The organism is Microcoleus sp. Pol8_D6, from assembly GCF_036700965.1.
Lineage (GTDB): Bacteria > Cyanobacteriota > Cyanobacteriia > Cyanobacteriales > Microcoleaceae > Microcoleus.
In genome coordinates, this window is the sequence record NZ_JAUBPW010000031.1 from 1 (window position 1) to 57,671 (window position 57,671).

The following is a 57,671-nucleotide window of genomic DNA, read 5'->3' on the forward strand; positions in this document are numbered from 1 at the left end:
CTTGGTAATTTACTTTCATACAATCGTCCTTTTGCTAGAAGTGCTATTGTAGCATATTTTTGGAGAAGTGGTATTACTATCAGCCCCGATCGCAGATATCCCCCAAGACAACCAAAACGATCGCACTTTCCCCCTCCCAGAAAACTTACCCCCCGTCAGAAATTGGGTACAGCGCACCAAAGAAATCGACACCTTAAAAACCCTAATTGTTGAACCCCATCTTGTAGGGGCGGTGCCCCCGTGCCCGCCCTGGGGGGTTCCCATCGCCATCTCAATAGTCGGATTACCGGGCATCGGCAAAACCACCCTCGTCAGCCAACTAATTCGCCAACTCCACACAGAAAAAACCCCCTTCACCTGCGCTACTTGGCAATCCTTGCAATCTGCAATAGGCAAAGCACCCCCCTGCGATCGCACAATTGACTCCCTGCTATTCACCCTCTCCAACGGCGACATCACCACCGCCGTCAATCCTCAAGAAGACTCTTTCCAAAAGAGCGAAAAACTGATAAAAGTTCTCAAAGCTAAACCTTGCTTGCTCGTTTTCGATCGCGCCGACACACTTTTGAAAGCTGGAGAGGCAAAAGCGGCTGGTTATTTCGCCGAGGATTGTGCAGAATATGCTTGGTTATTCAAACAACTATTAGAAACAGAACATCAAAGCAAAATTATATTTACCAGTCGCGAAAGCTTAGCCGAATTGCCACCAACAGTCACCCGCGAAATCCAGCTAAACGGATTGGCTCAAGATAGCGCAGTTGCCCTATTGCAATCTTTTAATTTGACTGCGAATGCAGAGGAATTAGCCGAAATGGGCGATCGCTATTCAGGACATCCCAAAGCGTTACAACTCGTAGCAGCCTTGATTCGAGACGATACCGAGTTTCAGGGAAATGTGGGGATTTTTCTGCACCAGAGAGACTGGTTGCTGATTCGATATCTTGAAAGAGCGATCGATAAAATGATAGCACGTCTGGGCGACGGCGAGCAAACTTGTCTCAGCCGAATTTCTGTCTATCAAACCTCAGAATATCCGCTATCTTTTGCAGGGATTAGCGCTCAAATGCCAGAAGTTAGCAAATATGAACTTAAAGAAAGTATTATTCAGGCCTTCAAGCGACGACAATTGCTATATTACGATCGCCACCTCAAATCCTATCACTTGCATCCGCTAGTTCGAGAAAAGGGCGAGTACCTGCTAAGTCAAAACGCTGAAAATCTCCGTACCGCCCACAGCCAAGCCTATAATTATTATATCAGCATTCCCCTCAAAGCAAAATCAGAATGGCAAGAAATCGAGGATATTAAGCCGCTAATCAGAGCGCACTATCATGCTTCTCAAGCAGGAGATTTAGATGCGGCAAATGCGATTATTTCTGAAGTTTGTGAGTATTTGCGACAGGGGAATTGTGCAGAGTTAGTGCGTGCAAATCTACCGTTGCCATTGTTAACGGAAGTAAAAAATATAACTTTGTAGGGGCGGGTTCACCGACAATAATTGCCCAAAACCCACAATCTCGTAAACCCGCCCCGCGCCAGTTCAACCACTAGAATAAATCCCTCTTTCTTGCAGTTGCTGCATAAAAAACTCTTCCAAACTAGGCTTAGCCAAATTCATGGCAATTAGCTGCCCTCCCGTACCACTCAGACTAGAAATAAACTCCTTCGGCTCGCCCTGCAAATGACCGTACCACAAATCATTATCAACTTCCATATCCGGTATCCATTTTTTCAGGATATTCAAGTGGCCGCCCCTACCTTCAACCCGGTAAGTTTCAGTATTACCCAAGAGTTCGTCGATCGCACCAATGCAGATTAACTCACCCTTCGCTAAAATTGCCACTCGATCGCAAATCTTCTCCACATCAGACAATATATGCGAATTAAAAAAAATTGTTTTTCCTTGATTTTTCAGCGATAAAATTATCTCCCGCATCTGATAGCGCCCCATCGGATCTAAACCAGACATCGGCTCATCCAAAAATACCACATCTGGATTGTTAATCAAAGCTTGAGCCATGCCGATCCGTTGCAGCATTCCCTTAGAATACTGCCGCAACTGTTTTTTTATTGCCGCCGATTGAGATAGCCCAACTAAATCTAACAAATTCGGAATTCGCTGCCGCTGAATCGAGGGGGGAATTTCAAACAAGCCCGCCGCAAATTGCAAGAATTCCCAGCCCGTGAGATAATCGTAAAAATAGGGATTTTCTGGCAAATAGCCGACTCGCTGCTTCACAGCGCGATCGCCCAAAGGCCTCCCCAACAGCAGCGCCCGCCCAGAAGTGGGGCGCACTATACCCAGCAAAGTTTTCAGCAGCGTAGTTTTCCCCGCTCCATTTTGCCCTAACAACCCGAAAGTTTCCCCCTCAGAGACAGTCAGAGTGCAATTTTTGAGCGATTCAATTTTTTCATTCATCCAGAAGCCGGTACGGTAGAACTTCCCCAGATTAAATGTTTCCACCACAGGGGTAGCTCCGTGCATCTCGGTGGGATTTGGCGCGTCTATAAGAGGTTCCATTTTCGTAAGCGAAATAAGTAGCACCTGATTATATTCTATTGCATCAGTTCAGTAATAATCGCTCTTTTTAATGTTAAACTAATATTAGCTGTACTGAAAATATTCTGAATATGGATCGTTCAAAAATTATTGCTATTATCACTGGGGTGATTTCTATAATTTTAGCAGTAGCCTACCTGCTGCTCGTCACCCTCCTCGACTTCCGAGGCGAAATGCTGCCCGCACCTCAAAGTCAGTTGCCAGTCTCCATGCCAATTCAGCAATTAGCTAATGCTAATCTGACTTTCCGAGTACATTAGTTATTGGTTATTGGTTATTAATCATTGCAATAATAACTAACAACTAACAACCAACAACTGCCAGCTAACAACTAACTAATACACATGAATTGCTTTCATCATGTGATATGCAACTAGCAACTGCGTCAAAGCTAGTGGGTAACTTTGCAAAACTTCGCCAGTTGTGCCGATAAGTTTGCCAATTTCCGGGTTGCCTTGGGCGGAGCAAAATCCCCGCAGGTGTGGCAACTCGCTACACAACATCATTTCCAGTTCGTTTACTTGCTCGCTGGTAGCGTGCGAGTCTACTTCCAAAACGTCAACTGGTTTGCCCATATCCCGATCAAGTCCCAAGCGAATTGCAGGTTTAAAACTCTCGCTGCCTCGACCTAAAATCTCAGTAAAATCAGGGTGAGGAATTGTCGGTCTGAGCACTAAACGGACGCTCAAATTTGATTCATTATCCGCTTCGGGCGGGTAAAAACTAACTACAACGTCAGCCGATTTGCGCTGAGGACGAATGAAGTCTTCCGAGTCCGGTTCCCGTTTTTTTATTTCTGCAAGCACCTGTTCTTCAGTATAACCGCGCTTCATAATATCGCGCTTAACTTTCCACTGAGTTCGCAACTCTTCGGGAGGAGCAAGATACACTTTTACGTCGTAAGAATCGCGGATTGTTCGGGTTGCGTAACCCAGCAAACCTTCAACTATTACAAATTTGCTGGGCTTGATGTATTCCGGTGGGTCGAATGTACCTGTGGTGTGGTTGTAGATGGGTTTGAGAATTGCTTGTCCGGTACGCAGCAGACTGAGGTGCTGCTGCATGATGTCGAGGTAATTGCAGTCGGGATGCAATGCTGTGATTCCGATTTCTGCCCGCTGCTTTCTGTCGTAGCGATGATAGTCGTCAGTGCAAATCACAGTGACATTTTCTGGCCCCAATACTTGGGCAATTCCCCGAGTCAGGGTGGTTTTGCCCGCTGCGCTGTCTCCGACAATACCGAGAATAATTGGTCGATCGCTCATTGTTTTTACCCGGACGCACAATAGCAAATTTTGTTGTCAATCTTAAATCTTATCAAAGTTGTGTTCGATCCGATCGCTCGGTTTGACTTGATCCCCCGGAGTCTCCCCAATATGTAAAAATATTGTTATATTTCTTAATATAATGCGGCACCGGAGACTCAGGGAACATCTGATTAAAAAATCACGCCCATTTCTCAACCGCCCAGGAGCTCGATCCTACTTTTGAATCTAGCTCCGCGTCAAAATTTCGGGAAAATTCCCCCTGCAAAGTGTCCAGGTAGTCTCCTTTGTCTTTTGTAGTGCAAATTGCAGCGGTGGGGTTCGTGGGATATTTTTGGTTTCAAAACTTGCCAGCAAGTAGTGAATCAATTTGCCAGTCAATCAATCGATGCTGAGGCCGATCGAATTTACCCGCAATATGAAATTTTAGCCCCAGCTTTCGCTGTTTTGACAAATTAGTATAATAAATTTGAGTTCAGGAGGCAATCATGCCCTCACAAACCTGTTTTTTTCCTCTTGCTTGGCTTCGGCAGTGCGTCTTTCCGTGAAAAAAAAAATAGGTTTGGACGCACCTGTGCGTAATTTATAAAAATAAACAAATTTTAAGTTTAACTAAGCCCGTAGCAAGCCGATGAATCAATTATCTTCAGAAAAATTAAGGGGCAGTATTTTAATTGTGGACGACAGTCTTAACAATTTATTGTTAATGGAGCTGATATTATCCAGGAAAGGCTATAAAGTAGAAGCTGCATCTAGCGGTCAACAGGCACTCGATGCTGTGGATTTGGCTCAGCCTGACTTGATTTTGCTCGATATTATGATGCCCGATATGGATGGCTATGAAGTTTGCAGTCGCTTGAAAGCGAACGCTAGCACTCGTGGCATTCCCATTATTTTTTTGACTGCTGTGGTAGAAGCTTCTGAGAAGGTGAAAGCCTTTAATGCTGGCGGGGCAGACTACATTACTAAACCTTTTCAAACCGTAGAGGTGGTAGCTAGGGTAGAAAATCAATTGCGGCTGCGGGAACTAGAGTTGCAACTGAGGGATAAAAATCTGATGTTGCAGCAGGAAATCGCCTATCGGGAACAGGCAGAAATGGAAACGCGCTTGCTGTTGGAAAAAACCAAGTCTCAGAAAGAAAAAATTGAAGAATTGCTATTAAATATTTTGCCGAAACCGATTGCAGATCGCTTGCAGGAGGGACAAAGCATAATTGCTGACAGCTTTTCGGATGTCAGCGTTTTATTCGCCGATTTGGTGGGATTTACGAATTTTGCCTCTCAAAAAAGTGCGGCAGAAACGGTGAAAGTTCTGAATCAAATTTTTAGTCTATTTGACGAGTTATCGTTACGGCACGGTTTGGAGAAAATCAAAACTATGGGTGACGCTTACATGGTAGTCGGCGGTTTGCCCGAACCGCAGGAAAATCACGCTTTGGCGATCGCCCAAATGGCACTGGATATGCAAGCTGCTGTCGCTAGCTTCAATGTCGAAAACAATCACAACTTTAGTCTCCGCATTGGGATAAATATTGGTGGGGTGGTGGCGGGAGTCATTGGTTTAACTAAATTTAGTTACGATTTGTGGGGCGATACAGTAAATGTTGCTCAGCGGATGGAATCAAGCGGTATTCCGGGGGAAATTCAGGTGACTGCTGCGGTTTATGATCATTTAAAAGATAAATTTTTGTTTAAAAAACGCGGTGCTGTTGAGATTAAAGGTAAAGGAGAAATGATCGTTTATTTGTTGGTGGGGCAAAATTAGTTATTAGTCAGTTGTCAGTTGTCAGTTGGTAGGGGCGGTGACCCTGTGCCCGCCCTCTTAGTTGACAGTTGACAGTTGACAATGCCCAATTCCCCATTCCCAATTCCCAATTCCCAATTCCCAATTCCCAATTACCACTCATCGTTGCGTTTGTTGCTGTAAGTTTCCCAGTCGTCTTGTTGCGGCGGCGGCTGATACAAAGGTTCTGGTTGTATTTCTGATTCCAATTCTGCTGACATTTCTAATTCTGGTTCCGATTCTTGCTGATAAATGTTCAGAGGTTCGACAACGCGGGCGATCGCATCTTTGACAAATGCTTTGACAAACTCGTCTTTCCGATTTAACTGAAACTGCCTTTGCACAACTTCGGTGATGCCACCATCGCCCCAATCTTGGTCATGGCGGAAATATTCAATAAAACTTTTACCAGCAATTCTGGTTAAATAAGCGGCACTGACTGCTTGAATTGCTTTGCCCAGTACAAACCCGGCCACGCTTAACTGCAGCGCCCTAGACACTACTTGAATTACACCTTCAACTATTCCCAAACTTGCTAGGGTTTTTGCTAGAGACAATGCCAATTCTTTGGCGCGGTCGATATTTAATTCGCAGCCGTAAATCTTGGCAATTTCTACTACCATTTGAGCGTTAACTGCTGCTGTCGCTAACAAATCCACAACTGGCAAAGGCGTGACAGCAATTACTCCGGCTCCGATCCACTGAAATCGCTCTACTGCCTTATCAGCTTGCCGCCTTCTTTGAGCGTCAATTAACTTACGCGCTTGGTCTCCCAAGTGCTGAGATTGCAGCAAAATATTATCCGCAATTAAGTCTTCGCCTTCGGCTCGCAAAATCGCAGCGACGCGCCGAATTAATGGCATAATATCCGGGTCTGGCTGAAAAATTGTGCCATCTTCTAGTACAACTTTTTGCGGATTGGCGCTAATGGCGACTACATCCATTGCTGATACAAAACCTTTGACTCGCTGCCGCAGTCGATCGAGAATTTCATCTCTGTCGGTGTCGGGATAAAGGTCAACTTTATTAAAAACCACGATCGACCTTTTGCCAATTTCCGCCAAAGTCCGCAGCGGTTCGTACTCTGATTTTCGCAAATCGCCGTCCAAAACAAATAAGATCAAATCTGCCCTCGCCGCCAACTGCCTCGCCAATTCCTCTCTGTAAGTCCCCGCAACTCCCGCTTCCAAGATACCTGGGGTATCAGTAATTGCTAATTCTCGATCGATTCCTTTCAATTTCAGAGTGTAAGTTTCCCCAACTTCGGTAGTTCCCATCGGCGCACCCACCTGTCCCGCCATCCGCCCCACCAGCGCATTCACAGCGGAAGTTTTGCCCGCAGAACCGGTGCCGAAAACAACTACTCGAACGCTGCCGCGAGCCATGCTAGCTTCAATTTCGCGGGCTCTCAACAGCAAAGCTTGCCGCGCTACTTCATCTTGAATGCGATCAACTTGTTGCCGAATTGCTTTGAGATTTTCCGAAGCTGCTTCACTTTTCACAACAGGAATCTTCGGAGTAATCGGCCGTTTTCCCTTAACTTTCTGAGGGCGTTGCAGCAACCTAAAATAGTAAACCAGCGCAAAAATTAGCGTTCCCAAAAGTACAATTATCAGGAAAATCAGCAAATTAGCCAGCAGCGGAGAAGCAGACCACGCAACTTGACTGTAAAGCCCTGTTAAGGAACTCACCAGCCCAATAATCAGCCCCAGGGCGAGGCAGAAAGCAGCAATTAAGGTTAATAGGCGCGGCAAAGGCATGAGGGGAGTGGCAAATAAAAGGGTTATGCTTTGATTTTTACATTACGCCGATAGTCATCAGTCATTGCAAATCTAAAATCTAAAATCTAAAATGGCGAAGCACCCGTTAGCGTTAGCGAAGCGATCCGAAGAAAAGCCCGCCCCTACGGGGGCTACGCCAACGAAGAGGAGCGTACTGCGCGAGTCCGCAAATCGCGATTCTGTCCGACTGCGGGCGCGGTTTGCGGGGTTTTAGTGGTTAGCGGGTGCAGATGGAGTGCGATCGCCCTCTTGCTGCAATTGTAGCTTGCACAATAACTCAGCTACAGCTTATCACCCGCCGGAAGCGCAGATTGGTTTATTTGCATCTACCTACTTATTTATTCGGTGATTTATTTGATCACGAGTCTAGCAATACTTTTTTATTAAGAAACAAATATAACATTAAGTACAGAGAAACCCGGTTTTGTAACACCAGTGCCTCCTGGAAGCTCCGAAAGTAGAAACGAGAAACCGGGTTTCTTCGGCAGGGTAAGAGCATCCTAATTTACAAAAATTATCACATTAAATATCAATGCGGTACTCTCAAATCCGCCGCGAGTTAAGTTAGACTGAATTGTCAGTGCGTGAATTATTCACAGGTTAGCATCTATGCAGCTCAAACATCTGAATCAGCCTTCACAAGAACTCTCTACCTCTTGCGAGCATAACATCAAAGAGACCCAGCCACCAAAGCCCAATTATTTCACTCACATAGCCCGTTCCTTCCGCAACCTCAGTATTCACGACAAAATCTGCCGTGGGTACGCACTCGCTCTTTGTGTTGCGATTGGGGGAACGGCTGTCGGGATGTTGGTGGGCACTCATTACTATCGAATAACTAATAATCAAGTACACATTGATCGAGAAAGTCAGCTTTTAAATAAGTTGCAGGTGGCTTTACTGCGGACGCAAAACAGCCAAGAATGGCTGATTTACGGGATAAGAGAGCAGCCCCAAATATTTGACAGGAAATACCAACAGTTACAAAACAATAATTCTACTTTAAAAGTGTTGTTTTCAGAATTTAAGAAAAATAACTATCTGGAACACATTGAAGGGATAGAAAAAATTAGAAAAACTTGCGATTCGCTACTGGCTAATTATATTTATCCCCTAGAAATAGTTAATAAAAAAATTAGTAAGTTGCCAAATAACCCCGCTCAACAAAGTGTTAAACGTAAGTTACTGTCGAATTTCGATCAAGATAAAATAGGGTTGCAACTAGATAGGGCGGTCAATGATATAGCAGAAATTATCGATCGCGCCCAACAACAAGAAGATGCAGGGCGGGAGGATCTGCTGCGAGCCCAGGCGCTGCGGGTGCAAATAATTTTGGGTAGCATGGTACTGTCGATCGTCGTTGCAGCAGTGCTGGCGGGCTTCACCAGTCGGGCGATCGCCAAACCCCTCGCCGCTGTAACTAAAATCGCTCAGCGAGTGACTGAAGAATCTAATTTTCAGTTGCAAGTACCAGTTACCAGCACCGATGAAGTAGGAGTATTAGCAGCTTCCCTGAATCAACTGATTCAGAAAGTAAATCAGTTGCTCAAAGAATTGAAATCTGAACAAGAAAGCCAGATACTTCAAAATGAGAAAATGGCAACTTTGGGGCGGATGTTAGCCGGTGTTGCTCACGAAGTTAATAACCCAATCAATTTTATTTATGCCAATATCGCCCCAGCCAGAAATTATGTTGAAGATATTTTAGATTTGCTCAAAACTTACGAAACAGAAATTTCCCACCCCCCGGCCGCAGTAATCGCCAAAGGCGAAGAAATAGACATCGATTTTCTCAAAGAAGATTTGATCAAAATATTTGACTCGATGCAAGTAGGCGCTGAAAGAGCAAAAGCTATTATCTTAAGTTTGAAAGATTTTTCGCGCCTCGATGAGGCAGCCCCTCATCCCGTCGATTTGCACGCCTGCATAGACAGCAGTTTGCTGATTCTCAACAGCCGCATCAAACAGGGCATTGAAGTGGTGCGAAATTACGGGAATATTCCGACTGTGGAAGGCTATATGGGTTTGCTTTACCAGGTATTTGTGAACCTTCTCAACAATGCACTAGATGCTGTGGAAGAGAAAGCAAAAAGTGAGAAATCCAGCTCAGCCGAGGCGAAAAAACAATCGGCTTCGGAGTCAGGCAAACAGGAAGCACCGAGTTTTTCGCCGAGGATTGTGATTACTACAGAATACTTGGACGACGACTCAGTGCTAGTGCGAATTTCTGATAACGGTACGGGAATAGCACCAGAGAGCCAAGAAAAAATGTTTGAAACATTCTTTACTACTAAACCCAGAGGTGTAGGTACTGGTTTGGGATTGGCAATTGGTCGCGAAATTATCGTTAAGAAACACGGGGGGACAATTAACTTTTGGTCTGAGGTGGGAACGGGGACGGAATTTTCGATAGCCCTGCCGATTAAGCATGAGGATTTAAGGCAAAATACGCTCTTACAACCTCCAGTTGCTCGTGAATATAATTCCCTCGGCCACGAGAACGTGCCAACCAAGCCCAAAAAAAGAGGAACTGTAAAAACTTAAAAATTATTCGTTTTAATCCCTGTTTCAAAAAAGAATGTAACTGCAAGCACGCTCCGCAATCTGATGTCAGAATTCATTCCACATCTAAAATCTAAAATAGTATTAGATTGGTTACTGACCGAAAGCATCCAGGATACAAGCCCCCGGATTCATTCCTTCGCAGACTCAGGACCCAGAAATAAAAAACTTGTATCCGATGAAACTTGCCCCCCGAATTTATGCGTGGGGTCAATGCTTCAATTCTAAAATCTAAAATCTAAAATCTAAAATCTAAAATCGATTGACTGGCTGTCGCTACCCCACTAAATGAGTGATAATACCCAAATCACAACTATTTTCAGTAATCTTGAAAAACAGGAGTTGCTATAATTTAAAGTTGAGAAACAACTGTACGGAGCGAAAATGATGGGACTATTTGACCAAATTTTGAGCGCGATCGACAATCCCAACCAACAAGCAAGTCCCAATCAGTTGGGCAACATTATCGGTGCGGTAGAGCAGTTGAGCGGCAACCAGGGCGTCGATGCGGGTACGACTCAGTTGGCGATGTCGGTTTTGGGCGGATACGTGCGATCGGCATTGCAAGACGTGCGATCGCAGTCAGGAGACGCACAAGCTCAACAACTTGTCAACCAATTTAGCGGCACAAATCCCAATCCCCAAGCAGTACAGAGTTTGTTCGGAGCCGGCCAACTCACGCAGATAGTGGCCGATATCGCCCAAAGAACCGGTTTGAATAACGCCACAGTGCAGGCGATGATACCTGTTTTGGTGCCGCTCATACTGAATTTGCTACAAACCGGCGGCAACGCCCAAAATCCAGCCCAGGGCGGAAATCCCGTTTTGAATACGTTTTTAGATACAGATGGAGATGGCGACGTAGATATTACTGACGCAATGTCGATGGCTAGCCGCTTTTTGAATCAGCGCCGTTAATTTGGGATTTTGTAACCGCAGATATCAGCGGATGGACACAGATGAACGCAGATAGGATTTTATCTGCGTTCATCTGCGTTGATCTGGCTTCATCTGCGATTACAAAAACTCCTACTTTAACCCAAACCCAAATCAGTCACAGCACCAATACTGCTAGAAGAAACCAACTTAGCGTATTTAGCCAAAACGCCCCTAGTATAGCGAGGTTTAGGAGGCTGCCAAAGAGCGCGCCGCTGCTCCAATTCTGCATCAGAAACATTGAGCTGCAACAAGCGATTGTTAGCATCAATTGTAATCGAATCGCCCTCTTTTACCAGAGCAATTGTCCCGCCAACTTGTGCTTCTGGTGCAACGTGACCGACCACCATGCCGTAAGTTCCGCCAGAGAAGCGACCGTCAGTAATTAATCCTACAGAATCGCCCAAACCGGCGCCAATAATTGCCGAAGTTGGTGCTAACATTTCGCGCATTCCCGGCCCGCCTTTGGGCCCTTCGTAGCGGATGATAATCACATCTCCAGCTTGAATTTTGCCGGCTAAAATTGCATCCAAACAATTTTCTTCAGATTCAAATACCCGCGCCGGGCCGGTAATTTGCGGTTTTTTAACGCCAGTAATTTTAGCAACGGCTCCTTCTGTTGCCAGATTTCCCCTGAGAATTGCTAAATGTCCTTGGGCGTACATCGGGTTGTTCCAAGGGCGGATGACATCTTGGTCGGTGCGGGGTTCGGCTGGAATATCTGCTAACACTTCGGCAACAGTTTGACCGGTAATTGTCAGCGCGTCTCCGTGCAGCAAACCCTTTTCTAGCAGCATTTTCATTACTTGAGGAATGCCGCCGGCTGTGTGCAAATCGGTTGCTACGTATTTGCCGCTGGGTTTGAGGTCGCACAGCACTGGTACTTTTGCTCGAATAGTTTCAAAATCGTCGAGGGAAAGTTCAACTCCGATCGCATTGGAAATGGCTAATAAATGCAGCACAGCATTAGTTGAACCGCCGACTGCCATGATGACGGCGATCGCATTTTCAAAGGCCTTGCGCGTCAAAATTTGGCTCGGTAACAACTGTTTGCGGACAGCTTCCACCAGCACTTTTGCAGATTCAGCAGCGCTGTCAGCTTTTTCGGCATCCTCAGCAGCCATTGTCGAAGAATAAGGCAAACTCATACCCATCACTTCAAAAGCGCTCGACATGGTATTTGCTGTGAACATTCCGCCGCATGAACCCGCACCGGGACAAGCTTTTTGTTCGACTGCATTGAGTTCTGTTTCGTCAATTTTTCCCGCGCTGAATTGACCGACTGCTTCAAAAGCGCTGACAACGGTTAAATCTTTTCCGTTGTGGTGTCCTGGTTTGATCGTGCCACCGTAAACAAAAATAGCAGGAATGTTCATGCGGGCGATCGCAATCATCGCCCCCGGCATATTTTTATCGCAACCGCCGACAGCCAGCACCCCGTCCATACTTTGGCCGTTGCAAACAGTTTCGATGGAATCAGCAATCACATCTCTCGACACCAGAGAATATTTCATCCCTTCTGTTCCCATCGAGATCCCGTCGCTGATAGTAATCGTACCGAACATCTGTGGCATCGCCCCAGCTTCCTTTGCACCCGCAATAGCCCGCAAAGCGAGGTCGTTCAATCCCATATTGCAGGGCGTAATCGTGCTGTACCCGTTGGCAATCCCCACAATCGGCTTGGTGAAATCGCCGTCACCAAAACCGACTGCCCGCAGCATTGCTCGGTTGGGCGCGCGCTGCACACCTCCAGTCACAGCTTGGCTTCTCAAATTTTCAGGCATTTTAAAATTTCCTTTCTCTGTTGTCTGTTGTTCTGTTGTCTGTCGCTGTTTTGCTTTTAGGACTAAGGCCAAAGGGCATCGGGACCATCGACTTGTAGGGTGCTCTACTATTTTGATTTTTAACCGATTATCAAGGGTTTCGCATAGTAGAGCACGTGACTACCTGTGACACGCTTGCCTTAGTCCTGTCTTTGCTGCTGGCTGTTTTACTGCCCAGTGCCGAGAGTTTTACGCTATTTTTAATTTTCTCAGAAGCGTTGATATTTTTGACACTCCCCACGGCCCAAGCCGGAGGATTCTCCAAGACAAACTTGGAAGGGACAGGCAAAAGTCCCCCTAGACGCTCAAAACAACTACCAGTAACAGAGGTATTGCAATTGCGCTTACTTTTAAATTATTTTCGCTTTCTGAGTCCACCACAAAAGCCACGTAGGTACGCTCCTCATCCTGCCATTAATTGCCCTTTAAGTATTCCGCATCACAGGCGGCTCCGTTGCCGGGATTTCTCGCCCTCTAGGATGATTCCTCGCGTAGATGGTTGTTCTTACTTGCTACTCAAACTATATCAAATACTGAAGGCGGTTGAAACCGCTACCGACTTATCCCCACGGCCCAAGCCAGGGGCTTGCGTCTCGTTCTTTGGTCAGACCTTTTAACAGGCAGTGGCACCGCAGTGTCCCGAAAGCAATGCAAAAATTCTACAGATACTACAGCGTGCAGGGTGAATACCGTGTTTATCTGGGATGATGTGGTAACACCCATCACTCTAACGTTTAAAAAAAATTGCGAGGCGAATGACATGGAGGCCGATCGAATTCTGAGGCAATATGCGGCCGGAGAAAGAAATTTTCGAGAAATTAACCTCGCCGGGGCCGACTTAAAAGGGGTAAACCTCAGCGAGGCTAACTTTACCAGAGCGAATTTCCAAGACGCAAACCTCAAAGGCGCTAACCTGACAGGAGCGAACTTGCGCGAGGTGAAATTGGCAGGGGTGGACATGACAGAAGCCAACCTCAGCGAAGCAAATCTCATCGGTACCGATTTGAGCCGTGCCAATCTCAGCGGGGCTAACCTGATGGGAGCCAACCTGCGCGGCTCAATGGCCAGAGAAGTCAACATGACCAAGGCTAATTTGACTGAAGCTAATTTGACCGAAGCCAACTTTACCGAAGCGAATTTGTTTGCGGCCAACTTAACCGACGCTAGCATGATTCGCATTAATTTGATGAAGGCAAATTTGAGTTGGTCAACTCTCAAAGCGGTAAACCTGACAAATGCCATTCTCAGCGAGTCGCTTTTAGAAAGAGCTAACCTGAATCAGGCAATTCTTAGCGGGGCGATGCTGAGCGGGGCCAACCTGACTGGTGCAGACTTGCGCCAAGTAACGATGATTGGAGCTAATCTCACCGAAGCTAATCTGAGCAATGCTAATTTGAGAGTTGCTAATGTGAGTTGGTCAACGCTGGCAAGAGCTAATTTGAGCGGTGCTAATTTGTACCGGGCAAAGCTGTGCTGGTCTAATTTTAGCGGGGCTATTTTGGTGGAAGCGGTTTTGATTGATGCTAATCTCAATCGAACTAACTTCCGCGATGCAGATTTGAGGCGGGCAATTATGCCCGATGGCACGACTAATGATTCTTAAAATTTGACTGTTAACTGTTAACTGTTGACTAATGACTAATGACTAATGACTATCACTGAATTATTGATGTTGGGTGCGGCGGGAATTTTTGCCGGAATTCTAGCTGGATTTTTGGGTATCGGCGGCGGTACGGTGCTCGTGCCTTTGTTGGTGGCTCTCAATTACGCTCCGGTGGAAGCGGTTGCTACTAGCGGTTTGTCGATCGTCATTACAGCTATTTCTGGCAGCATCCAGAATTGGCGCATGGGCTACCTCAACTTGAGTCAAGTCGCAGGCATCGGATTTCCCGCCGTCATCACCGCACAAATCGGTGCTTATTTGGCGGGGATATTTCCGCCTTACTTGCTGTTACTTACTTTTGGGTTGTTGCTGTGGTTGAATATTTATTTGATTGAAGTTCGCAAGCACCTGACAGCTAAGAAGAAAGCGGAACTAGAACAAGGGGGACTGGGAGGACAAGCGGGACAAGGAGAAAATGCTCAATTACCAATTACCAATCACGAATTACCCCATAATTCAAATATTTTATTCCATCCAACTTTTGCTAAAATTGCCACCGGCAGTGCGGCGGGTTTATTAGCGGGTTTGTTTGGCGTAGGCGGCGGCGTAATTATGGTTCCCCTGCAAATTTTGCTATTAGGAGAAAGCATTAAAACTGCAATTCAAACCAGCTTGGGCGTCATCGTCATCACGGCAATTTCGGCGACGGCGGGACACGCGGCGCGCGGGAATGTTTTGTGGGTTGTGGGGTTAATTCTTGGCGGCGGCGGTTTGTTGGGCGCGCAGGTGAGCACGCGGTTTTTGCCGAGATTGCCCGATCGTATTGTTAGTTTAGCTTTTCGATCGCTCTTGGCAGTGTTATCGATTTATGTTTTCTGGCAAGCTTGGCAAAAATTTAGTAACGGGTAATTTCTCATTGGTAAGGTGCGCGGCCCGGCGCACCCTACAAAAGACTGCGGGAAGATGCCCGCGCTGCACCCTACGAAAAACGAATAAGTAAGACTAATTTGCTGATAGTTTCTTCACGGCGCGAGTCAGACGCTGCAAATAAGGCTTGACAATTTCTTGATTTTGTCTCTGCAACTCGGACACTTGCTGCTGCAAATGATGAATCTCGGTTTGCAGCATCCCTGTGTCTATTGTGGGTCGATCGAGCAAGTCCTGCAATTGCTGGAGAGAACCTTGGATTGTATCCAAGTCTACTTCGTTCGATCGCTCCTGTAACTGAGCCGTAATAGTTTTAACTTCAGTTAACTGTTCGCCCATCAATAAAAATCGGACGTTGACATTTTCCCAATCATGCTCTCTGAGGGCGCTATTTTCCAAAATGCGGAGTTTTTGCTGCAAATCGGACAGGGTGGTGTAGAGTTCCTGAGAGTCGGCCGGAAGCGCCTGGGCTTGGCGTTCGAGGGAGGCTACGGCAGCTTGTACCTCGGCGATGACGCCGGATTCCAAGCCGAGGAGTTTCTGCTGCAAGTCGGAGACGGCGGTGTAGAGTTCCGCAGGTTCTCCAGGTAGTATCTGAACTTGCTGCGAGCGACGTTCTACTGCGGCCTGTACGTCCGTAATCGCAGAATTTGCCTTTTGTTGAATTTGTTGCTCGAAACGCTGGCGATTGGCGAGATTTATCGAGAGTGCTGCGGTTAAAGGGGCGGCAGCGTAGACAATTTGGCCCGACAATCCTGCAGCAATCGTGCCAATAGCGGAACCAGCAACAGAGGCGTATTCTACCAATTCTAGCCAGTCCGGCTGGTTCGGAGCACTTCTGGAAGCTGGGAATGATGCTTTTTCAATCTTCTGCATAGCCTTTTAGTCGTAGTCGGATAGATGGCGATACCGACATGATAAAAGCGATCGGCAAATAAATCAGGCCTATTTGTCAAAATTTCCTGATTGTGGTATTTTCATTGACCGAAAGCATCCAGGATACAAGCCGCCGGATTCATCCGTGGAGAAATAAAAAACCTGTATCCGATGAAACTTGCCCCCAGAATTTATCCGTGGGGTCAATGCTTCAATCCTTTAATCTAAAATCTAAAATCTAAAATCGATTGACCTCCTGCCGAATACGTTTTGCGTTTAAAACGCTCAGTCTCAGGTAAAATTCAGGATTAAGTCGATCGCTCAAAACAGTTAACCAATAACCGTTAACCGCCATCTGCCAGGAGTATACAGAAAATGGGTCTTAAGATTATTGAAAGCTACGATAGCAGTTTTGTCCTCGAACCAGAGGCTAAAACTGCACTGTTCGGTTTATTAACCGGTGAAAGCTTTGTCAAACAAATAGCGCTACAATTGCAATGCTCGCGCATTGAGTTTGCCGAGTTACTTTTTCAGCCAGTCCCTTACAGCAGCGAGACGCCGAAGGGAATGCCTGCTGAATTTGAAAAGTATCATCAATCGAGCGATTTTGCGATCGTCAACGTCCCCCCTAATTTCATGTTCCAAGCCAAAATATTTAAACCCAGCCGCCTCTGTGCAATTTATCGAGTTTTCAAGAGTTAAGTAAAGGCTGGTTAATCTGTGGTTTAATCTTAGATCTAAAATCTAAAATCTAAAATCGGATGACAGAAGACATTCAATCTCTCGCCAGCTTAGAATTCATTCCATACATAGACTCTGAGGGGAAATTGCCCGATTTTGTCCAGGGAAAAATCGGCGTTTACGCGATTTTTGACAGCGAGAAAGTCCTGCAATTTGTCGGCTATTCTCGCGACATTTACCTCAGCCTCAAACAGCATTTGGTACGCCAGACCCAATATTGCTACTGGCTGAAAGTTCAAACTATTGACAAGCCCAGCCGCACAATTCTAGAAAGTATTAGAGAAAGTTGGATTGCCGAAAACGGTTCCCAACCCCAGGGTAACGATGCCGATGCTGCCAAGTGGAACGATCCCATCGACACCAAAACTGTAATGACTGCCCAAGAAACGGCAAATTATGAAGGTATATTCGCCGATGAAATTGCCAAAGATAAATTGTTGAAAAATGTCGCGCGGCGGGTGGAAAATGAAATTTTCGCGCTGCTGAAAGCTCGGGGCGTAACTGAAGAAATCCGGTTTAATCCTAAGCTGAAAACTAGCGGATTGCTGGATTTAAAGTAAATACAAACTCAGGACTTTAGTCCTTATTACGCCCCTGTTTGTAGTAAGGAGTTTAGTCCTCTCTTTCAGGGCTAAACTCCTTACTGCGAACTTATAATATTTAAAATATTTTAACATTTAATATCGTTTCCGGTGGCATCGGTATTGTTCAAATTTCCAAACAGTCAACAGTCAACAGTCAACAGTCAACAGTCAACAGTCAACAGTCATTCCGGTGCAACCGGAATTGATTTAACAGATATCGGAATCTGCAAAATTAACTCGGTTCCTCGGCCCGGAGCAGAAGTACAACTGATTTGACCTCGATGTTTTTCCACTACAATATCGTGACTGATGGCCAACCCTAATCCAGTACCGCGACCTACAGGTTTCGTAGTAAAAAATGGGTCAAATATCTGGTGGCGCACTTCCTCACTCATCCCACAACCGTTATCGGCAATGTGAATAACAACGGATTTATAGTTTTGAGTGGCTAATATTGAATCTTGATTGTGCAGCGCAGCTTCTGAGTCAAAACCTACTGAAGTGCTGATGGTAATTTTTCGGGGAGACGATTGATTTTCCAGGGCATCAATAGCATTAGTTAGCAGGTTCATGAACACTTGATTTAACTCACTCGCATAACAGGTGACTCTTGGCAGTTGGCTGTAGTTTTTAATGACCTCTATCTCACCAGCTTTGTTTGCTCCCTTCAGCCGATGTTGCAAAATAACTAAAGTATTGTCAATGCCTTCATGAATATCCACTGGCTTGTACTTTTGTTCGCCAAGGCGGGAGAAGTTCCGCAAAGACATTACAATTTCGCTAATCCGAGAAGCACCCTCTGTCATCGAATTCAGCAGTTTTGGATAATCCTCTGCGATGAATTCCGGTTGAATCTCATCCAATTCGCCGATAATTTCTGCAACGGGGTGCGGATAGTAATGGCGGTACAATTCGACGAGGCGAAGCAAATCTCGTGCATACTCCGCCGCTAGAGCAATATTGCCGTAGATAAAGCTGACGGGATTGTTGATTTCGTGAGCAATTCCTGCAGCTAGCTGACCTAAAGAAGCCATTTTTTCCTTCTGTATTAACTGAGCTTGAGTTTTCTTTAGTTCAGTTACGCTTTGTTCGAGTTGCTGGGCGTAGGATTGTGTTTGCTGGAACAACTGGCGCTGCACGAGTTGATTTGAAACTCGAGCCAAAACTTCTAGTTCGTGAAACGGTTTTGTGATATAATCTATACCACCAACTTCAAAGGCTTTGACTTTATCTAATACTTCATTCAAAGCACTAATAAAAATAACCGGAATGTCCTTGGTTGTGGGAGAAGCTTTCAATGCTTGGCAGACTTTGTAGCCGTCCATACCGGGCATCATGATGTCGAGCAAAATCAAGTCAGGAGGAGTTAACTCGATCGACCGCAGCGCTAGTTTGCCGTCGGGGGCGGTGCGTGTTTTGTACCCTTGCTGCGAGAGTATTTGAGCTAAAAGTTGCAAATTAGCCGGAATATCATCAACAATTAAAATATTCCCTTTTATGACGGGAGTTGGTTCGTAATTCATATCTAGTTCGGTAAAATAACCTTTATATAGCAATCCTTGCAGGAGTCGTAAATTTTTGACCCCATCCCAACCCTCCCCTTATCAAGGAGAGGGAGTAAGAAATTCACAAATGATTTAGGATGGCTATAGGTTTGTAGTGAGTACGATCGCCAGATCGCGTTTTATGAGGACGATCGTACTCATTACAAACCTATCTCATATCCTGATTATTTTGGTTCGGGATGGATGAGAGCTAGTATTTGATTGAACTGAAACTCGTTAGCCAAGGCGGCTAGAGCGCTAGCTAAAGCGTCATTACGATCGCGAATTTGCTCAATGTGGATCAGAATTAACTCTAAATCGCACTCAATTGTGGCTTTCTCTAAAGCTGCCAGCCAATCTGCTGGTAAAGCTGCCAGACTCTCTGGAGTCGGAGCCTCAATTTGAGTTGAATCGGGAACACTCTCCGGTTCACCGTAAATGTAACGCACTCCCAGATGTTTGTGCAGGGTGGCAAAAATTTCTGTATCTCGAAAGGGTTTGTGGATAAAGTCATCGCAATCATCTGATACAGTAACGGTTTGCGTTTCCTCGGCGTTACTGGCACTCACGGCAATAATTGCCGTAGCATGACCTTTAACGGTGGCTTTAATGCGTTTGGTCGCTTCATGTCCATCCATCACGGGCATCCACATATCCATAAAAATTAAGTGTGGCTCAAAACTCGACCACATTTCAATAGCTTCCATGCCGTTGCTGGCTTCTTCGAGTTCAAAGTCAAAGACAGCGAGGAGTTTAATCAGCAATTGGCGGTTGTCTAATTGATCGTCCACAATCAAAATACGATAGCGTGGCTGGTTGCGTTCCAGGGCTATCACCCGACGCGGTGGCTGTACGGGTTGAGTCGCCGGGGCATCAACGGCGCTGATGGGAATATCAAACGCGAAGGTGGTGCCGCGTCCTACTTCACTGCGTACAGTAATCAGGCCGCCCATCAGCTTGATAAACTGTTGGCTGATAGCGAGTCCCAAGCCTGTTCCTTGCTGAGATTTAGTTCCTGTTTTGGTTTGCACAAAGGCTTGAAAAAGCTGATCTAGCTCATCAGCAGCTATGCCGGAACCCGTGTCTTCTATTTCAAAATGTAATTGGTAATTACTGATTGGCACTTGCTGATTTTCACCGTCTATAAATGCACCTACTCTTAACCTAATTACTCCGTATTTCGTAAATTTAATGGCGTTAGAAAGCAGATTAATTAAAACTTGACGTAACTTCATTTGATCTGTTTGCACGTATTCGGGAGTTTCGCTAGAGCAGTCAAATATTAACTGTAATTGTTGCTCCCTTGCCTGGAGTTGAAACATCTCTTCCAAATCGTTCAGCAGGCTGCTTAATTTAAAATCAGTTGGGTTGATTGTAATGCGCCCCGCCTCTATTTTTGCTAAATCTAATATTTGATTGATCAGAGCTAGCAAGTGCTCTCCGCTGCGGTTGATGATGCGGATATTTTCCTGTTGTTCGCGAGTCAGGTTGGTAGAGCGCTGCATCAATTGGGAGAATCCCAGAATTGCGTTTAGCGGGGTGCGTAGTTCGTGGCTCATATTTGCTAAGAAAGTGCTTTTGGCAAGGTTGGCAGCTTCTGCGGCCCAGGCGGCTTGTTGGAGCTGTACTGCTTGCTGTTGAGTGGCTTCTAGCAATTGAGCTTGTTGTAAGGCGACTCCCAATTGAGTGCTAATTTGCAGCCCAATATTGATTTCTGCTTCGCGCCAAGTGCGGGAGCCAGAATTTTGATAGCTGGCGAGCAAACCCCAAAGTTGACTGCCACAAAATATGGGAAAAATAACGTATGCTCTAGCTTGAAATTGTTTTAAAAGTTCTAGGTAACAAGGACTTAAACCAGCGCTGTATATGTCTTCAATTATGCGGTAAGGAACGCCTCTAGCATACATACCGCCTTGATTTTTTTGTAGATAGGTATCCAGCACTGGTGTACCGCCGGCTTGCATAGTTTTGACGGTACAGCGAGAGTCTTCGACGAGAGTATTTGGCACATTAAAATCGTCGGCTTGTGGGATCAGAGACTTCCAGCCGGCAGCCATTGACTCGGCAACAAATTCCCCACTCCAATCAGGATTAAAGCGATAGATACCGACACGATCGCATTTTAGGGTTTGTCGCAGTTCCGAGGTTGTGGTTTTGAATATTGTGTCAATATCTAAGGATTGACGGATGCGATCGATCGATCGGGCGATGGCTTGTTCTCCCTGGGCACTTTCTCGCAAAGCTGACTCGGCTTGTTTGCGATCGCTAATATCTAAGACAGTGCCGAACAAACGGATCAACTGCCCTTTTTCATCATAAACAGGTTTCCCTCGGACTTCAATGTAACTGAGCGAGCCATCTCTTCGGATCAGCCGCAGATCAATTTCAAAGCTTTGTCCCGACATAGCTTGATCGCGCACCATTGCCAGATAGCGCGATCGATCTTCTGGATGAAAACGCTCGATTAATTGTTCGGTTGGCAGCGGTTTTTGAGTAGGATCGAGCTCATAAATGCGATATAGTTCCTCACTCCAAGTTGTTGTTGTTGTGGCCATATCGTATTCCCAACTGCCAATATGGGCAATTTTTTGGGCTTCCAGCAGTCGGGATTCCGCCAACTGGCGATCGCTAATGTCGCGCGCTACCCAAACCGCAGAGCTATCCGATAGTGGCGAAATTTTAGCAGCAAACCAAACTTCTTGATTATTAATCGGCAGACTGTAATCAAAACTTATAGTTTGTTTAGTTTCCAATACCTGTCGAACTTGAGCAAAATAAATCTCCTTCCTTGCCTCATGAAAAAATTGTTCGATGATGGAGTCGATCTGATTCGTCTGATAGTTGTATTGAAAAATTCCCTTAGTGGGTATAATTTGGATGGTTTCTTCTTGAAGATCAAAAATCAATACAATATCTGTAATCGACTCAAATATTTTCACAAATTGCTCAGTAGAACTGTAAAGTTTTTGTTCGAGCAATTTGCGATCTGCAATTTCAGATTGTAATAGTTCGTTAGCACGAGCTAAGGCGCCGATATGTTCGGCAACTTCGGCGGCTAAAGTGTGATTGTAGTCAGTTAATATTTTTTCAGATTGTTTGCGCTGTGCGATGTTATAAAAAGCATTGATGGCATAAATAATGTTTCCCTCTTCGTCAAAAATCGGTGTGGCGCGCACTTCAAAAGGAATAAATTGCCCATCTCGATGAAGTTCTACATCTTCAAGGAATACTGTTTCACCGCGCAGTGCTCGGAATGCAGGCAGTTCTTCAGTTGGATACGGCTGATTTTGGCGGTAGACTTGATAAACTTCTACTGCTTCTTCTAAAGTTGAATCGGGGATAGTTTCTACGCCGAGCCAATGCTTGGCAGTTTGGTTGAAGTAAACGACTTTACCGGAGGCATCGTGGATAGATACTCCCCCAGGTATGGCTTCGATAAATTGCTGAAGTTGGCTCTCTCTTTGCGTTAAAGCTTCATTTAAAGATTTTTGGTCTGCAAAAGCCTGTTGCAGTTGCGCTGCCATAAGATTGAAGGAATTGGCGAGTTCTCCGACTTCATCGAAGCGTCTAATTTCTAAAGGTTGATCCCATTTTCCTGTGGCAACATTTTTGGCTGCGGTATTCAAGCGCATAATTGGCTTTGTTACCCAACGGGAAGTCAAAAATCCGATCGCGATTCCCAGCGGCAGTGTACCGGCCAATAACCACAATGTATTGCGCGTATTTGCTTGAATCGGCCCCATGAAATCAGACTCTGGCACCACCACCACAATCAACCAATCCAAACCACGGACATCTCGATAGGGAGTGACGCGGACAAACTGCCTATCGCCCTTGTTCGCCAGGGTAAATCGCTGAGTAGTTTGCAGGGTGCGGAAGTTGCCAAATCGGTTGGTGAGTTGTCGAGCAATATCTCGCGTGCGGGCATCCTTGCTGTTGGTGGCTAGCAATGGCGTCGGTTGCTTTTTTGTTGGCGTCACCAAGGGTGTTTCTAGTGTAGATGTGGCAATCAGATTGCCCGATCGATCCATAATAAAAGTTTGTCCTGACGCCGAGAAGTGCAGCCTAGCCAGAAACGTATTGATTGCCGAGAGTCCATTATTATCCGTGAGGCGATCGCTAATTCGCTCTCCTACTTGTTCGATTAGCTGATGCGCTACATCTTCGACTGATTCCTGACTACTTTTGAAAGAAAGATAGCCCACTAGCCCAACTACACTTAGCGTTTGCAAAACTAACGGAACAATCAGAACCGTTCGCAGCGGCAGCTTGCTGAAAAATTTGGCGGTTAGGCGGTTGAGCGGATAAATGGGCATGGGTGTTAACCAATTGCGCTGATAATCGTATTTTAACTGCTGGAGCGTGCCTTTCCTGGCAAGTGGCACGCCCTAAAAAATGTGAATTTTTCCGCCCGTTTCAATATAGGCAACTACCAGCGAAGATTGGGCACTGCTGTCAAAATTTGCTTCTGTCACTTCTGTTTCTAGCTGTTGGGAATTTGATTCATTTTCACTTGCAAAAATTGTGATAAATTTTCTAATTACTTTGTGTTGATCGGCAATCATGTTGTTAATGAAAAGCCAGGAGGGCGGGTTTATGAGATTGTAGATTATGGGCGATTATTATTGGTGAACCCGGCCCTACAAGATTTAACATCATACAAATCCGAATCAAACGGAAATGATATTATTTGTGGGTTCATCGAACCCGATCGCCCTAATGCCCATTTGTTAACTTGCCTAAAACGGTGGCGAAGAGAACGGGTTCGATCGGCTTTGTTAAGTGTTCGTTGTAACCAGAGGCGATCGCCTGATCGCGGTCTTCTTCGCTAGCATAAGCTGTCAGCGCCACGGCCGGCAAGCGCTTGATTTTGTCGGATGCGGACGATCGCACTTTGCGGATCAGCGAGTAGCCGTCCTCAACGGGCATAGCGATATCACTAACTAAAATATCCGGCGGCGACTGCTGTAAAAGGTCGATCGCCTCTGCAGCCGTTGCCACCGCAGTCGCAGTCGCCCCGCACTGTTGGAGGGCAACCATCAAAAACTCGCGGTTGTCGGGTTCGTCGTCAACTACCAACACCTTTAAACCAGCCAAAATACCCGGAGGCCTTGGATTGGATTTAGTTTCTCCTCTCAACTGCGGCTGGTTACTCCGACGCTGTTTGAGAGGCAGTGTCACCGTAAATGTCGCACCCTGGTCTTTACCGGGACTTTCCGCAGTTACAGTACCCCCGTGGAGTTGCACCAAGTGCTCGACGATCGCCAATCCCAGTCCCAAACCGCTCTCAGCCTTAGTTTTCGAGGCGTCTGCTTGTCGGAAGCGATCGAACACGTAGGGCAGAAAATCAGCAGAAATGCCCTTTCCGGTATCGCTGACAGTAATTTGCACGTAATTGGGTGATGAGGAATCGCTAACAGCTACCGCAGATAAGCGCAGTTGCACAGTTCCCCCCGAAGGCGTAAACTTCACGGCGTTAGTCAGCAAATTCCACACTACCTGCTGCAACCTCGGGGCGTCGCCCCACATCAAGCCGACTGCGGGGTCAAGTTCTAAAGAAACGGTGACAGACTTGGCCTCGGCTGCCGAACGAACTGAATTATGAGCTGCCTCGATCGTCCTTACCATGTAGAACCAGCCGGGTTTCAGAACCAGCTTGCCTTGAATAATCCGGGAAACATCGAGCAAATCTTCCACTAGCTGGATCTGCACCTTCGACTGACGCTCAATGGCTTCCAAACCCGAAGCTAATTTATCTTCGTTGTAGGGATGGGCGCGCAAGATCTGTGCCCACCCCTGAATCACATTTATAGGCGTTCGCAATTCGTGGGATAGAGAGTCTAGAAACTCGTCTTTCCGGCGGCTGATCGCTTCTGCTTCCGCCCGCGCGGCTTGTTCGCGATCGAGCAACTGAGCGCGTTGGGCCTCGACTTGCTTGCGATCGCTGATGTCGGCGACGATCGACATACAGTTAATATTGCCGTTGCTGTCGCGGACTGGAGTTGCCCACAAACTGATGTCGAGCGAGCTGCCGTCTTTCCTTTGGCGCTGGGTTTCCATGCCGGCGATCGCATTTCCTTCGCGAATTTTTTTCAAATTGGCCGCGAATTCCTCCCGCTTGTCTGCGGGAACGCAGGGCACCACTTGACCTAACGCTTCTGATTCATGCCAGCCAAAAATCCTCTCTGCCGCTGGGTTCCACATTTTCACAGTCCCGTCGTCGCAGTCCAAAACGGTAATTGCTAGGGGACAAGCCTGAATCAAGGCTTCTAAAGTTTGATGGATGTGCGATCGCGCCTCTTCTGCTTGTTTGCGATCGCTGATATCGACGTTCACCCCGATCATCCGCAAAGGCAAACTCCGATCGTCCTGAAACACCTTAGCCCTGCAAGCAATCCAGCCCACGCTTTTGTCCGGGCGGCAAATGCGAAACTCTATGTTTAATTCCTCCCCGGACATCGCCGCAGCCTTTACCTGCTTTTGAGTAACAGCGCGATCGTCTGGATGCAACCTTTCCACCCAACTTTGATAGCTGTCGATACCACCGGCCGGCAGCCCGTACAAAGCCTCTAACTCCGGTGTACACGCGATCTCCCCAGTTTGGATGTTCCATTCAAAAGTTCCGATTTTGCCTGCTTGCTGAGCGATTTGCAGCCGTTCTTGATTGTTTTTGAGTTCTGCTTCCACCCGCGATATCTCGGTCAAGTCGATGTAGAATGCGACGATCGTCTCTGGTTCGCGATCGTCCGGGTTCAGAGTCGTCCCGCCCATCAGAATCGGCACGCGGCTGCCATCTTTGCGGATGTACTCTTTTTTGAAAGGAGTTGCGACTCCCTGATCCCGCAGTTCTTGGGCCGCTAAGGCGTCGAGGTGCAGGTATTCGGAGGGGGTCATCCTGTCCCACCGCATTTTACCCGATAGCAAGTCTGAGCGCGTGTAGCCGACCATGTTGAGCAGGGATTGGTTGGCGTAGGCGATGCGGCCGCTAAAATCGCCGATCGCAACTCCGAAAATATTTGACTCGAACAGCCGCCGGAATATGGCTTCGCTTTGCTGCATTACCCGTTTTGCTTGGTTGCGATCGGTAATTTCGGCAATCACGGTGCTGACTCCCAGCAGCGTTCCTGATTCATCGCTCACTGGGTAAAAGCTGATTTGCCAATCCCGCAAAACTCCCGGCTGTTGCTTGGTTTCGGCCTTAATTTCCAAGTCGAGCACGGGGGTTTGCGTCGCCAGCACTTGGCGGTAAATCCGTTCTACCATATCGGCCATTTCGGGAATTACTTCTCTAACGGTGCGCCCGATGTGCTCTGCGATCGATCGGCCGTTGATAGCAGCGAGGCATTCGTTCAGGCGGATGTAGCGCAAATTGGTATCGACAAAGCACAACCCGACTGGTGTGGTTTTGTAAACTAAGTCGAGTTCTGCTAGTTGGCGGCGAATGCGTATTTCGTTTTCTCGAAGTTGATTTTGGGCTTGTTTGCGATCGGTGATATCTAGTACGAAAAATGCTCCTTTGTCTGTGCATCCTTGGAAGTTTCCGCCGCCGACTAAAACGGGGAAGCGCGTGCCGTCTTTGCGGAGATATTCTTTTTCAAAAGGCGCGCAACTTCCTGATGCTTCGACTTGCGCGAGGGCGATGCGATCGAGTTCTTGATATTCCGGCGCGGTGAGTTCGAGCCAGCGGATCTGTCCCGAAACTAAGTCTTCCCTCGTATATCCGATCATTTCCAGCAAGGCGTCGTTAGCGTCCGTAACTTCGCCGCTGGCATCCCAGAAACCGATGCCGATCATGTTAGATTCTACCACGCTGCGGAAGCGCATTTCGCTTTCCCGCAAAGCTAATTCGGTTTGTTTTTCGGCGGTAATATCTGTGATAATTAGGCCTACTCCGATTATTTCTGCCCTTTCATTTTTTACTGGGTAGTAGTTGGCGAGCCAGTAGCCGAAATATCCCGGTTTTCCATCAGGTTCGCCGCTCATTTCTAAGTTTAAAACAGGCTGACCGGTTTCTAAAAGTTGCTGAATTATCGGCGCAAATTTGGCTGCATGTTTTGGCAACAATTGCCGGAAGTCTTGGCCGAGATGCTGTTCTATCGGCAAACCGTTGAGTTCTGCTAAAACTTGATTTATACGGATGAAGCGCATTTCGCGATCCATAAAGCAAATCGCTAGGGGAGATGCTTCTAATAGCGAGTCAATTAAGGCGAAGGATTGCGATGTTTGAGATAGTGCTTGCTGCGCTTCTGCGTAAAGTCTGGCGTTGTCTAGGGCGATCGCCACGCGATATGCTAAATCTTCTAGCATTGCCATGTCTTCTGCACTGTAGCGGCGGCCCAACTTCTGCGTAAAGCAAGTGATGGAACCCATTACCCGCCCGCGAGCCCTCAGCGGTACGCAAGCGTGAGATCCGATATTGAGCGATTGCAATATTTCCAATTCTGCTGCATTTTCGGCTCCTGCTGCTAAAATCTCCTCATCCACTTCGGCAATTAGTTCGGATTTTCCGCTGCTGATTACCAGCGGATAGCCGTTAACAGCATTTTCGGCGCTCAAACTTCGGATGCTCAAGTTATTAATAGTCTCAACCGTTGAGGGTTCTGCGTGATCCACAGCGACTAGACGCACTTTTGAGTCGGTTTCGGTCAAATGAATGCAGCACCCATCAGCGATCAAATTTACGGCTAATTCTGCTACCTTTTGCAGCACCGTTTCCCCGTCAAACGCATCAGCCAGCATTTTGCTGACTTCTGCTAAAAATGCCGAGCGCTGCTGTTCTATTTCCGCTTTTTCCCTCGCTGTTTGCTCGATTGTTAACTGCAATCTTTGAGTTTCTGCAAGTTTTATTTCTGTGATATCGCGGGCGACAATTAAGGCTGATTCTGCTACGCCATTTTTGTCAAATTCTGGAACTACGCGGGATTGATAACTTCGGATGCCGTTGATTGAGAAGGCCTGAAATTCGACAATTTCTTCTCGACCTGTTTCTAACACTTTGTGCAGGGTTTCATCCCACATCTGGCACAGTTCCGGCGGCATTCCTATTTCTTGACTGGTTTTACCCAAAAAGAATGAAAGCGGTTTTCCTTGGGTTCTTTCAACTGCTTGATTGACATAAATATAACGCAGATCTTTGTCAGTGCGGATAATTACATCTGGCGTATTTTCTAGCAGCGTTCTCAGTTGCTGTTCGCTGCTTGCCAAAGCTGCTTGCGCTTGTTGTCTTTCCGTAACATCTCTCACCGTGCCCACGTATCCGATGAGTTCGCCGGAGTCGGAGAACATCGGCGAGGAACAAACGTTAATCCAGCGCACAATCCCCTGTGGTGTTTGCAGGCGATACTCGATCGCATATTCCCCACCTTGCCGAGTATAATCCAGCCATCGGCTCAATACGCGATCGCTGTCTTCCGGGTGAATGCAATTCTCCCACCCTTCTCCTAAAAGTTCTGTCAAACTTAAGCCGCAAATAGCCTGACAGCGAGGGTTTGCATAGGTGTAGCGCCCCTCAAAATCTGCCATAAAAATGCCGACAGGCGAACAGGAACTTAAACAGCGAAATCGTTCTTCTTGAGCTTGCAGCGCTTCTTTAGCTACTGTTAGTTCTGCTGTGCGTTCTTTAACACGACTTTCTAGCTTAGTGTAGGATAAAGCCAGGGCTATTTCTGCTTCTTTGCGGTCAGTAATATCGATCCCCGTTCCTATCACATATTCTACCAAACCCTCGCCATCTGTCGTCACAGTATTCGACCAAGAAATTAAGCGCTTCTCGCCGTTTTTACTGCGCCAATAGTTTTGATATTCGCTGTTATAATTTTCGACTTTTAGCTGGGTAAAAACTGTTTTAACCGGCTCTATTTCTTCGGGAATTAAGAATAAATCCCAAACATATTTATTGATTACTTCTGCTGCCGAGTATCCTGTACTTTTTTCGCAAGCTTGGTTAAACCGGACAATCCGGCCTTGGCTGTCGAGAACTACAATCAAGCAAGCCGTCGTCTCAATGACTTTGGAAGTAATCTTACGTTCTATTTCTTGTTCTTGTTCTACGGACTTTAAGCCAGCATACCAAGCGCTAACCATTGCAGTGGCCAAAAGTAAGATTACAGGAGCTGCCTGGTATGAAAACAGTAACAGAGTTGTCAGCAGTAAAGCGGTGCCGGCACTCAATGTAGCAATTTTGTAAGATGTAATGGGTGAGGTCAAGACCTGAAACCGACTCATTTTTATTGACCTGTAGCGATGGCGCGATCGCACTATTGCTGATGTCGATGAAACAACCTGGTTAAAACTTAGTTAAAACTAAGTATTTATTTTTTCTATACAAAACCACATTTGTCGGCTCTGTGCCATCTTCCCAGAGACAGATTGGCATGGGGATTTCTGCTGAATCAACTGCTATCATAGATCAAGGGACAAATTAGATTATCTAATTTCTGGGAGCAATAAGCGAGTGAATCACAAGCTGGCAAAAATTATCGGGTTATTTTTCGCAGCCGCCACCCTCTTTGGATTCGTCGGTTACGCGCTGCAAAATCCCAACTTCGCCAGCAACTCAGCGATATCGATCGGCTTCCCCAATCTTACCACCCTGGCCGTCGGGGCGATCGACAACAAACGATCCCAAATCTATCTTAACGGAACTTGGCAATTTGTCCCCGCAGTTGGCAACCCCCAAACCCCCCCCGTCTCCCCAAATTGGGGTTCCATCTCGGTGCCGGGAGACTGGCAAAAAGAAAACAACGAATCCGTACCCGGAATCATCACTCGCGGCATCGGCAAAGATTGGGAAAACTTCAACAGTAAACAACTATCAAAAGCTTGGTATCAGAGAAATATAGACATTCCCGGCGACTGGACAAACCGCCGAATTTTTCTCGACTTAGCCCGAGTCAGCACCGATGCAGTCATCTTTCTCAACGGCATTAACTGCGGTGAAATCCCCTGGCCCTACGGCACTATTGAAATTACCAAAGTAGCAAAACCCGGTCAAAACACCCTATCTATTTTAGTGGTGGCAGTATCCGATGAAAAGGAAAAAGCCGTCATCATGGGCCCCACAGAAATCTACACAGAAAAATCCAAGTTGCAATCGCGGGGAATTATCGGCGAGGTACGACTTCTGAGCCTGCTCCCCGGCCCGCTGATTAGCGACGTATTCGTCCAAACTTCCACCCGAAAAAAGCAAGTTAAATTAGATGTAGAACTCAAAGACGTTGCCCAAAACGGTCAAGTTGAATTAATAGCGGAAATGCTCGACGAAAAAGGCAAAGTACAACAAAAATTCACCGCAAATGCCAAGGTTCAAGCTAAACCAATTCAAACCCTACAAGTTCAGTGGAATTGGCCAAATCCCCGTCTTTGGGATGTCGGGCAACCAAACCTTTACACCCTGCAATTAGAAGTAAAAGGCAGTGGCATAGACACGCAATACTACCAACCTTTTGGCTTCCGCGAATTTTGGATAGAAGGGCGCAAATTTTTCTTAAATGGAACTGAATTTCGGCTGCGACCAATCTTGCACTCTGATACTTGGCAAGGCGGGACATTAGAAGTGGCGGATAGCCTAATTGATGGCTACGTAAAAGCAGGTTTTAACATAACAGAAATGTGGCCTTGGAATCACGACGAACGGGGTAGATGGCACTTCCGAGAGTTATTTTCCGAAAGAGCAGACCTCAAAGGTTTTCCCATTATGGCTCCCGCTTTAGACATTAGTCCTATCGCTTGGAACGGCAAGTGGAAGAACCCTCTGTGGAAAAACCGCTGGAAAGACCGAATGGTGACAGAAATGCGCCGCTACCGCAATCATCCATCAATATTAATGTGGGCAACAAGTCCTAATTTTTTCGGCAACGCTGACGACCTAAATCCCCGTCGCATCGGCAAAAGCAAAGTAGAAGGAACTCTCAGTCCCTCCGAAAACCAGCGTTTGCGGGTCAACACTCCCCTAGGAAATGACGCTATAGCTGCGATTAAATCGGCAGACCCAACCAGGCCCGTGATGGTACACCAAGGCGCAAACTTCGGTGATGTTTATGCGCTGAATTCTTATTTAAATATGATTCCCTTGCAAGAACGGGAAGAGTGGATTTCTGAGTGGAGCAAAACCGGGGAAAGGCCCTACATGGCAGTCGAGTTTGGGACTCCTCTGCACGCAACGATGATGCGGGCCCGCAAAGGTTTTGGTCAGGCGATTGTCAGCGAACCTTGGATGACTGAGTTTACGGCAATTTATTTTGGCAAGCAGGCTTACGAGTTGGAAACGGCGGCTTATAAATCTAAAATTCGCGAGCAATTTGTCAGCGGTCAGGAGTATCAAAGCTGGCATTTTAAAAAAGAGTTGGATTTTGCACCAGCTTTTCAAAAGTTGCAGCAGTTATTCAGTACCAATACTTGGCGGAGTTGGCGGACTTTTGGAATGTCTGGGGGGATGATTCCTTGGAATGACGGACATGGTTGGGAAGTTTCCGAAGCTGGTCGAAAGAAGGTGGATATTGGGGCATTTCAGCCTGGTGGCCGGGGAGTTTATTTGAAGCAAGTCTCAAAGAATCTTTTGAATTATTTGCAGCCCGAAGCTTATATTGTTCATCCTGGGGGCGAGGCAATTATGAATAATAATAGCTCGACTTTGGCTTGGATTGCTGGTGCTAGCCCGGTTTTTACTGCGAAAGATCACAATTTGTTTGTGGGCAGAAAACTGGCCAAGCAAGTAGTGTTAATTAACGATACGCGGGCGGCGCAAGAATTTTCGTTTAATTGGCGGGTTTGGGTGGGGGGGAAAGAAGTAAAAAAAGGCGATAATAAAGGGATAATTGCTCCGGCAGGCACGCTGCTTTTCCCCATAGGCGTAAATTTGCCAAATACCATTTCTAGCAAGGCTGACGGCGAAATACGCTTGACTGCACGGGTGGGGGAGCGATCGCATTCTGATACATTTGCTTTCCGCGTTTTTCCCAAACAATATAATATCAAAAATTCGGTGACAATTTTCGATCCAGCGGGCAAAACATCGGCAATGTTAAAACAATTAGGTTATCAGCTTGTACCGTGGAACGGTTCGCAACTTGCATCGATATTAATTATCGGTAGGGAAGCCTTTTCTAGCGGGGAAAAATTGCCGGGAAGTTTAGAAAGTTTTGTCCGAAACGGCGGCAAAGCAATTGTGTTTCCTCAGCGCCGGGAATGGCTGGAAAGTACGGGTTTCCGGGTTGCTGCCCACGTCAGCCGCCGCGCTTATCCAGTTGACAGCAACCACGCGGCAATTAACGGTTTAGACAGTGAAGATTTGCGGGATTGGGTGGGGGAAAGCACGCTGGTTGAAGCTTATCCAGATACGATCCAAACTGGCCCTAATTTGAGTCCGGCAAATAAACCTTGGTACGGCTGGCATTGGGGAAATCGTGGCGGTGTCAGTAGCGCTTCAATTGAGAAACCGCACCGCAGCGGTTGGCGCCCAATTTTGGAATCTGAGTTTGATTTAGCTTATTCGCCGCTGATGGAATTGGATTACGGAAAAGGGCGGCTGATTTTAAACGAGTTGGATTTGGAAGACCATTATTCTGTAGATGCTGTGGCGGCGCAGTTAGTGCAACAAATTGTGAGTTACGGGATGAATTCTCCGGTGGTTGGAAAGCCGGATCAAGTGGTTTTAATTGGGGGAGATGGAGATGCCCAAAAGTTGGACAGTTTGGGGGTAATTTATCAGCGCGCTAGTTCGCTTTCTAATGATGTTGGTTTGGTGATTGTGGGGAGAGAAGCGAATCTGAAAGATGCAGATTTGCGCGGTTATTTGAATGCTGGCGGGAAGGCGTTTTTCTTGCCGCGTCAAGTACCTGTTGCGGGTTTGGGCGTGGGTTTGCAGCAAGCGCAGGATTTCGGGGGTTCGCTGGCGGTTCCGAGTTGGGATGAGGTGAAGGGGGTTAGCGCTTCAGATTTGCGATCGCGCTCTTTTTATGATACTTGGTTGATTAAGTCTGGGGGAGAAGTCGGCGCTGACGGTTTGTTAAGTCGGGTAAAAGTTGGCAAGGGTGTGGCGATTTTTTCTCAGATTGAACCGGACAGTTTGAATGCTGATACTAAGACTTATTTGCGTTTTACTCGCTGGCGGCAAACCAGGGCAAATGCTCAGATTTTGGCTAATTTAGGGGCGAGTTTTAAGGCGGATGGTTCTGTGTTTAACGGTTCGAGTCGGGAGTTTTATCACTGGGATTACAGAACGGATTTTGAGAAGGGGGATGATCCTTATCGGTATTATAGATGGTAGAAGTTTTAAACCGCAGATTAACGCGGATTAACGCGGATGTTATGGAGGATATTAGAGGTCAAAGTGACGGCGGAAGCGGGGGTCTAGTTTGTCGGTTTTCTTTTGGTTGCAGGTACCACAGAGGGTTTGCAAGTTGCTGATGTCGTTGCTGCCGCCGCGCGCTAGGGGGATGATATGATCGATCGTCAGTTGGGTTTCTAGTTTGGTTTGGCCGCAGCTTTGGCATTGGTATTTATTGCGAGTAAATACGTATTTTCTGACTTCTGGGGGAATGGGGATTCTTGGGGTTTTAGTCATGATGATTTTTAACCGCAGATGAACGCGAATTAACGCAGATGTTTGATCGACTAGCTGGGTGAGTTGTCTTGATTGAGAAGTTGGCGGCGCAAGTCATCGAGGGGGGATTCGGGTTTGCTAGTTTCTGATTCGTTCTTTTCTGGTGTTTGTTCGACTTCTGATTCGTCTGGGCAAAATTCTATGGTGACATTGAGTTTGATCTTCATCTTTCCTTTCTTCCAGCCCTGAGCACCGACTCTGAGAATTTCACAATCTATACCTTCACCAAACCAGTTCTCATAAGCATTAGGTTGTTGGTCAGTATTTGAACCTACATAAATGTAGAGTTTTTGTTGATTAAACAAGTTAGTTAGTTCCTCTCCTAACCCATATTCAGGCAAAACTCTATTTACTGTTTCCTTGAGTTTTGCTACTTTAAGCATTGCGTTACCGAAAGATAAAGCATCCTCATTACCGCAGTTGTGAAAATTAAATTTATTTTCCATATTGATATCTAACCTAATAGGTTTTTTAGCCATGAAATTTAACCGCAGATGAAGAACGCGAATGAACGCGGATTTTGGACGGTTCAGTCTGCAAATAGTTCGTCATAAATGTCATTTTCCGCGCTCAGCCAATCTTGATAAGCTTGGGATACAAGCATCGGTTGAACAGATGCTTTTCCACTTTTAAAGAATAGGGCTCGGTTCAGAAGTGTTGCTAACTTATCTTCTGGAATTTGTTCGATTATTGTTAAAAGTTTTTGGCGAATGTTCATAGGATTAAAGTCGCTCTTTGTTGGCTATTATAGCACAATAAACAGAATCAAGAGAGCGGCGAATTCTCTTCGCCAAAATTGCAATCATTCACCATCCACCGAAACGCTATCATTTTGTCCAATTACAGGCAACAAATGCTCGTGCAACTTCATCGCCTGCAAACAACTATTAATCGCCGAAACTGCCCGATCGTACTCTTGAATCTTCTGCTCATTCTCAGCTTGCCGCCGCAGATTCCCAGCAATCTTTTCCTCCGCCTCCTGTGCCAGAGTTTGCTCCAAATAATCGCGGGCTTGACTGTACTTCTGCAAAATATCATCAGCTTGCTTTTGGGCCAGCGGCAACAAATGCTCTTTCAGGGTTTGGTTGACAGTTTGGCGGAAAGTTTGCCGAATAGTTCTAGATACTTTCGGCTCAAAATCCAGCCGCAATAATTGCCGAATTGCTGGTTGCGCGTCCACCATGTTCTCGCAGTCGAAACCTTGAGAAGTTTGCTGCAATGTTTCCCGGAATTGATAAATCGAAAATGTGCCTTCGTCGTAAAAACGGGGACTTTCTCGCACGTAGCGATCGCACTCAACGCCCGCCGCATTTACCAAAGCATCCGAAACCCGCTTTGATAACTCCTCTAACTGCTGTTCAATTCCCCCGTCATTCCCCAACAACCGATAAAGTAATCGATAGTATTCAGACTTGCGAACGCTATCTTTCAAATACTGGAAATAATTATCAACCAGTGATTTAGTAGCCTCTACTAAAATATCTTCCAACTGATTCGCTAAATAATAAAGCGCTTCAACTAAAACAGCAATTAAAGGTGCTGTAGCATTGCGGGGATGATTTCGCAAAGTGCGTCCGTAAGCCGCCTCAACAGAAAATCCATCTAACAATTCATCCAAGCGGCGGATCATCCGAGATTGCAGTTGCCGAAAGTCTGTATCGAAAATATCGCATTTATTCATAATCATTTCATTGACTTCTTCGGCGATATGTTCGCGAAATTCCTCTCCAACTTGCTGCAATTCTTGATTTAGCCGCAAAAGTTCCTGTGCTTTCATTGCCTCAATTTCGCGGGGCTGGCTGTCCAAATTCCGCTGAATTGTTTGGTAGTGTTTCCGCAGTTGAATGCACAAATCTTCTAAGTCGTCAGCTAAATTTTTGAACAGTTGCGGGCGTTTTTCTTCTGTGAGATAACGGGTGATGGCTGTGCGAAAATCTTCGATACCGCTATCTTGAATTAATTGAGCAATTAATGGTTGTCCTTGCTCTGCCAGAATCCGCACGTAGTTTTCATTTGGTGTTTCGTAACTGTTAACTGAAATCCGAAATTTGCTCGGAGATAGCTTACCGGAATTCGCACAGTAGCGATTAAATTCACTAACAAATTGCGGAGTTTCTTCACTATTACCGAGAAACTCTGAATCTAATTTATCATCTCCAAAAACTCGCCCTTTACTGGTGGCAAAGATTGTATTTAAACCAAAGCGATCGCGCCCTGTTGTCCCTCGAATCAAACTCCCGTAAAATCCCAACAATCCGCTAGTTTTATAAACTCTCGCAGTATCCCGAAAGTCGGAATTAATCAGATTTTCTAAGCGCTGTCGCAGTTGCGTGTTGTACCAAGTTTCGTCGATGCGGTTGAAAATGTAAAACAGCCGATCGCGAATTCCCGGATTTCCCCGTGTTTTTTCCATCAACTCGGTTTCTTCCGTCGTCATTTCCCCAGACGAAGCCGCTTTCAAAACGCAGACAACTGCCGAAGTATCCGGGCTTTCAATCTTATCATAAGTCAATTCTGCATCCCGCTGCACCGGCGCATCAATTCCCGGCGTATCGATAATAATATTGCCATCTTGTAGCAAGGGATGATAACAGTAATATTCAACTCGCTTGAGTACAGCGCTGTTACTACCGCGACGGGCATAACTAGCAGCTTCCTTGAGATTGGAAAAGTTAAACTGTTCCATCGAATAGGTAGCGTTTTCGAGAGTTTGGATGCGATCGCGATTTGCCTCAAAACCTTCTAACAGCAGCATCAAAGCCTTAGCTTTTTTGGCTAGTTCCGATTTATTTTCGCCGCCTTCCGTTTGAATAATTATGTTACATCCCTGAGACAACAGGGACACTACATCTGTTTGATTAATATTAAGTTCAGTAGTTAAACCTAACTGATGGCAAAGCACAGAAGCTTGCTGGCTAATCTCAAACTCGCTCAAAAAAGTGAGAACTACGCGCTCTTTTTCCGGCTCAGCAAAGGCGATATAACATTCCGTACCTGTCGCGTGTCCCTCTGCACTGTAGAGCAATTCCCGCTCCAGCAAAGCATTAATTAACATAGATTTTCCCGCACTGAAAGCACCTGCAAACACAATTTCAAACTCAGGAGAAATTGCCTTTTTCAGAGAAGCTTGTACCGCCGTGATATCTTGTTGTCGCAAAGACGATTCCTGACGCAGAAGTTGCAGTAAAGAGTCAACTTGCTCTTGCAGACTGGTGCATTGAGGGGGCATTTGAGTCATGGCGGCAGACTGCTCCTGATTGTGGGAAAATTACCTTATTGTTAATTCTCTGCTAGTTCAGGAATAATCACAACAGTAATTGTACTTATGCGAGCCAGGATTGCTGAAAGTGCGATCCTCTTCGAGGGCTCCGCTAACGGCTATTCTGGCGACAAATCCTATCGTTTATGGTTGTGTCGGAATTATTAAACCGCAGAGGCCGCAGAGGGCGCAGAGGAAGACAAGAGAGAGATGAATAATTCCGATACCAACGGATTTGTTATTATCTATTTACCGTCAAGTGGCTAAATCTGATATGTCAGTAGAATTTAGCCAAGCATCTCCTAATTTTTCGTACACCATTAGTAGTAAGGCGCGCATTATTGCGCCCCTACAAAATTAAACTGGCGCATTGCGTACTCTACATTAAACCGATAAATCCTGACGCGGTTTAAAAGACTCAACCTGCCGCAACTTTTCGTATAATTCCCGTTCCTCTTCACTAATTTCTTTCGGAATTAATACCTGAATTTCTACCAATTGATCGCCCCGATCGCCATTTCCCGTCGGATAGCCCTTGTTAGCCAGCCGCAACCGCTTTCCAGACGTTACTCCCGGTGGCAATTTCATTTTCACCCTACCATCCAGCGTCGGTACTTCCACATCTCCACCCAACACCGCTTCGCTGGGAGTCAGAGGCAATTCGCAGCAAATATCTGACATTTCCAATCGAAAAAATGGATGGGGAGAAACAGTGATTTTCAAATATAAATCTCCGCCGCCAATACCTTGATTTCGCAAGCGAATCCGCTGGCCTGATACCATAGCAGGAGGCAGATTTACCTCGATCGCTCGCCCATCTTCCAAACGAATTCGCTCTGTACCGCCCGAATAAGCCCTTTCCAAAGGCAGAGTTAGCCTGGCCTCAATGTCTCTTCTGGGTTCGCGATCGACTGTTTCCCTAATTTCCCGTCGCATTTCGCGATCGGCTATATCCCTTCTGATTTCGCGATCGACTATCTCCCGTCGCATTTCGCGATCGACTGTTTCTCGTCGCATTTCGCGATCGTCTGTTTCTCGTCGCATTTCGCGATCGTCTGTTTCTCGTCGCATTTCGCGATCGTCGAAATCCCTTCTAGGTGGGCGAGAATTAGCAACATAACTCGTTTTCTTAGAAGCCGTACTCCACGGTTCAGAGGAGGCTACTCCCGCTGCATCATTCGCTGTCGCCATCCTCACTTCCCGCCGCCTTCCGAGCACTTGGTCGAGAAATTTATTAAAATCCGAGTAATCGCTAAAATCGACCTCTTCGGCCGGTTTTTTGCGGGTTGTTTTACTGTTTCCCCAAGTTTTGAAATTGGGAAGTCGCACCCCTTGCTTTCCTTGAAATCCTTTTTGTTTCCAGAATTTACTAAACTGATCGTATTGAGCGCGCTTGTCTAGATCGGAAAGAATATCATAAGCTTCATTAATATCCTTAAACCTATCTTCAGCAGATTTATCACCTGGATTTACGTCAGGGTGCAACTGTCTGGCTAGCCGTCGATAGGCTTTTTTTATCTCATCAGCCGTGGCATCTTTGGGCACTCCCAAAATTAGATAGTAATTGCGAAAATTCTGCATAGTTGGAGAAGGAAGAAGGAAGTTCGGCAACGGATTCTGTAACGGATGTAACGGATGTAACGGATGTCAGTTCGATAGAAGTCGTGCGATGGAAGTCGGAAGAAGGATGAGGTTTTTTCCTTGTAGTTTGTTGATTGTACTGACAATTAATCGTGTGAGTTCATCTGCTTCTTTGATAACTGGTGAGATTTTTGTCGGGTGCTGCTAATCCTACTCTTTCAGAAATCACTAGATGAGTATCCAGTTCTCTGAGCGAACCGAGAGCTATTCGCAAATATCGAATATACTCTTGTCTAGTAACACGCCCATATCCCTCCGCAATGTTAGCTGGTACTGATACAGATGCACGGCGAATTTGACTGGTAATACCATAAAGTTCAGACGAATGAAAAGATTTAGTTAATTCGTAGCAAACTTGACAAAGATCAATACCCCGCTGCCAGATGTATTGTTCTCTATGGGTCATACAACATAATTTTCTCCTTACTTATCATAGTAATCTTTATCTAATTCAAAGAAGTCTAGTGTAGGAGAGAAGAAAGAAAGGAGCCCAGAAGAATTAGGAAAAGATCTGTCACAAATTCTCTGCTGAAAATCCGTTATTTTCCTTCTTCCTTCTTCCCTCTTCCTTCTTCCTTCTTCCTTCAATTACAGCCAATCGTCGTCATCATCCCAATCGTCGCTTTGATTTTGATAAGGGCGAGTGGGGCGATTAGCACTGCTTCTACGATCGCCCATACGATCGCCCATACGATCGCCCATGCGATCGCCCATACGATCGCCCATACGATCACCCATACGATCGTTCATACGATCATATGGACGATCGGGAATTGGATCAACAGTCGATCGCCTGTACGGTTTAGGATTTTGATAATAGCTGCTGTCATCGCTGCGCCGCTTGGTACTGTCGCCCGTAAAAGTCCGCTTCACAGACTCAAAGAAATCGTCATCATCGTCATCCATCGCAAACGCGGAAACTTCCCGGCTCAAATCGTAAAGAGCATCCTGCAAATCCGAACCCACTTGGTCAACTCCCCGCTCATCATTGCGTTCCAAACTGTCTCGCAATTCCCGAATTAAAGTTTCAATTCGCTGGCGGCTTCTTTGAGCAAACTGCATTCCGCGATCGAGCGCCACCTCTCGCAACTGCCGCTCGGCTTGATAAGCTAAAGCTTCAGCGCGATTGCGTTTTTCTACCCTTTCCCGCTGCAACTTATCAGCTTGAGCAAACTGTTCCGCATCGCGAATCATTTGATTCACTTCCTGCTGAGTCAGCGTCGAAGCACCTTGCACAGTAATGCTTTGTTCCCTGCCGGTAGTTTTGTCCAAAGCAGTCACCAACAGCATCCCGTTAGCATCAATATCAAAAGCTACTTGCACCTGCGGAATCCCTCGCGGCGCCGGCGGAATTCCAGTTAGTTTAAACCGCCCCAAAGACTTATTATCTCTGCCTAATTCCCGTTCCCCTTGGATCACGTGAATTTCTACCACTGTTTGGTTGTTTTCAGCAGTAGAAAAAATGTCCGATCGCCTGACGGGAATAGTAGTATTCCGAGGAATCAGTTTTTTCATCACCCCGCCGATCGTTTCCAAACCCAGCGACAGCGGCGTCACATCCAACAACAGCACATCGCGGACATCGCCACCCAAAATCCCCGCTTGAATTGCCGCACCCACCGCCACAACTTCATCGGGATTGACATTTTGATTAGGTTCTCGATCGATCAAACTGCGAACCACTTCCTGCACCAAAGGAATGCGAGTCGAACCGCCGACTAGCACAACTTCATCAATGCGAGAAGGACTCAAACTTGCATCAGCCAAAGCTTGTTTGACTGGCCGCCGCAACCGCTGCACCAAATCTGTGCACAGCCCCTCAAATTGACCGCGAGTTAGTCGCGTTTCCAAATGCAAAGGCCCGTCTTCGTTCGCATCGATAAACGGCAAATTAATCTCAGTGACACCGACTCCCGACAGCTCAATCTTGGCTTTTTCTGCCGCTTCGATCAAGCGCTGCAAAGCTTGCCGGTTGCGACGCAAATCAATTCCTTCTTTTTCTAAGAATTGATCTGCTAACCAATCAACAATTTTGGAGTCAAAATCATTGCCGCCCAATTGAGTGTCGCCGCTAGTTGCTTTGACTTCAAATACTCCGTCTCCAACGTCTAAAATCGACACATCAAAAGTACCGCCGCCCAAATCAAACACTAAAATAGTTTGACTTTCTCGCCTCTCCAAACCATAAGCCAAAGAAGCCGCCGTCGGCTCATTTAAAATCCGCTTGACTTCAAGTCCCGCAATTCGTCCCGCATCCCGCGTCGCCTGTCGCTGCGAGTCATTGAAATAAGCAGGAACAGTAATTACAGCCCCCGTTACCTCTTGTCCCAGATAGCGGCTGGCTTCATCAGCCAGTTTCCGCAAAACCATCGCCGAAATTTCCTCTGGGGCAAAATCTTTTTTCAGGCGGGGACACTTGATTTTGATGTTCCCGTTTTCGTCGCGGCGAGTTGTGTAAGGGACGCGCTTTGATTCTGGAGTCAGTTCGGTATATTTGCGCCCGATGTACCGTTTGACGGCGTAAAACGTGTTTTGCGGGTTGAGAACAGTCTGGCGTCTGGCCATCTGTCCCACCAGGCGTTCTCCTTCCTTTGTGAAAGCGACTACCGAGGGAGTTGTCCGCATCCCTTCTGCATTGGCAATCACAACCGGTTTGCCGCCTTCCATGACGGCTACTACTGAGTTTGTTGTTCCGAGGTCAATGCCAACTACTTTACCCATGCGTCAGTTGTCTCCTGTGGCGTTGTGTGTAACTTTTTCAATATAAGCGTTAAGTATGATTGCACTTATTGTACCGCGTCGAGAAGCGGGGGCTGCAGGGGGATTGCCTCACCTGCGGTTCAGGTTGCTGGGGTTGGCTGGGTGCGCGCGGCGGGTTGCGGGCGCGTGTAGGTGGAATTTGCGTTAACCCGGATCGGCATTATGTGTTGGGTTTCGTTGTACTGGCCCAACCTATGCTGTTTAAACTAGAATAGAAAGCAAATTTAGCGGGTTAATTATGCAAAGTATTAAAGTACGATCGCGCGTTGGTGCAGACAGAATTACTTCTTGAGAAATATTGTTTGCAGACTTAGAGGAAAACGATGATCGAACAACTGACCCCGCAACAAAAAGCCCTGATTCCAGTTTATCGAGAAAAATGGCGAAAAATTGCACTCTCTACTGAGCCGATCGAGCGCGAAGCAGCAGCAAAATCCGTAAGATTTGCCTATGCAGCCCTCGGCTATAAAGAGCCGCAGATAATAATCTGTGATAGCCCCCGGGCAGCTTTCGAGCGCATCTTTATCCCAATTTTTGAAACCTGCCAAAAATCTCCATCTGGGAGAAATATCAAACGGGAAATAACCGCAGTTTTAGGCCATGATCTGACCTACAAAATGCTGACTCAAATAGTGACCAGAAAAGAGGAGTTTTTTTTTCTCTGCTCAATACAGAGGTATATAGATTTCTAAGATACCAATTGGTAGACTATTTTAACCTGCTGCTGTGGTCAGCATTTGGCAGTTTAGAAAGCTGTATCAATTTTCGCAGGCAAATCACCGGAATTTATACATGGCACGAAAGATGGCGTAAATTCGATAGGTTTGCCAGACACCAACATAATGACATCAATAAATTTTTTTTTGCATCGATATCTCGCGGCGCGTTAAGTGATTTCTATATTTCAGTATTAAACGGCGATCGCGATACCGTTAAATGGAGAGCATTTCAGTTGCTAGTTGCCAACTGCGGGTGGATTTATCCTTTTGAAAATACTTGTATTGTGTGCGATCGCCCCCGCATCCTCTCCTTCGACAGTGAACACCGCCTCCACGCCGCAGGAAGGCCCGCCATTCAATTTGCTGACGGATACAGCCTCTATGCTTATCACGGCGTCACCTTACCCGAAAAATACGGCAAAATCCATCCGAACGAATGGCGATCGGAATGGCTTTTAGAGGAAGAAAATACCGAATTAAAGAAATTCCTAATTCAAACAATTGATGACAGGCGATTAAATGGGTGAATCAGGTAATTAATAGTGAGTAATTTTTAGTACAGACTTGAATCGCTGGCGGATCTATAGTTAGTAATTCAACAGTTTACATGAGTTATAATTTAAATTAAAAGCTCGATCGCCCTTGCTCTCAAAAAGGCTCCAATCAAAATAACACTATGAAATTCACCTTAGATGTAGAAAACAACCCTACAGGCTGGCCAGACCACACTCAGCTACCCGAATCAGACGGTACTTTTGTGAAAAATTTCCAAGAACATCCCCAAAGCATTCTGTTAACAGATTCAATTACTCCCGTTTTGCAAAGAATCCACGCTGACGGTAACTATTGCATCGGTCAAGACAGCGGCATTTATTGGCGATTAACTGAGCCGCTAGAACGGGGTGCGGAAGCACCGGACTGGTTTTATGTGCCTAATGTTCCGCCAACTATTGACGGTCAATTGCGCCGTTCTTATGTGATGTGGCAAGAATTTGTAGCACCGTTAATTGTGTTAGAATTTGTATCGGGCAATGGTGCAGAAGAACGGGACAGAACGCCTTTTTTGCGATCGGGTGAACAGGAAACTAAGCCGGGTAAATTCTGGATTTATGAAAATGTCATCCATCCGGCATTTTACGGAATTTATGAAGTAACTAAGGCTAGTGTTGAAGTCTATCACCTGATCGAAGATAGGTATCAATTAGTTGCTGCCAATGAGCGCGGTCATTATCCGATCGCACCGTTAGGAGTGGAATTGGGGATTTGGCAAGGTATATATCAAAATGTTGAGTTACCTTGGCTGCGCTGGTGGGATAGTGCAGGAAATTTGCTGTTATCGGGAGCCGAAAGAGCCGATCGCGCCGAAGACCAATTAGAGCAATTGCGCGCCCAATTGCGATCGGCTGGAATTGAACCGCAATTGTGAGAGAAACCATTGCTGAAAGGGAATTGGGGGAATAAAAGGGCGATCGCCTCCAGAAGAGCGCGATCGCTTTCTAAACAGTATTGCCAACATTCAACTGACCCAGGCGCTTCAAAATACTCAGCACGCTGTACAAATCATTCCCCGGATTGAAAAGGTAAAACTTCCGAGAAAAAGCGTACTGTGCTGTTTCCCGCTTAACTAATTTGACAAATAGAAAATCTGCCCCATTCATTAACAATCCGTAAGTAGGTCGATCGGCACTGAGATTAGCTAACATATAAGCCAGCAACTGCGGAATCCCGACCTCCAAAGAAAACGCCGCTTTCTTCGATTCGATAACTACTACCCAAAACTCCTGAAACAAAGCCAAAACATCCAACTGTCCACTGACAATCATTCCTTCATCTTCGTCCACAATTTCTACAGATTTTTCGGAAGTAACATGAAAAGGAGCCAGATAAAAATCCGCTAAATCCAAAAAAGGAGACAGCACAACCATTTTGACTGTATTTTCTAGAAGTGGCGGATGTTTGAGCAAATTCCTGTAACTGGCCTTCACTCTGTCCAGCCGCTGTTTTTCATAATCGCTGATTTCGGGCAAATCATCTTGCCACTCGCGAAAGAATTGGTCATCCTCAACCCACTCAATTTTGAAGTTGGTTTCCAAATCGTTCAGCGCGACATTTCTAGCTTGAATTGTTTGTACCATAAATTTAAGCAATTCATTAAAATTTGCTCTTAATTTATGATAGCAATAATTGCTAAATTTCCGTTAATTCCGTTTACTAGGACACTTAAGGTCAAACCCGCATTCCGGCAAGTCCGGCAAGTCCGCATTCCGGCAAGTCCGCCAGGGAATGAATTCCCTGGCGGACTGTGGGACTGAGAGAGGGCTCGCCGCATCCACCTTCCCCAATTCCCAAAAAATGTAACGAGTTGTAAAGTATAATTAAACCGAAGCGAACACAGAGGCCAAGTAGTATCAAATGCGAGTTGCGATCGCCGGAGCAGGCTTAGCAGGACTTTCCTGCGCTAAATATCTTACCGACGCGGGCCACACCCCCATCCTCCTAGAAAGTCGGGACGTACTCGGCGGCAAAGTCGCCGCCTGGAAAGATGCAGACGGCGACTGGTATGAAACCGGCCTCCACATCTTCTTCGGTGCATACCCGAATATGCTCCAACTCTTCAAAGAACTTGACATTGAAGACAGGCTGCAATGGAAAGAACACTCGATGATTTTCAATCAGCCGGAAACCCCCGGAACCTATTCCCGCTTTGACTTTCCCGACCTTCCGGCTCCCTTCAACGGCGTCGCAGCCATCCTGAGCAACAACGATATGCTCACCTGGCCCGAAAAAATCCGCTTCGGTATAGGTTTGATTCCGGCGATGCTTCAGGGTCAAAGATACGTCGAAGAAATGGATAAATACTCGTTTTCCGACTGGCTGAAAAAGCAAAACGTCCCCCCCAGAGTCGAAAAAGAAGTATTCATCGCCATGTCCAAGGCGGTCAACTTCATCGATCCCCACGAAATATCTGCAACCATACTGCTGACAGCCCTCAACCGCTTCTTGCAAGAGAAAAATGGCTCGAAAATGGCCTTTTTAGACGGTTCCCCCACAGAAAGGTTGTGTCAGCCGATGGTAGACTACATAACTGAGCGAGGCGGTGAAGTACGGCTGAATGCACCTATCGGCGAGTTTTTGCTCAACGATGACAACACGGTGCGGGGCTTCCAGATTCGGGGAGTAAAAGGGGCAGAGTCAGAAATTCTGACGGCCGATATTTACGTTTCTGCGATGCCGGTTGACCCACTGAAGCTGATGATGCCGAAACCTTGGGGCGAAATGGATTATTTCAAACAGCTCGAAGGCTTGGAGGGAGTACCCGTCATTAATGTACACTTGTGGTTCGATCGCAAATTAACTGATATCGACCATTTGCTGTTCTCGCGATCGCCCCTGCTGAGCGTCTACGCCGACATGAGCAACACCTGCCGCGAATATGCCAACCCAGACAAATCAATGCTGGAACTGGTTTTAGCACCGGCAAAAGACTGGATAGGCAAGTCTGACGAAGATATCGTCGCAGCCACAATGGTCGAGTTAGAAAAACTCTTTCCCGATCAAATCCCAGAACCCGCCAAACTGCTCAAATATCACGTAGTCAAAACCCCACGTTCCGTCTACAAAGCCACTCCCGGACGCCAGCAGTGCCGTCCCACACAAACAACTCCCATTAGCAATTTCTATCTAACGGGGGATTATACGATGCAGCGTTATCTTGCGAGTATGGAAGGTGCCGTGCTTTCTGGTAAGCTGACAGCGCAGGCTATTTCAACGGCCAATAACCAATGAAAAATTAAGAATTTTTCATAAAGACGTAAAAAATCTCCCGTTTTCTAAACGGGGGAAAATCAGTTCTAATCTTTAAATTTCTTATTCTCGGATGCTGCAACTGTCAAAACTCCAGTGCATGAGAACTCTGGCCTCTGTTGATGACTCCTACGAACTGTGCCGCCAAGTCACGGCGAGTTATGCCAAAAATTTTTATTTAGGCACTCAACTCATGCCCGAAGCGAAGCGTCGGGCGATTTGGGCGATTTATGTCTGGTGCCGCCGCACCGACGAACTCGTAGACGGGCCGGGTTCTGATGCAACGACCCCTGAAACCCTCAATCTGTGGGAAAAACGCCTAGAATCTGTGTTTGCCGGCCATCCTCACGACGACTACGACGTAGCTTTGGTGGATACGCTGTCTCGTTTCCCGATCGACATTGGGCCGTTTCGAGAGATGATTGCGGGCCAGCAAATGGACTTGTACCGCAGCCGCTACGAAACTTTTGAAGAGCTCAATCTTTACTGTTATCGAGTAGCGGGTACTGTCGGACTGATGTCGATGTCTGTCATGGGTGTGGACGAGTCGAATCCGGCTGCTAACTGGAATTGGCACTGGGGCAATAAAATTCCCAAAGAAGAAGCCATCTCCCTCGGTATTGCCAAGCAGTTGACTAATATTCTGCGCGATGTCGGAGAAGACGCCCGCCGCGGCCGTATTTACATTCCCTTAGAAGACTTAGCCTTGTTTAACTACACCGAAGAAGATTTATTCAACGGTGTAATTGACAACCGCTGGCGGGAATTGATGCGGTTTCAAATTCAGCGAGCTCGCAAATTATACGCCAGCGCCGAACCGGGAATTAAAGTACTCAGTCCCGATATCCGCTGGACAGTTTGGGCGGCTACAATGCTGTACAGCAGGATCTTAAATGCGATCGAACGCAATCAATATGATGTGTTTCAGAAGCGGGCTTATGTTACCAATTCTCAGAAACTGCTGTGTCTCCCCGCCGCTTGGATGAAGTCAAAAGTGCTTTAACCGCAGGCAATTTTGCTGGCGATTCGGCAACGGGTAAGGGGTATTTGTCAAGTTACAAATTATATGATGTCCAGCAAATTGCATATTAGGTTTTTGGGGACAGGGCAGTGCCGTGTCCCTACCTGTTGTGTGTTAATTGGAGTCAATCGATTTTAGATTTTAGATTTTAGATTTTAGAGGCGACCCCACGGATAAATGCGGGGGCTTGAGGATTTTCGATTTTCGATTTGGGATTGATTCCACCGATAAATCACGTGGCGGGTACCATCAAGAAATTCTTGGTCAAAGTGGCGGTGTAGCGGGTAAAATTTTCAATTGGGCGATCGAACTTTCCAACAATTGCTTTTCCTGCTGGAGTTTTGCTTCTAAATTTTGAATTTGTTCTCGGCGGGCTTCAACTTCAATCAAGCGGCGAGACAATTCTTGACTCTGCAAAGTGAGAGATTGCCTCCAATCTTCTACTTTTTGGGCTTCTTGCTGCAAAAAATCGGGAGTAAAACCTGTTGTTAAATATTTCTCTACTAATTGTAGTACCCAGTTTGTAGCTGCTTGAATATCCAAAACCTGGCTATTTTGGTCAACATTTGCTAATACTAAAATCCCTGCATTTAAAACATTCGTTGCAGAGTTAATTGGATTTTGAGCAAAATCTTTCTGTAATGTCAAGAAACTTTCTTCACTAAGAATAGCCCAAGTATCATCAGAATTTTGGCAAGCCAGCAATTGCAGACTTATCTCGCCTAAATTTTCCTGATTTTGTACTTTGGCTAAATATAACATGAGGGTTATTAGTAATTGGTAAGTGGTAATTGGGTATTAATTATTGGTTATTAGTTATTTGTTGTAGGATTTGCGAGATCGTAGGGGCGGGTTTTACAAACAATCTATGCCTGAAACTAACTATCTCGTAAACCCGCCCCGGCCACAGTCAACAGTCAACTCTTAAAACAACTTTAGCCGATCGCGCCTGTGGTGCGTGAGAGTCAATATTTTCCTTGGGATTCCCAGATTTTTCGCCCTCACGCAGCCTACAAATTGACTAAAAGCAGTCAACAGTTAACAGTTAACAGTCAACAGTCAACTATTAAAACAACTTTAGCCGATCGCGCAAAATCTCAGCTTGTTTTTCGGCTTCCGCCAAAGCATCCCTCGCCCCCTGAACCACATCAGGAGTAGCCTTATCCACAAACTTCTGATTAGTCAAACGCGCCGCAGTATGCTTAATTTCAGCTTCCACTTTGCTCAACTTCTTTTCTAATTTAGCACGCAAAGCCACCAAATCGACCACCCCAGCCAGAGGAATCAATACTTGCACAGTACCTACAACCCCAGTAATTGTCTGTCCCAAATCTGTATCCAAACTAGCAGTTACGGTCAGATTTTCGACTTTTGCCAAATCCTGAATGTAAACGCCTCCATCTGAGATTATTTGGCGTTCTTTCTCGTTTTCGCTTTGCAAAATCGCCGTCACCTTCACACTTGGCTTGATATCAGAATCCGCCCGCAAATTGCGAATAGTGCGAATTGTACCGAACAACAACTCAAACTGCTGTTCCAAATCAGAATCAATGAGTGATGCGTTTGCTTCAGGATAAGCTTGCAAAGCCAAACATTGATCGTCACCTGTTTGAGTCAGAGTGTGCCAAATCTCCTCAGTAATGTGCGGCATAAAAGGATGCAGTAGTTTCAGAATCCCTTCCAACACAAAAGCAAAAGTTTGCTGTGCCACTTTCTTAGAATTTGGTTCAGCATCCTGTTGCAGGCGAGACTTAACTAACTCAATATACCAGTCACAGAAATCGCCCCAAATAAACTCATAAAGTCCCTTCGCCGCTTCCCCCAAACCGTAATTTTCCAAACAATTGCGGCTTTGTTGCACAACATGATAATAGCGAGACAGAATCCAGCGATCGCACAATTCCAAACCACCTTCCACAGAAGGACGGCCCAACTGCTGCGGAGTCTGTCCCTCCAAATTCATCATCACAAACCTGGCCGCATTCCACAACTTATTCGTGAAGTTCCGCGAAGCTTCCACTGATTTCGATTCATCAGTTTTGCGATCGTACTCCATGCGAATATTTTGACCTGCCCCTACCACTTCCTTAACCAAGGTGTAGCGCAAAGCATCAGTACCGTACTTGCCAATCAACAGCAGCGGATCGATACCGTTATTTTTACTCTTAGACATTTTCTGACCGTTTTCATCCAACACCAAACCGTGAATGTAAACAGTATCAAAAGGCATCTTTTCAGTAAAATGTCCTGCCATCATCGTCATTCTAGCAACCCAGAAAAAGATGATATCAAAACCTGTTACCAAAGTAGTTGTCGGATAGTAAAACTCCAAATCTTTAGTTTCGTCCGGCCATCCCAAAGTTGAGAAAGGCCACAACCCGGACGAAAACCAAGTATCCAATACGTCTGGATCTCTTGCTAGCTGCACGTTATTACCAAATTTCGCCGTGGCTTTTTCCCTAGCTTCAGCTTCAGTTTTCGCAACTATAAAAGGTGTTGTATCAGTAATTTCTCCTTGACTTTCGCTAACAGCATACCAAGCCGGGATTTGGTGTCCCCACCACAATTGTCTGGAGATACACCAATCCTTTAGCTTCACTAACCAATCGCGATAAACCTTTGTCCATCTTTCAGGAACAAAGACTGGTGAGTTATTTTGGTCTAATGCTTCTAAAGCGCGTTGAGAAAGAGGATCTATCTTCACAAACCATTGCGTAGATATCAACGGTTCGACCGCAACTTTGCCACGTTCGCTGTAGGGAACAGTATGCTTATAATCTTCTATTTTAACTAAAACCCCGTCAGTTTCTAACCGCTGCACCACATTTTTTCGGGCAACAAATCGGTCTTGTCCTTGGAATTCTCCAGCATTTTCATTTAAAGTTCCGTCCTTATTCATGATGTTAATAAACGGCAAATTGTGACGTTTACCCATCTCGAAGTCATTCGGATCGTGGGCGGGAGTTACTTTGACACAACCAGTTCCGAAAGTCGGATCGACAAACTCATCAGCAATGATTGGAATTTCGCGATTGACGATCGGCAAAGTCACAGTTTTACCGATAAGATGCTTGTAGCGATCGTCCTGCGGATTCACCGCCACCCCAGTATCGCCCAGCATCGTTTCCGGCCGAGTCGTCGCCACCTCCAAATAACCAGAACCGTCCGTCAAAGGATAGCGGAAATGCCACAAATGACCTTCAACTTCCTGCTGGTCTACCTCCAAATCCGACACAGCAGACTGACTCGCCGGACACCAATTCACCAAGTAATTGCCGCGATAAATCAGCCCCTCATCGTACAGGCGGACAAACGCTTCTAAAACCGCAGCGGATAAGCCTTCATCCATCGTAAAGCGTTCACGCGACCAATCAACAGACACGCCCAAACTGCGTAATTGATTAGTAATAGTATTGCCCGATTCAGCTTTCCACTCCCAGGCCCGTTCCAAGAATTTTTCTCGACCTAAATCGTGGCGAGTTTTGCCTTCTGCTTTGAGTTGCTTTTCGAGAATAGTTTGAACAGCGATGCTAGCATGATCCGTTCCCGGCAACCACAGCGTATTGCGTCCGGTCATGCGGTGATAGCGGACTAGGACATCAATCAGCGTCTCTTCAAAAGCGTGTCCCATGTGGAGACTGCCGGTCACGTTGGGCGGCGGGATGACGACGCAGTAAGGTTCGCCTCCGGCTTCGGGGTCAGCTTTGAAGGTTTGGTTGTCTTCCCAGTATTTTTGCCACTTTGCTTCGGTGGCTTTGGGGTCGTATTGGGGGGGTAGGTTTGCGGTCATTGGCGAGAGGGTGCAGGTTTTATATATAAGATTGTGCCACAGCGGGGGGAAGAGAAGAGGTTTGAACCGCAGAGGGCGCAGAGGGCACAGAGGGAAGAGTGTTGGGAGGGTTTTGGGTTAGGATTGTGATCTAGGTTTGAGAAGAGGAGAGGAGAGTTGGGAGACGAGTTTAATGAGTTGACTTATGCTGTGATTGGGGCAGCAATGGAGGTTCATAAGGAGTTGGGGCCGGGGTTTTTGGAAGCGGTATATGAGAATTCGTTGCGTGAAGAACTCTCGCGCCGGGGAATTCCTTTTCAACCTCAACCTACAGTAAATGTAACTTATAAAGGTGTTGTGGTTGGGGAAGGCAGATACGATATGCTGGTTGCCAACACTATCGTAGTTGAATTAAAGTCAATCCAAACTATACTTCCTATCCATGAAGCTCAAGTTTATTTCATATCTGAAAATGACTGGTTATCCTCTCGGTCTTCTCATCAACTTTAACGTCCGCTTTTTAAAAGAAGGAATCCGCCGCCTCGCCTCATCCTCTCCTAAATAAACCTCTCATCCCTCTCCTCTCTCCGCCCTCTGAGCCCTCTGCGGTTAAATCCTCTTAATATCTTTCATTATTTCACCTCCTTATAATCAACTCCATAACTCGTATCTCTCCCCGACAAATATGTCGTTTTCCCCGTTAAAGTCTCAAGAGCTTTTTTCGTTTCAGCCGAAGTAATCGAATTCAGCGGCACGCCGAACTTGCTAGCCAAACCAGCGGCCACGCCCACACCTTGTCCTTGATAAATATTCACTGTCGCAATTCGCCCGACGGATACAGCCATACCGACATAACCGGACGATCGCCCGACAATGGCTAAATTCTTGACTTTGCTAGCTAAAGCGCTTTCTATCCCGAAATTATAGACGGGCAGCGGCGGAATTCTCGCAGATAAATTCTTGACTCCGCCCCGCATATCGAAATCGTAGGAAAAACTGCCGATCGACTTTTCGGGTACTGTTCCCCCTTTGATAATCTCCTGCCCCGTCAGCGGATCTATCACATCGCGAACGTTCAAAGTTTGCCTGATATAAATCTCGTCGGGAAGAAATACTCTCACATCTTTACCAGACTTCTTTTGTAGCCAGTATTGGAGAAATGACATTTCTCTAATCATTTCAGGAGTCGGTTTTCTGCCGTTAGCTTCCATCTTCATGATTTGGGGAACTTGGTATTTAAACAGAAACCCGTTCCAGGACAGCACATTTTTGTTATAAACGCAGACATTGCCTTTATCAAAAAAGAATCCTTTATTTTGGCTAAATGGCAGCTTTCTGTCTATGTGATACGCTGCACCTATAGCTACGCTTCTGATGTCGTAGCCGTCTGTATATGGCTGATAAATCGTACTCCAGAAATTCCTCATCCAGAATTTTGTACTGGCAGGATCTTTAGATTTCATAATGCTTTCTTTAATCTTTTTTACCAAAGGCCGATTGTAGAGGATTTCATCTTCTATGCTGCGGAATTCGGACATCGTTATACCAGTAATTCTCGGAACTACAGAGACTGCTAAAGTTTCATTTTTTGATTTTATATTTTGAGATTCATATCCTGTATAATAAGATAATCCGGCTTTTCTGGCTAATTCCGCGTCTTGAGTTACGTCAATAAAAGAGTTGGCTTTAATTATGAGATTGCTGCCTTTTACTTCGGCATATTCAATTTTTTTATCGACGACGCGGGGAGTAAGAGTTGAGTTGGAAATAACTTTGATTCCGGCTGCTGAAAGCATCTGTTTGAGAGCTCGATCTGCCTTGTTTGGGTCTAAGCAAGATTCGGGCGCATCCGCTTTATCTAAGAATTCCTTAAAACATTGGGCGTAGGGTTGGCGATACCAACCGGGGATTTTATCTACATCGATGTAAGCTAAACCGCCACGGGTGAGTAAGCCGCCCAAAGGTGCTCTTCCGTAGTTCGATCGCACGATCGCAACTTTGCCCTTTGCGCCTAAAGTTTTCTTAGCCCATATCGCCGCACATATCCCCGGTACTTCATCACCATATACTACTACATCGAACGTTTGCTCTGGTGGTTTTTTGGGAAGTACCGGAGGCGGGCTGCTGGATTTTTGCTGCAGAGTTCCATTGTCTAAGGTGGCACTTGCTGGGTTTCTATTTGCGATATAATTTTCTATTTCTCTGAAAGGCGGATAATTAAGTAAAAGTTTTAGGGCGGCAAAGATGATTGCAATTGAAGCTAATTTCTTGAAAGTAGAGAGCATTCAGTTGACTCGTTTATAAATTTGCATTACCTGAAAGCGCAGTTCAGGGTTTACGGAGTTGAATATAGCACGTTTAGATTGTTTCGACACAAGTTTAAATTTTCCGGGAACAGTTGTTAGCGGTTTTGCCAGTGTTACTGGTTTGGCAGGGCATTTGATGTGGGTAAGGATGGTGGGTGCGATCGCATCTCAGATATCTGGTGTCGGGAAGGGCGAGCTGCTACAATAATTTAAGCACAACAATTGAGTCACCTTAAACATACAGAAAAAATGGAAAAAGTTTTTGTACATCCTGAATGTCCTTTTTCAGAGAACACATTTAAACTATTGGCACAATTGTATGCAGAAGGCAAAAGTCCCGATTTTTTAATGACAGACAAAAAAACTTACCTCAAATATGTAGCAGAGCCATTAAAATATATTTTAAGCCAGGTAGAAGAGCAGTTGCCTGATTTTATGAAAAATTATCTAAATATAAAGTCTGAGATATTGGATTTTGGCTTTAAAACAAAAGATGAGCAATCACCAGCTTACACTGTAGGCTTGTGCTTTCACGATAGCGATAACAGTTCTAAGTTAATATTACTCCTTCAAGAAGACCGATTAACTTTTGGTTTATGTGCAGGCTATGAATTTGTTGAGCAGATGGTAACAAACTACCAAAACTATGATAAAAATAATCCTGTTTTAATCAATTATTTTAAACGTTATAACCTACCTACAAAGCATCAGTGTCGTTTAAAATATGCGGGTGAAAAGGATTATAGTAGCTGGAAAACTTTTGAGCGTACAATCACAGATAAAAACTCTATTTCTGAACTATTAGAAAGTATTTTGAAAGAGATTGATCTCGATTCAAAAAAATGGATAAATGTTGTTTATGAGAATATTTTCGTCTGCGTATCACTTGAGAAATCCGAAGAGTTACTAGGCTATTCTGCCAAGCAGTTAATTTACAAAATAGCACAAGCCTTTAAAAAATTATTTCCCTTATTGTTAATCTCTTCTTGCGACAATCCTGATAGATTAACTCTTTTCGATGTGTATGAGACGCTAGTATTCCAAAATGAATTTAATCCAGTGTATCAACTAGAAGAGATTTCCGAAATTACTGGTTTTCAAAAAACCCAACTAGCCCAATGGATACACACCATTAACCGCAAAGGCCAAACCATCATCCAAGGCCCACCCGGAACCGGAAAAACCTTCCTTGCTCAAAAAATCGCCCAACACTTAATCGGTGGCGGTGACGGTTTTTCAGACATTATCCAATTTCATCCAGCTTATACTTATGAAGACTTTATTCAAGGCATCCGCCCCCAAACTCAAGATGGGCAATTAACTTATCCAATAGTTCCCGGTAGGTTCCTAGAATTCTGCGAAAAAGCCGAAGCCCGTGAAGACACTTGCGTTCTCATTATTGATGAAATTAATCGCGCAAATTTATCTCAAGTCTTTGGCGAGTTAATGTATCTCCTAGATGACCGACAGGACACAAAACGTTTTATTACACTAGCCAGCGGTAAACTATTTAGAATCCCTACAAATGTCCGAATTATCGGCACAATGAATACAGCAGACCGTTCTATTGCCTTAGTCGATAATGCACTTCGCCGCCGCTTCGCATTCATTCCCGTTTATCCAAACTATGAAGTGCTGCGACAGTATCACCACAGAGAGGAAACAGGTTTCCCAGTTGATAAATTAACTAGCATTCTAGAAGATGTCAATTGCGCAATTAACAACAAACACTATGAACTAGGCATCTCCTTCTTTTTGACAAAAACCTTAGCTGAAGATATCCAAGATATTTGGCAAATGGAAATCGAGCCATACCTCGAAGAATACTTCTTTGATAACCTGGAAAAAATGGATGAGTTTCTCTGGAAAAATATCAAGAATAAAGTCGGCTATGGACAATCTAACGCCGTCATTAACGCCGAGAAAGTGGCGTTACTGCATCCACCACAATTATGAAACCAGAATCCCGCTGAATTATGGAACTGAAAGAATATGAATTACGAATTTTAGATCGAGACTTAATCCCCGACTCAGTAGGAAAAAAAATACACCATAATTATGACAAGGAAATCGAGATAGAATTTCCCAACCCTAAAACAAAAGATAAATGGCACTTAAAATCTAAAGGCAGAGTTGGCAACATTCCCATCACTCCAGAATTTTGCATTATCATCCACCCAAAAGTCCCAATTGCCAACTTATTCGGAATGCTTGAGTATGCCTACAAACTTAAGATAAAATTTCCCCAAGGAGCGATTCAGTGCCAATTTTTAGAACAAAGTTACGAGACATTAGCTAACATTCTTGCACAAAAAATCCTAGAACGCTGTCGCAAAGGATTATATCGCGATTATTTATCCAAAACCGAAAGACTCGCCTACATTCGCGGCCGCGTCGATTTGCGGTCAGCCCTGCAAAAACCTTGGGATGTTAAACTAAAATGCCACTACAACGAACAAACAGGCGATATCGAAGACAATCAAATACTCGCTTGGACACTTTTCATCATTGGCCGCAGCGGTTTGTGCCGTGAAGCTGTTTCATCCACTGTGCGAAAAGCCTTTCACGCACTCCAAGGATTTGTTACATTAAAACCTTTTAAATCAGAAGCTTGTATTGATAGAAATTATCACCGTTTGAATGAAGATTATCAACTTTTACACGCCTTATGTCGATTCTTTTTAGATAACACAGGGCCGAGTCACGAAAGTGGCGATCGCGAAATGCTCCCTTTTCTCATAGACATGGCTAAATTATACGAACAATTTGTCGCTGAATGGCTCAAAGCAAATACACCAAAAGGCTTTTTTGTCAAACCACAACACCGAGTCATTCATGACCCAAACTATTTCTATTGGATTGACTTACTGCTGTGCGATATTGCAACAAGTAAAGTCCTGTATGTCCTCGATACAAAATACAAAGCTCCCGATAAAATAGATAATAAAGACATTTATCAAATAGTTGCTTACGCCCATGTGTTAAACTGCCAAAATGCAATTCTCGTCTACCCGCAAAACCTCAAACAGCCACTAGACATAAAACATGGCGATATCCGAGTTCGCAGTCTAACTTTTTCCCTAGATAGCGACCTCAATGAAGCCGGAAAAACCTTCTTAACCTCTCTACTTCCCAACACCCTCCCCTAACTCTACTCTGCGCCCTCTGCGCCCTCTGCGGTTCATTTCTCCACAAAAAAAGAGGCGCAATTGCGCCTCTCAAATCTTTCATGTCTGTGTTCTAAACACTAACAGCCACTTTCGCTTCCTTCGCAGTCAACTTCTCGTAAGTCGCCCGCATCTTCAATCCGACTAACACTTGGAACAAACCAGTTCCATTGTTGGAACCAGGATATTCGCGGTGCTGAAGCAACAGGTGAGTTAACTCGCCTTCATACTTCGCAGAAGTCTTGCTCAAATGGCTTTCGATGTAAATAACTTCTTCGAGATTCTCGAATTGACCATCTACTTCCAAAATCGAGACTTCGTGGCCGTAGAAAGCGTCAGGCCCGTAGTACATCTTAATTCCGGGATAGGAACAAGTCAGCTTGCGGCCGCAAGGAACCCAGTTAATTGTTGAACCTTCGTCAAACAAATACGCAGGCTCAAAATTGGCGATGCCTTCGCGCTGGATCATCTGCACGCGCAGAACCTTCCGCTCTTTGTCATCTTTGATCAAGTTGGTCGGCAACACTTGAATTACCACATCAGCATATTGCTTTTGCGGGTCGATGTAGGCGGTAAAATCCGGTTTGCGAGCATTGATCGCAAACAGCACGTCTTCGTAACGGTGGCCCCGTTCCGCCATGTCGCGCTGGATTTTCCAAGCAATTTTTACCTCGTCACTGATGTCGAGGTAGACGCTGAAGTCGAGGAGCGATCGAACTCGCTCGTCGTACAGGGGATGCAGCCCCTCAATCACAATCACGTGATTCGGCTCAACCCTTTCGGGCGGGTCGATCATACCGGTTTCGTGGTTGTAAATCGGCTTGTCGATCGCGTGACCTTCTTTGAGAGCCTTCATTTGCTCGGCCATCAGGTCAAAATTGTTAGCTCTGGGGTCAAGGGCTGTAATCCCTGTTTCCTTGCGCTGCTTGCGATCGAGACTGTGATAGTCGTCGAGGCAGATTACAGTCACGAAATCTTCCCCGAATAAATCTGTCAATCGGCGTAAAAAAGTAGATTTTCCGCATCCGGAATCTCCGGCAACGCCAATTAAAACCACGCGATCCGGCTTACTGGTCATAGTTTCCCTCTAACAAAATCACTGTTTACTAACTAACTCAAGTCTAGATTCCACAAAATTTCAGCCCGCAGGTAGCGGCAAGCAGGCTTTGTGCTGCTGTGCTACCCCGAGACGATCGAGTTCTCACCAGCATACAGCAGTGAGTTGACTGCCTGCCCGGGCAGACCCAAGCAATCTTCAAGGCAAGTAATTAATACTAACTTTAGTGGTTAATCTTACCAGAAGGCGTTCGCCCCCTACAAGCTCAACCTCATTAAACTCCTCGAATCTTCCTTTCTCTGGTGGGGCGCTCCCCAAATCAGAAGGACTTATCGGGGCAGATCCCCCGATCGGGTAAAATATTGGCAGTACGCAGACAACAATAGCTATAGGTCAACAGCCGAACGCAATAGGGCTCGGTGAGCGCGGCGTTCGGCTAGTAGGGATTTGATACGCGAGCGATCGCAACTTCAACACTCCCGCCGGCGTGGCGAGGCCCAAAAATTGGCGCGGCCAATTAGTCCCGAGGGCCTTAAGAAAAAAGTAAATTGAGTCTCACGTCACATTCTCTTTCTTTATAA

Annotated in this window: 42 protein-coding genes; 21 read left to right on the forward strand and 21 right to left on the reverse strand. The window is 45.9% G+C overall.

Annotated features, from left to right (window positions below; translation table 11 throughout):
• Positions 1–67: 67 nt before the first annotated feature.
• Positions 68–1,477, forward strand: a complete 1,410-nt coding sequence (locus QUA10_RS14370; protein WP_333083225.1) for an NB-ARC domain-containing protein — start codon at positions 68–70, stop codon at positions 1,475–1,477.
• 63 nt (positions 1,478–1,540) lie between these two features.
• Here the strand turns inward: QUA10_RS14370 and QUA10_RS14375 are convergent, their stop codons facing one another.
• Complete coding sequence (locus QUA10_RS14375; protein WP_333083224.1) at positions 1,541–2,521, reverse strand: ABC transporter ATP-binding protein; 981 nt, start codon at positions 2,519–2,521, stop codon at positions 1,541–1,543.
• A 110-nt stretch (positions 2,522–2,631) separates the two neighbouring features.
• On the opposite strand from QUA10_RS14375, the gene QUA10_RS14380 reads away from it, so the two are divergent.
• The gene (locus QUA10_RS14380) at positions 2,632–2,820 is read left to right on the forward strand and encodes a hypothetical protein (protein WP_333083223.1); all 189 of its coding nucleotides are present in this window, start codon (positions 2,632–2,634) and stop codon (positions 2,818–2,820) included.
• A gap of 75 nt (positions 2,821–2,895) precedes the next feature.
• On the opposite strand, the gene QUA10_RS14385 is transcribed toward QUA10_RS14380, so the two are convergent.
• Positions 2,896–3,825, reverse strand: a complete 930-nt coding sequence (locus QUA10_RS14385) for a phosphoribulokinase (protein ID WP_333083222.1) — start codon at positions 3,823–3,825, stop codon at positions 2,896–2,898.
• Positions 3,826–4,456: 631 nt separating this feature from the next.
• Between QUA10_RS14385 and QUA10_RS14390 the strand changes: the two genes are divergently transcribed.
• The gene (locus tag QUA10_RS14390; RefSeq protein ID WP_333083221.1) at positions 4,457–5,590 is read left to right on the forward strand and encodes an adenylate/guanylate cyclase domain-containing protein; all 1,134 of its coding nucleotides are present in this window, start codon (positions 4,457–4,459) and stop codon (positions 5,588–5,590) included.
• Positions 5,591–5,721: 131 nt separating this feature from the next.
• On the opposite strand, the gene QUA10_RS14395 is transcribed toward QUA10_RS14390, so the two are convergent.
• Positions 5,722–7,368, reverse strand: a complete 1,647-nt coding sequence (locus QUA10_RS14395) for a GTP-binding protein (protein ID WP_333083220.1) — start codon at positions 7,366–7,368, stop codon at positions 5,722–5,724.
• 630 nt (positions 7,369–7,998) lie between these two features.
• On the opposite strand from QUA10_RS14395, the gene QUA10_RS14400 reads away from it, so the two are divergent.
• Positions 7,999–9,933 (forward strand): ATP-binding protein, encoded by a 1,935-nt coding sequence (locus QUA10_RS14400; RefSeq protein WP_333083219.1) that lies wholly within the window; start codon positions 7,999–8,001, stop codon positions 9,931–9,933.
• 405 nt (positions 9,934–10,338) lie between these two features.
• Positions 10,339–10,869, forward strand: a complete 531-nt coding sequence (locus tag QUA10_RS14405; protein WP_333083228.1) for a hypothetical protein — start codon at positions 10,339–10,341, stop codon at positions 10,867–10,869.
• Between the two features lie 116 nt (positions 10,870–10,985).
• Here the strand turns inward: QUA10_RS14405 and ilvD are convergent, their stop codons facing one another.
• Positions 10,986–12,671, reverse strand: coding sequence for a dihydroxy-acid dehydratase (gene ilvD, locus QUA10_RS14410; RefSeq protein ID WP_333083218.1), 1,686 nt, complete (start codon positions 12,669–12,671; stop codon positions 10,986–10,988).
• 799 nt (positions 12,672–13,470) lie between these two features.
• Between ilvD and QUA10_RS14415 the strand changes: the two genes are divergently transcribed.
• Entirely contained in the window at positions 13,471–14,313 is an 843-nt protein-coding gene (locus tag QUA10_RS14415; protein ID WP_333083227.1) for a pentapeptide repeat-containing protein, read from the forward strand.
• 45 nt (positions 14,314–14,358) lie between these two features.
• A complete protein-coding gene (locus QUA10_RS14420; protein WP_333083217.1) occupies positions 14,359–15,222 on the forward strand; it encodes a sulfite exporter TauE/SafE family protein in 864 nt (287 codons plus the stop codon).
• Positions 15,223–15,315: 93 nt separating this feature from the next.
• On the opposite strand, the gene QUA10_RS14425 is transcribed toward QUA10_RS14420, so the two are convergent.
• Entirely contained in the window at positions 15,316–16,116 is an 801-nt protein-coding gene (locus QUA10_RS14425; protein WP_333083216.1) for a hypothetical protein, read from the reverse strand.
• A 375-nt stretch (positions 16,117–16,491) separates the two neighbouring features.
• Between QUA10_RS14425 and QUA10_RS14430 the strand changes: the two genes are divergently transcribed.
• Positions 16,492–16,818, forward strand: a complete 327-nt coding sequence (locus QUA10_RS14430) for a hypothetical protein (RefSeq protein WP_242722461.1) — start codon at positions 16,492–16,494, stop codon at positions 16,816–16,818.
• Positions 16,819–16,877: 59 nt separating this feature from the next.
• A complete protein-coding gene (locus QUA10_RS14435) occupies positions 16,878–17,417 on the forward strand; it encodes a GIY-YIG nuclease family protein (RefSeq protein ID WP_333083215.1) in 540 nt (179 codons plus the stop codon).
• A 206-nt stretch (positions 17,418–17,623) separates the two neighbouring features.
• Here QUA10_RS14435 and QUA10_RS14440 read toward each other — a convergent pair whose 3' ends face one another.
• From QUA10_RS14440 to QUA10_RS14455, 4 genes are all read right to left on the reverse strand, one after another.
• Positions 17,624–18,964, reverse strand: a complete 1,341-nt coding sequence (locus QUA10_RS14440) for a response regulator (RefSeq protein ID WP_333083214.1) — start codon at positions 18,962–18,964, stop codon at positions 17,624–17,626.
• A gap of 206 nt (positions 18,965–19,170) precedes the next feature.
• Positions 19,171–23,301: an ATP-binding protein gene (locus QUA10_RS14445; protein WP_333086286.1), complete on the reverse strand. Its 4,131-nt coding sequence runs from the start codon at positions 23,299–23,301 to the stop codon at positions 19,171–19,173.
• Positions 23,302–23,373: 72 nt separating this feature from the next.
• Positions 23,374–23,550, reverse strand: a complete 177-nt coding sequence (locus QUA10_RS14450; protein ID WP_333083212.1) for a hypothetical protein — start codon at positions 23,548–23,550, stop codon at positions 23,374–23,376.
• Between the two features lie 151 nt (positions 23,551–23,701).
• Entirely contained in the window at positions 23,702–29,209 is a 5,508-nt protein-coding gene (locus tag QUA10_RS14455) for a PAS domain S-box protein (protein WP_333083211.1), read from the reverse strand.
• Positions 29,210–29,438: 229 nt separating this feature from the next.
• Between QUA10_RS14455 and QUA10_RS14460 the strand changes: the two genes are divergently transcribed.
• Positions 29,439–33,251 carry a glycoside hydrolase family 2 TIM barrel-domain containing protein gene (locus QUA10_RS14460; RefSeq protein WP_333083210.1) on the forward strand — a complete coding sequence of 1,271 codons (3,813 nt, stop codon included), beginning with the start codon at positions 29,439–29,441 and terminating at the stop codon, positions 33,249–33,251.
• Between the two features lie 51 nt (positions 33,252–33,302).
• On the opposite strand, the gene QUA10_RS14465 is transcribed toward QUA10_RS14460, so the two are convergent.
• The 7 genes from QUA10_RS14465 to dnaK all read right to left on the reverse strand — a co-directional run bounded on the left by QUA10_RS14465 (position 33,303) and on the right by dnaK (position 41,208).
• On the reverse strand, positions 33,303–33,548 hold the full coding sequence (locus QUA10_RS14465) for an HNH endonuclease (RefSeq protein WP_333083209.1): 246 nt from the start codon (positions 33,546–33,548) through the stop codon (positions 33,303–33,305).
• A 50-nt stretch (positions 33,549–33,598) separates the two neighbouring features.
• Positions 33,599–34,066 carry a KGK domain-containing protein gene (locus QUA10_RS14470; RefSeq protein ID WP_333083208.1) on the reverse strand — a complete coding sequence of 156 codons (468 nt, stop codon included), beginning with the start codon at positions 34,064–34,066 and terminating at the stop codon, positions 33,599–33,601.
• Positions 34,067–34,116: 50 nt separating this feature from the next.
• Positions 34,117–34,305: a hypothetical protein gene (locus QUA10_RS14475; protein ID WP_333083207.1), complete on the reverse strand. Its 189-nt coding sequence runs from the start codon at positions 34,303–34,305 to the stop codon at positions 34,117–34,119.
• Between the two features lie 84 nt (positions 34,306–34,389).
• Complete coding sequence (locus tag QUA10_RS14480; RefSeq protein ID WP_333083206.1) at positions 34,390–36,825, reverse strand: dynamin family protein; 2,436 nt, start codon at positions 36,823–36,825, stop codon at positions 34,390–34,392.
• Between the two features lie 405 nt (positions 36,826–37,230).
• Positions 37,231–38,427, reverse strand: coding sequence for a J domain-containing protein (locus tag QUA10_RS14485; RefSeq protein ID WP_333083205.1), 1,197 nt, complete (start codon positions 38,425–38,427; stop codon positions 37,231–37,233).
• Positions 38,428–38,587: 160 nt separating this feature from the next.
• Positions 38,588–38,893: a four helix bundle protein gene (locus tag QUA10_RS14490; RefSeq protein ID WP_333083204.1), complete on the reverse strand. Its 306-nt coding sequence runs from the start codon at positions 38,891–38,893 to the stop codon at positions 38,588–38,590.
• Between the two features lie 182 nt (positions 38,894–39,075).
• A complete protein-coding gene (gene dnaK / locus QUA10_RS14495) occupies positions 39,076–41,208 on the reverse strand; it encodes a molecular chaperone DnaK (protein ID WP_333083203.1) in 2,133 nt (710 codons plus the stop codon).
• Positions 41,209–41,570: 362 nt separating this feature from the next.
• Here dnaK and QUA10_RS14500 point away from each other — a divergent pair, with 362 nt between their 5' ends.
• The 3 genes from QUA10_RS14500 to QUA10_RS14510 all read left to right on the forward strand — a co-directional run bounded on the left by QUA10_RS14500 (position 41,571) and on the right by QUA10_RS14510 (position 43,392).
• On the forward strand, positions 41,571–41,939 hold the full coding sequence (locus QUA10_RS14500) for a hypothetical protein (RefSeq protein WP_333083202.1): 369 nt from the start codon (positions 41,571–41,573) through the stop codon (positions 41,937–41,939).
• A gap of 8 nt (positions 41,940–41,947) precedes the next feature.
• Entirely contained in the window at positions 41,948–42,493 is a 546-nt protein-coding gene (locus tag QUA10_RS14505; RefSeq protein WP_333083200.1) for a DUF6745 domain-containing protein, read from the forward strand.
• A gap of 149 nt (positions 42,494–42,642) precedes the next feature.
• Positions 42,643–43,392 (forward strand): Uma2 family endonuclease, encoded by a 750-nt coding sequence (locus QUA10_RS14510; protein WP_333083199.1) that lies wholly within the window; start codon positions 42,643–42,645, stop codon positions 43,390–43,392.
• Positions 43,393–43,462: 70 nt separating this feature from the next.
• On the opposite strand, the gene QUA10_RS14515 is transcribed toward QUA10_RS14510, so the two are convergent.
• Positions 43,463–44,101 (reverse strand): restriction endonuclease subunit R, encoded by a 639-nt coding sequence (locus QUA10_RS14515; protein ID WP_333083198.1) that lies wholly within the window; start codon positions 44,099–44,101, stop codon positions 43,463–43,465.
• A gap of 36 nt (positions 44,102–44,137) precedes the next feature.
• Between QUA10_RS14515 and QUA10_RS14520 the strand changes: the two genes are divergently transcribed.
• From QUA10_RS14520 to crtB, 3 genes are all read left to right on the forward strand, one after another.
• Positions 44,138–44,278: a hypothetical protein gene (locus tag QUA10_RS14520; protein WP_333086287.1), complete on the forward strand. Its 141-nt coding sequence runs from the start codon at positions 44,138–44,140 to the stop codon at positions 44,276–44,278.
• Positions 44,279–44,378: 100 nt separating this feature from the next.
• Positions 44,379–45,752 (forward strand): 15-cis-phytoene desaturase, encoded by a 1,374-nt coding sequence (gene pds / locus QUA10_RS14525; protein WP_333083197.1) that lies wholly within the window; start codon positions 44,379–44,381, stop codon positions 45,750–45,752.
• Between the two features lie 91 nt (positions 45,753–45,843).
• Entirely contained in the window at positions 45,844–46,773 is a 930-nt protein-coding gene (gene crtB, locus QUA10_RS14530; protein WP_333083196.1) for a 15-cis-phytoene synthase CrtB, read from the forward strand.
• A gap of 282 nt (positions 46,774–47,055) precedes the next feature.
• Here crtB and QUA10_RS14535 read toward each other — a convergent pair whose 3' ends face one another.
• Positions 47,056–47,553 (reverse strand): hypothetical protein, encoded by a 498-nt coding sequence (locus QUA10_RS14535; protein WP_333083195.1) that lies wholly within the window; start codon positions 47,551–47,553, stop codon positions 47,056–47,058.
• Positions 47,554–47,857: 304 nt separating this feature from the next.
• Entirely contained in the window at positions 47,858–50,581 is a 2,724-nt protein-coding gene (locus tag QUA10_RS14540; protein ID WP_333083193.1) for a valine--tRNA ligase, read from the reverse strand.
• Positions 50,582–50,737: 156 nt separating this feature from the next.
• Here QUA10_RS14540 and QUA10_RS14545 point away from each other — a divergent pair, with 156 nt between their 5' ends.
• Positions 50,738–51,070 carry a GxxExxY protein gene (locus QUA10_RS14545; RefSeq protein ID WP_333083191.1) on the forward strand — a complete coding sequence of 111 codons (333 nt, stop codon included), beginning with the start codon at positions 50,738–50,740 and terminating at the stop codon, positions 51,068–51,070.
• Positions 51,033–51,125, forward strand: a complete 93-nt coding sequence (locus QUA10_RS14550) for a hypothetical protein (protein ID WP_333083190.1) — start codon at positions 51,033–51,035, stop codon at positions 51,123–51,125. The genes QUA10_RS14545 and QUA10_RS14550 overlap by 38 nt, the downstream gene beginning before the upstream one ends.
• A gap of 67 nt (positions 51,126–51,192) precedes the next feature.
• Here QUA10_RS14550 and QUA10_RS14555 read toward each other — a convergent pair whose 3' ends face one another.
• The gene (locus QUA10_RS14555; RefSeq protein WP_333083189.1) at positions 51,193–52,845 is read right to left on the reverse strand and encodes an FAD-dependent oxidoreductase; all 1,653 of its coding nucleotides are present in this window, start codon (positions 52,843–52,845) and stop codon (positions 51,193–51,195) included.
• Positions 52,846–52,903: 58 nt separating this feature from the next.
• Here QUA10_RS14555 and QUA10_RS14560 point away from each other — a divergent pair, with 58 nt between their 5' ends.
• The 3 genes from QUA10_RS14560 to QUA10_RS14570 are packed head-to-tail and all read left to right on the forward strand — an operon-like array spanning position 52,904 to position 56,015.
• Positions 52,904–53,074 (forward strand): hypothetical protein, encoded by a 171-nt coding sequence (locus tag QUA10_RS14560; RefSeq protein WP_333083188.1) that lies wholly within the window; start codon positions 52,904–52,906, stop codon positions 53,072–53,074.
• Between the two features lie 41 nt (positions 53,075–53,115).
• On the forward strand, positions 53,116–54,822 hold the full coding sequence (locus tag QUA10_RS14565; protein WP_333083186.1) for an AAA family ATPase: 1,707 nt from the start codon (positions 53,116–53,118) through the stop codon (positions 54,820–54,822).
• Between the two features lie 20 nt (positions 54,823–54,842).
• Positions 54,843–56,015 (forward strand): 5-methylcytosine restriction system specificity protein McrC, encoded by a 1,173-nt coding sequence (locus tag QUA10_RS14570; protein WP_333083185.1) that lies wholly within the window; start codon positions 54,843–54,845, stop codon positions 56,013–56,015.
• Between the two features lie 91 nt (positions 56,016–56,106).
• Here QUA10_RS14570 and QUA10_RS14575 read toward each other — a convergent pair whose 3' ends face one another.
• Positions 56,107–57,111, reverse strand: a complete 1,005-nt coding sequence (locus QUA10_RS14575; protein ID WP_332956917.1) for a phosphoribulokinase — start codon at positions 57,109–57,111, stop codon at positions 56,107–56,109.
• Between the last annotated feature and the right edge of the window lie 560 nt (positions 57,112–57,671).

Excerpts from the sequence above, each read along its gene's own strand:
- QUA10_RS14540 (WP_333083193.1), bottom strand. The coding sequence starts at position 50,581 with ATGACCGCAAACCTACCCCCCCAATACGACCCCAAAGCCACCGAAGCA.
- QUA10_RS14385 (WP_333083222.1), bottom strand. The coding sequence starts at position 3,825 with ATGAGCGATCGACCAATTATTCTCGGTATTGTCGGAGACAGCGCAGCG.
- QUA10_RS14375 (WP_333083224.1), bottom strand. The coding sequence starts at position 2,521 with ATGGAACCTCTTATAGACGCGCCAAATCCCACCGAGATGCACGGAGCT.
- QUA10_RS14440 (WP_333083214.1), bottom strand. The coding sequence starts at position 18,964 with ATGAATTACGAACCAACTCCCGTCATAAAAGGGAATATTTTAATTGTT.
- QUA10_RS14425 (WP_333083216.1), bottom strand. The coding sequence starts at position 16,116 with ATGCAGAAGATTGAAAAAGCATCATTCCCAGCTTCCAGAAGTGCTCCG.
- QUA10_RS14445 (WP_333086286.1), bottom strand. The coding sequence starts at position 23,301 with ATGCCCATTTATCCGCTCAACCGCCTAACCGCCAAATTTTTCAGCAAG.
- QUA10_RS14475 (WP_333083207.1), bottom strand. The coding sequence starts at position 34,305 with ATGAACATTCGCCAAAAACTTTTAACAATAATCGAACAAATTCCAGAA.
- QUA10_RS14470 (WP_333083208.1), bottom strand. The coding sequence starts at position 34,066 with ATGGCTAAAAAACCTATTAGGTTAGATATCAATATGGAAAATAAATTT.
- ilvD (WP_333083218.1), bottom strand. The coding sequence starts at position 12,671 with ATGCCTGAAAATTTGAGAAGCCAAGCTGTGACTGGAGGTGTGCAGCGC.
- QUA10_RS14570 (WP_333083185.1), top strand. The coding sequence starts at position 54,843 with ATGGAACTGAAAGAATATGAATTACGAATTTTAGATCGAGACTTAATC.
- dnaK (WP_333083203.1), bottom strand. The coding sequence starts at position 41,208 with ATGGGTAAAGTAGTTGGCATTGACCTCGGAACAACAAACTCAGTAGTA.
- QUA10_RS14520 (WP_333086287.1), top strand. The coding sequence starts at position 44,138 with ATGATAGCAATAATTGCTAAATTTCCGTTAATTCCGTTTACTAGGACA.
- QUA10_RS14550 (WP_333083190.1), top strand. The coding sequence starts at position 51,033 with ATGACTGGTTATCCTCTCGGTCTTCTCATCAACTTTAACGTCCGCTTT.
- pds (WP_333083197.1), top strand. The coding sequence starts at position 44,379 with ATGCGAGTTGCGATCGCCGGAGCAGGCTTAGCAGGACTTTCCTGCGCT.
- QUA10_RS14480 (WP_333083206.1), bottom strand. The coding sequence starts at position 36,825 with ATGACTCAAATGCCCCCTCAATGCACCAGTCTGCAAGAGCAAGTTGAC.
- QUA10_RS14420 (WP_333083217.1), top strand. The coding sequence starts at position 14,359 with ATGACTATCACTGAATTATTGATGTTGGGTGCGGCGGGAATTTTTGCC.
- crtB (WP_333083196.1), top strand. The coding sequence starts at position 45,844 with ATGCTGCAACTGTCAAAACTCCAGTGCATGAGAACTCTGGCCTCTGTT.
- QUA10_RS14430 (WP_242722461.1), top strand. The coding sequence starts at position 16,492 with ATGGGTCTTAAGATTATTGAAAGCTACGATAGCAGTTTTGTCCTCGAA.
- QUA10_RS14400 (WP_333083219.1), top strand. The coding sequence starts at position 7,999 with ATGCAGCTCAAACATCTGAATCAGCCTTCACAAGAACTCTCTACCTCT.
- QUA10_RS14555 (WP_333083189.1), bottom strand. The coding sequence starts at position 52,845 with ATGCTCTCTACTTTCAAGAAATTAGCTTCAATTGCAATCATCTTTGCC.
- QUA10_RS14515 (WP_333083198.1), bottom strand. The coding sequence starts at position 44,101 with ATGGTACAAACAATTCAAGCTAGAAATGTCGCGCTGAACGATTTGGAA.
- QUA10_RS14490 (WP_333083204.1), bottom strand. The coding sequence starts at position 38,893 with ATGACCCATAGAGAACAATACATCTGGCAGCGGGGTATTGATCTTTGT.
- QUA10_RS14565 (WP_333083186.1), top strand. The coding sequence starts at position 53,116 with ATGGAAAAAGTTTTTGTACATCCTGAATGTCCTTTTTCAGAGAACACA.
- QUA10_RS14390 (WP_333083221.1), top strand. The coding sequence starts at position 4,457 with ATGAATCAATTATCTTCAGAAAAATTAAGGGGCAGTATTTTAATTGTG.
- QUA10_RS14450 (WP_333083212.1), bottom strand. The coding sequence starts at position 23,550 with ATGATTGCCGATCAACACAAAGTAATTAGAAAATTTATCACAATTTTT.
- QUA10_RS14485 (WP_333083205.1), bottom strand. The coding sequence starts at position 38,427 with ATGCAGAATTTTCGCAATTACTATCTAATTTTGGGAGTGCCCAAAGAT.
- QUA10_RS14415 (WP_333083227.1), top strand. The coding sequence starts at position 13,471 with ATGGAGGCCGATCGAATTCTGAGGCAATATGCGGCCGGAGAAAGAAAT.
- QUA10_RS14405 (WP_333083228.1), top strand. The coding sequence starts at position 10,339 with ATGGGACTATTTGACCAAATTTTGAGCGCGATCGACAATCCCAACCAA.
- QUA10_RS14395 (WP_333083220.1), bottom strand. The coding sequence starts at position 7,368 with ATGCCTTTGCCGCGCCTATTAACCTTAATTGCTGCTTTCTGCCTCGCC.
- QUA10_RS14465 (WP_333083209.1), bottom strand. The coding sequence starts at position 33,548 with ATGACTAAAACCCCAAGAATCCCCATTCCCCCAGAAGTCAGAAAATAC.
- QUA10_RS14380 (WP_333083223.1), top strand. The coding sequence starts at position 2,632 with ATGGATCGTTCAAAAATTATTGCTATTATCACTGGGGTGATTTCTATA.
- QUA10_RS14535 (WP_333083195.1), bottom strand. The coding sequence starts at position 47,553 with ATGTTATATTTAGCCAAAGTACAAAATCAGGAAAATTTAGGCGAGATA.
- QUA10_RS14455 (WP_333083211.1), bottom strand. The coding sequence starts at position 29,209 with ATGAGTCGGTTTCAGGTCTTGACCTCACCCATTACATCTTACAAAATT.
- QUA10_RS14435 (WP_333083215.1), top strand. The coding sequence starts at position 16,878 with ATGACAGAAGACATTCAATCTCTCGCCAGCTTAGAATTCATTCCATAC.
- QUA10_RS14510 (WP_333083199.1), top strand. The coding sequence starts at position 42,643 with ATGAAATTCACCTTAGATGTAGAAAACAACCCTACAGGCTGGCCAGAC.
- QUA10_RS14500 (WP_333083202.1), top strand. The coding sequence starts at position 41,571 with ATGATCGAACAACTGACCCCGCAACAAAAAGCCCTGATTCCAGTTTAT.
- QUA10_RS14575 (WP_332956917.1), bottom strand. The coding sequence starts at position 57,111 with ATGACCAGTAAGCCGGATCGCGTGGTTTTAATTGGCGTTGCCGGAGAT.